At 65.3% G+C, this 57,671-nt stretch carries 46 protein-coding genes and 1 tRNA gene (2 of these 47 running past the window's edge); 15 read left to right on the top strand and 32 right to left on the bottom strand.

Annotation, left to right across the window (positions count from 1 at the left end):
* A protein-coding gene (locus LFL96_RS11070; RefSeq protein WP_280995294.1) for an enoyl-CoA hydratase/isomerase family protein crosses the window boundary here: on the bottom strand, positions 1–172 show its beginning. The gene continues 959 nt to the left of window position 1, outside the view; the window shows 172 of its 1,131 coding nt (coding positions 1–172); the start codon lies at positions 170–172; its stop codon lies beyond the left edge, outside the window.
* Between the two features lie 46 nt (positions 173–218).
* Positions 219–1,088 carry a TetR/AcrR family transcriptional regulator gene (locus LFL96_RS11075; protein ID WP_280995295.1) on the bottom strand — a complete coding sequence of 290 codons (870 nt, stop codon included), beginning with the start codon at positions 1,086–1,088 and terminating at the stop codon, positions 219–221.
* 178 nt (positions 1,089–1,266) lie between these two features.
* Here LFL96_RS11075 and LFL96_RS11080 point away from each other — a divergent pair, with 178 nt between their 5' ends.
* Entirely contained in the window at positions 1,267–2,292 is a 1,026-nt protein-coding gene (locus tag LFL96_RS11080) for an NAD-dependent epimerase/dehydratase family protein (protein WP_280995296.1), read from the top strand.
* On the opposite strand, the gene LFL96_RS11085 is transcribed toward LFL96_RS11080, so the two are convergent.
* Positions 2,252–2,536 (bottom strand): DUF1488 domain-containing protein, encoded by a 285-nt coding sequence (locus LFL96_RS11085; RefSeq protein WP_280995297.1) that lies wholly within the window; start codon positions 2,534–2,536, stop codon positions 2,252–2,254. The genes LFL96_RS11080 and LFL96_RS11085 overlap by 41 nt on opposite strands.
* 155 nt (positions 2,537–2,691) lie before the next feature.
* Complete coding sequence (locus LFL96_RS11090) at positions 2,692–2,961, bottom strand: hypothetical protein (protein WP_280995298.1); 270 nt, start codon at positions 2,959–2,961, stop codon at positions 2,692–2,694.
* Positions 2,962–3,196: 235 nt separating this feature from the next.
* Here LFL96_RS11090 and LFL96_RS11095 point away from each other — a divergent pair, with 235 nt between their 5' ends.
* Both LFL96_RS11095 and LFL96_RS11100 read left to right on the top strand, forming a co-directional pair.
* Positions 3,197–3,388, top strand: a complete 192-nt coding sequence (locus LFL96_RS11095; protein ID WP_280995299.1) for a hypothetical protein — start codon at positions 3,197–3,199, stop codon at positions 3,386–3,388.
* A 13-nt stretch (positions 3,389–3,401) separates the two neighbouring features.
* A complete protein-coding gene (locus tag LFL96_RS11100; RefSeq protein ID WP_280995300.1) occupies positions 3,402–3,782 on the top strand; it encodes a hypothetical protein in 381 nt (126 codons plus the stop codon).
* Positions 3,783–3,848: 66 nt separating this feature from the next.
* Here LFL96_RS11100 and LFL96_RS11105 read toward each other — a convergent pair whose 3' ends face one another.
* Positions 3,849–4,187, bottom strand: a complete 339-nt coding sequence (locus LFL96_RS11105) for an SMR family transporter (RefSeq protein ID WP_280995301.1) — start codon at positions 4,185–4,187, stop codon at positions 3,849–3,851.
* Between the two features lie 4 nt (positions 4,188–4,191).
* On the bottom strand, positions 4,192–4,689 hold the full coding sequence (locus LFL96_RS11110) for a heme-degrading domain-containing protein (RefSeq protein ID WP_280995302.1): 498 nt from the start codon (positions 4,687–4,689) through the stop codon (positions 4,192–4,194).
* A gap of 324 nt (positions 4,690–5,013) precedes the next feature.
* Here LFL96_RS11110 and LFL96_RS11115 point away from each other — a divergent pair.
* The 3 genes from LFL96_RS11115 to aat all read left to right on the top strand — a co-directional run bounded on the left by LFL96_RS11115 (position 5,014) and on the right by aat (position 6,707).
* Positions 5,014–5,090 (top strand) — tRNA-Met (locus LFL96_RS11115).
* A 309-nt stretch (positions 5,091–5,399) separates the two neighbouring features.
* Positions 5,400–5,945, top strand: a complete 546-nt coding sequence (locus LFL96_RS11120; protein WP_280995303.1) for an NUDIX hydrolase — start codon at positions 5,400–5,402, stop codon at positions 5,943–5,945.
* Between the two features lie 9 nt (positions 5,946–5,954).
* Positions 5,955–6,707: a leucyl/phenylalanyl-tRNA--protein transferase gene (gene aat / locus LFL96_RS11125; protein ID WP_280995304.1), complete on the top strand. Its 753-nt coding sequence runs from the start codon at positions 5,955–5,957 to the stop codon at positions 6,705–6,707.
* A gap of 144 nt (positions 6,708–6,851) precedes the next feature.
* On the opposite strand, the gene LFL96_RS11130 is transcribed toward aat, so the two are convergent.
* On the bottom strand, positions 6,852–7,703 hold the full coding sequence (locus tag LFL96_RS11130) for a hypothetical protein (protein WP_348638395.1): 852 nt from the start codon (positions 7,701–7,703) through the stop codon (positions 6,852–6,854).
* Between the two features lie 924 nt (positions 7,704–8,627).
* On the opposite strand from LFL96_RS11130, the gene LFL96_RS11135 reads away from it, so the two are divergent.
* The 4 genes from LFL96_RS11135 (at position 8,628) to LFL96_RS11150 (ending at position 12,525) form a co-directional block, all read left to right on the top strand.
* Positions 8,628–9,449 (top strand): arginyltransferase, encoded by an 822-nt coding sequence (locus LFL96_RS11135; protein WP_280995306.1) that lies wholly within the window; start codon positions 8,628–8,630, stop codon positions 9,447–9,449.
* Between the two features lie 303 nt (positions 9,450–9,752).
* Positions 9,753–10,730, top strand: coding sequence for a quinone-dependent dihydroorotate dehydrogenase (locus LFL96_RS11140; RefSeq protein WP_281000694.1), 978 nt, complete (start codon positions 9,753–9,755; stop codon positions 10,728–10,730).
* 193 nt (positions 10,731–10,923) lie between these two features.
* On the top strand, positions 10,924–11,718 hold the full coding sequence (locus LFL96_RS11145; RefSeq protein ID WP_280995307.1) for a cystine ABC transporter substrate-binding protein: 795 nt from the start codon (positions 10,924–10,926) through the stop codon (positions 11,716–11,718).
* Positions 11,719–11,865: 147 nt separating this feature from the next.
* The gene (locus LFL96_RS11150) at positions 11,866–12,525 is read left to right on the top strand and encodes an amino acid ABC transporter permease (protein ID WP_280995308.1); all 660 of its coding nucleotides are present in this window, start codon (positions 11,866–11,868) and stop codon (positions 12,523–12,525) included.
* Between the two features lie 18 nt (positions 12,526–12,543).
* On the opposite strand, the gene lepB is transcribed toward LFL96_RS11150, so the two are convergent.
* The 17 genes from lepB to LFL96_RS11235 all read right to left on the bottom strand — a co-directional run bounded on the left by lepB (position 12,544) and on the right by LFL96_RS11235 (position 30,839).
* Complete coding sequence (gene lepB, locus LFL96_RS11155) at positions 12,544–13,245, bottom strand: signal peptidase I (protein WP_280995309.1); 702 nt, start codon at positions 13,243–13,245, stop codon at positions 12,544–12,546.
* Between the two features lie 119 nt (positions 13,246–13,364).
* Complete coding sequence (locus tag LFL96_RS11160) at positions 13,365–14,486, bottom strand: Gfo/Idh/MocA family oxidoreductase (protein WP_280995310.1); 1,122 nt, start codon at positions 14,484–14,486, stop codon at positions 13,365–13,367.
* A 110-nt stretch (positions 14,487–14,596) separates the two neighbouring features.
* Entirely contained in the window at positions 14,597–15,319 is a 723-nt protein-coding gene (locus LFL96_RS11165) for a FadR/GntR family transcriptional regulator (protein WP_280995311.1), read from the bottom strand.
* 594 nt (positions 15,320–15,913) lie between these two features.
* On the bottom strand, positions 15,914–16,597 hold the full coding sequence (locus tag LFL96_RS11170) for a hypothetical protein (protein WP_280995312.1): 684 nt from the start codon (positions 16,595–16,597) through the stop codon (positions 15,914–15,916).
* 15 nt (positions 16,598–16,612) lie between these two features.
* Positions 16,613–18,220, bottom strand: a complete 1,608-nt coding sequence (locus tag LFL96_RS11175; RefSeq protein ID WP_280995313.1) for a Do family serine endopeptidase — start codon at positions 18,218–18,220, stop codon at positions 16,613–16,615.
* Positions 18,221–18,309: 89 nt separating this feature from the next.
* Positions 18,310–18,744, bottom strand: a complete 435-nt coding sequence (locus LFL96_RS11180; protein ID WP_280995314.1) for a hypothetical protein — start codon at positions 18,742–18,744, stop codon at positions 18,310–18,312.
* A 142-nt stretch (positions 18,745–18,886) separates the two neighbouring features.
* Positions 18,887–19,840 carry a hypothetical protein gene (locus tag LFL96_RS11185; RefSeq protein ID WP_280995315.1) on the bottom strand — a complete coding sequence of 318 codons (954 nt, stop codon included), beginning with the start codon at positions 19,838–19,840 and terminating at the stop codon, positions 18,887–18,889.
* An 11-nt stretch (positions 19,841–19,851) separates the two neighbouring features.
* Complete coding sequence (locus LFL96_RS11190; RefSeq protein ID WP_280995316.1) at positions 19,852–20,727, bottom strand: peptidylprolyl isomerase; 876 nt, start codon at positions 20,725–20,727, stop codon at positions 19,852–19,854.
* Positions 20,728–20,913: 186 nt separating this feature from the next.
* Positions 20,914–21,372 carry a hypothetical protein gene (locus LFL96_RS11195; protein ID WP_280995317.1) on the bottom strand — a complete coding sequence of 153 codons (459 nt, stop codon included), beginning with the start codon at positions 21,370–21,372 and terminating at the stop codon, positions 20,914–20,916.
* A complete protein-coding gene (locus LFL96_RS11200) occupies positions 21,372–21,971 on the bottom strand; it encodes a YbjN domain-containing protein (RefSeq protein ID WP_280995318.1) in 600 nt (199 codons plus the stop codon). The genes LFL96_RS11195 and LFL96_RS11200 overlap by 1 nt, the downstream gene beginning before the upstream one ends.
* 153 nt (positions 21,972–22,124) lie before the next feature.
* Entirely contained in the window at positions 22,125–22,814 is a 690-nt protein-coding gene (locus LFL96_RS11205; protein ID WP_280995319.1) for a hypothetical protein, read from the bottom strand.
* A gap of 11 nt (positions 22,815–22,825) precedes the next feature.
* Positions 22,826–24,652: a putative porin gene (locus LFL96_RS11210; protein WP_280995320.1), complete on the bottom strand. Its 1,827-nt coding sequence runs from the start codon at positions 24,650–24,652 to the stop codon at positions 22,826–22,828.
* 85 nt (positions 24,653–24,737) lie between these two features.
* Positions 24,738–25,436: an energy transducer TonB gene (locus LFL96_RS11215; protein WP_280995321.1), complete on the bottom strand. Its 699-nt coding sequence runs from the start codon at positions 25,434–25,436 to the stop codon at positions 24,738–24,740.
* Between the two features lie 9 nt (positions 25,437–25,445).
* Positions 25,446–25,856 carry a biopolymer transporter ExbD gene (locus tag LFL96_RS11220; RefSeq protein WP_280995322.1) on the bottom strand — a complete coding sequence of 137 codons (411 nt, stop codon included), beginning with the start codon at positions 25,854–25,856 and terminating at the stop codon, positions 25,446–25,448.
* A gap of 19 nt (positions 25,857–25,875) precedes the next feature.
* Positions 25,876–27,627: a MotA/TolQ/ExbB proton channel family protein gene (locus LFL96_RS11225; RefSeq protein ID WP_281000696.1), complete on the bottom strand. Its 1,752-nt coding sequence runs from the start codon at positions 27,625–27,627 to the stop codon at positions 25,876–25,878.
* Positions 27,628–27,749: 122 nt separating this feature from the next.
* Positions 27,750–29,330 (bottom strand): ShlB/FhaC/HecB family hemolysin secretion/activation protein, encoded by a 1,581-nt coding sequence (locus tag LFL96_RS11230; protein WP_281000698.1) that lies wholly within the window; start codon positions 29,328–29,330, stop codon positions 27,750–27,752.
* 345 nt (positions 29,331–29,675) lie between these two features.
* Positions 29,676–30,839, bottom strand: coding sequence for a TIGR03032 family protein (locus tag LFL96_RS11235; RefSeq protein ID WP_280995323.1), 1,164 nt, complete (start codon positions 30,837–30,839; stop codon positions 29,676–29,678).
* A gap of 406 nt (positions 30,840–31,245) precedes the next feature.
* Here LFL96_RS11235 and LFL96_RS11240 point away from each other — a divergent pair, with 406 nt between their 5' ends.
* Both LFL96_RS11240 and gspK read left to right on the top strand, forming a co-directional pair.
* A complete protein-coding gene (locus tag LFL96_RS11240) occupies positions 31,246–31,836 on the top strand; it encodes a hypothetical protein (protein WP_280995324.1) in 591 nt (196 codons plus the stop codon).
* Between the two features lie 47 nt (positions 31,837–31,883).
* Positions 31,884–32,882 (top strand): type II secretion system minor pseudopilin GspK, encoded by a 999-nt coding sequence (gspK, locus tag LFL96_RS11245; protein WP_280995325.1) that lies wholly within the window; start codon positions 31,884–31,886, stop codon positions 32,880–32,882.
* Positions 32,883–32,925: 43 nt separating this feature from the next.
* Here the strand turns inward: gspK and LFL96_RS11250 are convergent, their stop codons facing one another.
* On the bottom strand, positions 32,926–34,602 hold the full coding sequence (locus tag LFL96_RS11250) for a type II toxin-antitoxin system Phd/YefM family antitoxin (RefSeq protein ID WP_280995326.1): 1,677 nt from the start codon (positions 34,600–34,602) through the stop codon (positions 32,926–32,928).
* A gap of 122 nt (positions 34,603–34,724) precedes the next feature.
* Here LFL96_RS11250 and LFL96_RS11255 point away from each other — a divergent pair, with 122 nt between their 5' ends.
* Entirely contained in the window at positions 34,725–35,558 is an 834-nt protein-coding gene (locus LFL96_RS11255; RefSeq protein WP_280995327.1) for a hypothetical protein, read from the top strand.
* Between the two features lie 290 nt (positions 35,559–35,848).
* Here the strand turns inward: LFL96_RS11255 and LFL96_RS11260 are convergent, their stop codons facing one another.
* The 5 genes from LFL96_RS11260 to gspF form a co-directional block, all read right to left on the bottom strand.
* The gene (locus LFL96_RS11260; RefSeq protein ID WP_280995328.1) at positions 35,849–36,844 is read right to left on the bottom strand and encodes a FecR domain-containing protein; all 996 of its coding nucleotides are present in this window, start codon (positions 36,842–36,844) and stop codon (positions 35,849–35,851) included.
* 79 nt (positions 36,845–36,923) lie between these two features.
* A complete protein-coding gene (locus tag LFL96_RS11265) occupies positions 36,924–37,472 on the bottom strand; it encodes an RNA polymerase sigma factor (protein WP_280995329.1) in 549 nt (182 codons plus the stop codon).
* A 6-nt stretch (positions 37,473–37,478) separates the two neighbouring features.
* Positions 37,479–38,225 (bottom strand): secretin and TonB N-terminal domain-containing protein, encoded by a 747-nt coding sequence (locus LFL96_RS11270; RefSeq protein WP_280995330.1) that lies wholly within the window; start codon positions 38,223–38,225, stop codon positions 37,479–37,481.
* 341 nt (positions 38,226–38,566) lie between these two features.
* Positions 38,567–38,998 (bottom strand): GspH/FimT family pseudopilin, encoded by a 432-nt coding sequence (locus LFL96_RS11275; RefSeq protein WP_348638422.1) that lies wholly within the window; start codon positions 38,996–38,998, stop codon positions 38,567–38,569.
* A 171-nt stretch (positions 38,999–39,169) separates the two neighbouring features.
* Positions 39,170–40,387 (bottom strand): type II secretion system inner membrane protein GspF, encoded by a 1,218-nt coding sequence (gene gspF, locus LFL96_RS11280; protein ID WP_281000700.1) that lies wholly within the window; start codon positions 40,385–40,387, stop codon positions 39,170–39,172.
* Positions 40,388–40,706: 319 nt separating this feature from the next.
* Here gspF and LFL96_RS11285 point away from each other — a divergent pair, with 319 nt between their 5' ends.
* Together LFL96_RS11285 and LFL96_RS11290 are read left to right on the top strand one after the other, a co-directional pair.
* The gene (locus LFL96_RS11285) at positions 40,707–42,038 is read left to right on the top strand and encodes a substrate-binding domain-containing protein (RefSeq protein WP_280995332.1); all 1,332 of its coding nucleotides are present in this window, start codon (positions 40,707–40,709) and stop codon (positions 42,036–42,038) included.
* Positions 42,039–42,389: 351 nt separating this feature from the next.
* Entirely contained in the window at positions 42,390–43,499 is a 1,110-nt protein-coding gene (locus LFL96_RS11290) for a substrate-binding domain-containing protein (RefSeq protein ID WP_281000702.1), read from the top strand.
* 205 nt (positions 43,500–43,704) lie between these two features.
* Here the strand turns inward: LFL96_RS11290 and LFL96_RS11295 are convergent, their stop codons facing one another.
* Both LFL96_RS11295 and LFL96_RS11300 read right to left on the bottom strand, forming a co-directional pair.
* Complete coding sequence (locus LFL96_RS11295) at positions 43,705–56,247, bottom strand: filamentous haemagglutinin family protein (RefSeq protein ID WP_280995333.1); 12,543 nt, start codon at positions 56,245–56,247, stop codon at positions 43,705–43,707.
* 228 nt (positions 56,248–56,475) lie between these two features.
* Positions 56,476–57,671 carry the 3' end of a tetratricopeptide repeat protein gene (locus tag LFL96_RS11300; RefSeq protein WP_280995334.1) on the bottom strand. The gene runs 1,246 nt beyond the window's last position, so the window shows 1,196 of its 2,442 coding nt (coding positions 1,247–2,442); its start codon lies beyond the right edge, outside the window; it ends in the stop codon at positions 56,476–56,478.

Genomic DNA, 57,671 nt, shown 5'->3' on the forward strand with positions numbered 1-57,671 from the left:
CGAGCACGTCGGGATCGTCGCGCCATTGGTCGAGCGCGGCGTGCATCGCGCGGATCATGCCGGTGGACAGCGCGTTGAGCGCCTTCGGCCGCTCCAGGTCGATGAAGCCGATGCGGTTGGCTACGTAGGTCGCGACTTCGTCGCAGACGGCGGGCGAGGCGGAAAGAGACATGGCGTGCTGAGCGCGGCTGCGCGGAATGAAATGGAGTTGAACGTTATCACGCGCCGGTGGATTTCGGCTTGGCGCGGGGCTTGGGGGCGGGTTTGGCGGGCTGGGTCGCGGGATCGGCGGGTGGAGTCGCGATTTGGGCGGATGGGTTGGCGACGCTTGCCTTCGCGACGCCTGCGTTAGCGACGCTTGCCTTGGTCCCGGCGCCGGCCGCCGTCATACCAGCAGCGTCCACCTCCGCCAACGCCGATTGCGCCGGGTCGGACGCGCCCAGCCAGACGTCGAGCGTCAGCCCGAGCACCGTGTCGAGCGGCGCGCTGGGAAACACAGGACACGTGAGATTCAGCGCGACGATGCCGTGCAACGTCGCCCAGAACGCCTCGGCCCACACACCGATATCCGTCGATGCGGACAGGCGCCCCGCCGCCTGCAGTTCGGCGAGCGCGGACAGCATGATCTGCAACGCGGCTTCGCCGGGATCATCGTCGGCGGGAATGCTGGCGTCGATGTCGGCATCGGCTTGCGCGGCAGTCTGTACCGCCGATGCGCCACTCAATGCCGCGCCGGTGTAGCTCGGATCTTCCATGAAGATCAGCCGGTAAGTCTGCGGATGCGCGACGCCGAACGCCACATACGCACGGCCGATCGCCTTCAACCGTTCGGCCGGATCGACCATGCCCGCGAGCGGCGCGAAGGTCGCCAGCAACTGCGCGTAGCCCTCCTCGCACAGCGCACGGGCGATCTCGTCGCGGCTTTCGAAATGCAGATACAGCGTGGCCGGTGAATATTCGATGGCGTCGGCGATCTTGCGCATGGACAGCGCGGCAAATCCTTCGCGCATCACGATGCGGCGCGCGGCATCGAGGATGCGTTCGCGCAATGCCTGCTTCTGACGGTTCTTTCGTTCGGCGATTCCCATGACGCTCATTTTCGTGTTGACAAACTGAAAAGTCAAATTAAACTGAACACTGTTCACTGAACGGTGTTCATTAAATTTTCGATCGTCATCGTCGTGTGTCATGCGATGCCGGTCGCGGCCGTCCAGCGTCACGTCAATCGAGTCAAACCGCGGCCACGCGCCGTCTCAAGGAGTCGTCATGCAAGCAATCGGAAAGGTCGGTCTGTTCGGCGCCGCGGGCGCGGCCGGTCAAATCATCGCCACGGCGCTGAGCGCCGCGGGGCGCGACTACCGGGTGGTCGGCCGCTCGCGCAAGAGTCTGGAAGACGCGTTCGGCGCCGATCCGCACGCGGAAATCGCCACGTGGAATCCCGACGATCCGGAATCGATCCGCGCGGCCGCCGCGGGCCTGCAGACCGTCATCTATCTGGTCGGCGTTCCCTACGACCGCTTCGCCGAGCACCCGCCGCTGATGGAACGCACGCTGGCCGGCGTGACGGCGGCGGGCGTCGAACGCTTCATCCTGATCGGCACCGTGTACCCGTACGGCCGGGCGCGCAGCAATCCGATCCGCGAGAATCATCCGCGCGAGCCGCACACGTTCAAGGGGCAGATGCGGCTCGCGCAGGAAAAGCTCGTGCTCGCGGCGCATGGCCGCAATGGTCTGTCCACACTGGTGCTGCGTCTGCCGGATTTCTACGGTCCCGGCATCGAGCGCAGTCTGCTGAACGGCGTGTTCGAAGGCGCGGCGAACGGCCGGCGCGCGCAGATGGTCGGCCCGGTGGATGTGCCGCACGAGTTCATCTATCTGCCGGATGCTGGTCCGGTGGTGGAGAAACTCACGCGCACGCCGGAGGCTTATGGACGCTGGTGGCATCTCGCCGGCGCAGGCACCATCACGCAGCGCGAAGTGGCGCGTCAGGCGTACGCGCTGGCTGGCCGCGAGCCGAAATTGACGGTCGCGGGCAAGACCATGCTGCGCGTGCTCGGCCTGTTCAATCCGTTGATGCGCGAGATGGTGGAGATGAACTACCTGATGACCGAGCCCGTCGTGATGGACGATTCGGCGTTACGCGGGTTGCTTGGACCGATCGCTAAAACGTCGTACGAGGACGGGATCCGGGCGTCGTTCGAGGCGGCGAAAAATGCGGTGGTGAACGCGAAGGCGGGTTCGGCGGCGTCCCTCACCCCGTCACGTCGCCCGGCGGAAAATGACCGCTCTTGAGTAGCACCGGCGTGCCGTTACTGATCTGCAGATGCTCGCGCGCGACGGCCTCGATGCGCTCGCGGCCGGCGTCGAACGCTCGCATCCACCCTTCGAGGTCCTCGGTGTGCGCGCCGAAGTGATCTTCGAGCGCTTCGACCGAAATCGCGCACGGCACCGGTTCGCCGTTCACCAGCGCGGCAAACACGACGGTCAGATTCGAATCGCGGTAAGCAGGTGCGTCCGCGGGGAAGCGAATTTCCATGGTCGCTCCATCAGAAGTGGCCGGCGCGGCAGGATCGGACGGGCCGGCGGCGCCGACGAGCCTCAGCCGCCCCGTCGCAGTCCCGACATGGTACTCGCGCGGCCGAATCGCGGTCCAGTTGGCGCCGGCCTGACGGCATGCATCACGCGCCGCCATCAGTGCCCGCCCAGCAAACGATCGACGTAGTCGCGCGCCGCCTGTTCGACGAACGCCAACGCCTCCTCCTCGCTGCCGAAGCGCTGTTCGCCGCCCAGATCGAGCAGCGTTTCGATCCGGTGCGGGTCGTCGGGACCGAGTTGCGCGAGGCTCACCGAGCCGATGTAGATGCCGTCGGACGCATCGGCCGGTCCAGCGCCGGACGGCACGAGGCGCGCGGCGGCGCTGATGTAATAGCCGCGATAAGGGCCGCTGACCCGTTCTGCCATGGTCGTTCTCCTCGTTGCATTGTATGAATGTGATGGGTGTACCGGTAAGTAAGGCGCCGCGTCGGCCGATAAGTTCGCCCCGGTGCGTCCTGGGGTGCCGCCCGGTTCGTTCGAGCAAGGCTGGATCGCGGGCAGACGCGAGGGATCGCACTTGTGCGACACATCCCGGTCGAACGGATTTCGCGGCATGCCGCGTGCTATCCGATGACGCCATTTCCGGACCACCGAGCGCAATATGGGAAAATATTTTCTGAAGAACCACGAACTGCCCGAGCCCGATGCGGCGACCCGCTGGTTTGCCTATGCGGAAAGCCACGGCATCGACATCCCGAAAGCCATCAGCATCTGGGAAGACGCGGCCACCGCGAGCGGTAACGAGAGCCGCAAGCTGGTCGGCGCGGCAGGCATCACGATCGAAACGCCCTAAAGGAAACCTCACGATGCATTTGAACACGCAAGCGCGCCGCGCTCTCCGCCTCCGCCTGAGCGGCGCCGTCGCGCCGCTGCGCCGCACCTTGCTGGCGGCGGCACTGCCCGGCGTCGTGCTGCTCGGCGCGAGCCTCGCCGGCTGCGCATCGTCGAACACGACGTCGCTGATCAATCTGCCGAACGGCCAGACCGGCTTCGCGGTGAATTGCAGCGGCGCGGATGCCGCGTCGAGCTGGGCCTCGTGCTACGTGCAGGCCGGCAAGGCGTGCGGCGCGACCGGCTACGACATCGTGTCGAAGGACAACGACGAAGGCGGCGCGGCCGGCGGCAGCGTGACCAACGTCGTGTCGGCGAACGTCAAGAATCGCTCGATGATCGTGCGCTGCAAATAAGCCCGCGACTTCCCGACCACCTGACATGCCCGCCGCGCAGCGTCAGGCACGCACGACAGGCGATCGTCAATGCGCCTGCATTTTCGAAAACACGTTCAGCACGACGACGCCCGCGATAATCAACCCGAGCCCGATGATCGCCGGCAGGTCGGGCACCTGCCGGTACAGCAGCAGCGCGACCAGCGTGATCAGCACGATGCCCGCGCCCGACCACACGGCATAGACGATGCCGACCGGAATGCTCTTGAGCGTCAGCGACAGACAATAGAACGCGACGCCATACCCGAGCACCACCACCGCCGACGGAATCAGCCGCGAGAAACCTTCCGATGCCCGCATCGCCGACGTCGCGATCACTTCCGCGACGATCGCGATGCCGAGCAACGCGTAGGGAGGCAGCCGCATCGTCTCAGGCCTTTGCAAGCGCGAGCTTGCCGTAGTCGTGGCCGAGGTGTGCGCACAGCGCTTCCACCACCAGTTCGTGATCGGCGCGTTGCGGCAGACCGGACACCGTGATCGAGCCGATCACGCCGGCGCCGCTCACCGTCAATGGAAACGCGCCGCCGTGCGATGCGTATTCGCTGGCGGGCAACGCATGCTTGTCGGCGATCGTGCTGCCGGACTGCTGCATCTTCAGCCCGATCGCGTACGAGCTGCGGCGGAAATGCGCGACCGTGTTGCCCTTGCGGCGCGCCCAGTCGACGTTGTCCGGCGTCGCGCCGTCGAGCAGGCTGAAGAACAGCGGCTGGCCGAAGGTGCGCACATCGATGGCGGCGGCGATGCCGCGCGCCTTCGCGACTTCGTGCAGATACGCGCCGATCTGCCACGCGCGGTCGGCATCGAATTGAGGGAACACGAGCGTGCGTTCCTGTGCGGCAATGACCTGCAGATCGTGTGCGATATCCATGGAATTCCGGTGGAAGAAAGTGTTGAACGTGCAGTGAGTCCGGCGCGGCGATGAATCGTGCGTGCGCACGCATGCGCGGCAGGTGCCGTGCGCGACATTTCACGCGAAACGATTCTGGATTCTAGCGCAGCGCCTTGCGACGGCCTTCCGGCATGCGACGCGGGCCATGCATGCCGCGACGGGTGCGTTGACAACGTCCCGCTGCCGCGCTCGCACTGCATGCGCTCGACGTCGAACGTCGCCCGGCATGCTCCCGGAAGCGTCATTTGTTAAACAGGTATTGCAATGGCCATCCCGGTACGCTATACTCTTTTCTTCGACGGACGCGGGGTGGAGCAGTCTGGCAGCTCGTCGGGCTCATAACCCGAAGGTCGTAGGTTCAAATCCTACCCCCGCAACCATCAAGCATTTCAAAGGCCTGATTTCTCACGAGATCAGGCCTTTTCGCTTTCCGGGGCGCCTGACTTTGCGAGAAGTCCGGCGCCCTTTGCTTTTGTTCGTCGCACGAGCACGCTGGGGGCGAACGATCAGGCGGCGTCGATCATGACCGGCACCCACCGCGCACCGCAACTACATCTGCAAGCACCCACGACAACGCGCTGATACCGGCTATAGCCGATTGCGCATTCGTCCGTTTTCGCAGGTCGTTCGCCCTCAGTGAATCCACGACCGAGTGATAAACTCCCATCACTCTTTCTCGTCCCCTTCCTATGAAATTCTGTTCTGTCTGCGGTCACAGCGTCAGCCTGAGCATTCCTCCGGGCGACAACCGCGAACGCTTCGTATGCGGCAGTTGCGGCACGGTGCACTATCAGAATCCGCGCAACGTGGTCGGCACGGTCCCGGTGTGGGACGACAAGGTACTGCTGTGCCGCCGCGCGATCGAACCGCGCTATGGCTACTGGACGCTGCCCGCGGGTTTCATGGAAATGGGCGAGACGACCGCCGAAGCCGCGGCACGCGAAACGCTCGAGGAAGCCGGCGCGCGCGTCGAGGTGCAGAGCCTGTTCTCGCTGCTGAATGTGCCGCACGTGCATCAGGTGCATCTGTTCTACATGGCGCGTCTGCTCGATCTCGACATCGCCGCCGGCGAGGAAAGTCTCGAAGTCAAACTCTTCGCGGAACACGAAATCCCCTGGGACGAGATCGCCTTTCCGACCGTCGGCCAGACCCTGCGCTTCTTCCTCGCCGATCGCGCCGCCGGCAGTTTCGGCCTGCATACGGGCGACATCTTCCGCTCGCTGCGCGAAGGCTGAGCGGCGCCCATGGTGCCCTGGCTCGGACCTGACGATCCGTTTCCCGCCGTCGAGCGCGCGCTCGGCGCCGCCAGCGGCGCGCCGGGTCTGCTTGCCGCCAGCGCCGACCTGCTGCCGTCGCGGCTGATCGACGCCTACCGGCGCGGCATTTTTCCGTGGTACTCGGACGGCCAGCCGGTGTTGTGGTGGAGCCCCGACCCGCGCATGATCCTGCGGCCCGCCGAATTCAAACTGTCGCCATCGCTGCGCAAGACGCTCAAGCGCGTGCTGCGCGAGGACGCGTGGGAGATTCGCGTCGATCACGATTTCGCCGCCGTGATGCGCGCCTGCGCGCAGGCGCCGCGGCGCGGCCAGCGCGGCACGTGGATTACCGCCGACGTGGTCGACGCGTATTCGTCGCTGCATCGTGCGGGCGACGCGCACAGCATCGAAAGCTGGTACGACGGCAAACGCGTGGGCGGCTTGTATGGCGTGTCGTTCGGCCGGATGTTCTTCGGCGAATCGATGTTCGCGGAGGTCACGGACGCGTCGAAGATCGCGCTGGCCGCGCTGGTCGGCCACCTGCGGCGGCATGGCATCGAGTTGATCGATTGCCAGCAGAACACGTCGCATCTTGCGTCGCTCGGCGGACGCGAGATCGCGCGCAAGGCGTTCGTCGCGCATGTGCGGGCGACGGTAGGTGCGCCGCCGATTCCATGGGGCTTCGACAAGGAAGTGCTGGGCGAACTGCTGAGGAAGGCGGACGCCGCATCGGGCGGCTGAAACAGCCACGCAGGTGAGTACTGCCTTGAAGCGGTGCAATGGCATCGCGTCATGGCCGCCATGGTCTTCCGGCCGGCTGATCCACGACGACGAGCATGGTCCAGCCGCCGCCCATCGGGAGAAAGCGGCGGCGGGCGGCTTCGCTTATTGCTTCGTCAACTGCCCGTAGGCGACCGACGAATTGTTCGTCGCCCTGATCACGTAGAGAATCGAACGAACGTACAGGCTGCTTCCCGAAATGGGCAGGAACGTGATCGCGGCATTACCGGTAAGGGTCGTGCCCGGTGTGACGCCGCAAGCTGCATTCGCCCCAGTGACGGTCAGCGTGTAGAGATTTTTGCTGGATGCGGGCGTAGCCAGCAGCAACGTCCCGGTCACCGGGCAATTGCTGAGGGTGCCGCTCAACGTGCCGTCGTTTGCAATCGTCAGCGACGCGCCGCTTTGCGACCACGTGCCCGCCACGCTCGCCTGCGTGACGGCGAGCGCATTCGCCGGGTCGTAGGCCCAGTCCACGGCAACCGTGTTGCCGTTCTGGACGTAGCTGCCGGTGAACGTCTGGTTATTGACAAACGTGCCCGAGCCGGCGCTGGTCCGATAGTAGACGAAGTTATTGACCTGCACGCCCGACGTGAGCGTCCAGTTCGGCGAGGTGGCTGCGACGACGCCGAACAACTCCGACACCGTGAAGGTGCCTAGCGAGTTCAAGGCGGAAACGTTGCCCTGCGCATCGATGAATGCAGTCGTCTTGCCCGCGCCGGACTGGCTTGTCCAGATCCCTTCCACGCCGTTGCCGACAACTTTGGTCGAACCGTTTTGCGGACTGGAGAGGCTCGGCAATGACTCGCCGTTGGCCGCCGCAACCGGAGCCGGAGGTGTCGCCGGCAGCGAAGCGTTGCTGGTCGACGGCGTCGTCGACGAACTGCTACCGCCACCGCCACAGGCAACCAGAACGAGCGAAGCGAGCAGAGATAACGCCAATGTTGCTTTGTTTTTCATATTCATTCTTGTTTTCGGGCGGGCATGCCGATCAAGCCCGCCATCTTGTACCGTTAGTTAGATTGACCCCGATGTTTTCTCTCAGACGCCAACTCCTTGAATCACCACAAAAATTCGCTTGACAAAAATAAAATCGCACGAATATCTGTAATATTTGGAAATGACGCTAAAGAGGTATACGGCACGATGGGCGCCGACTTTAATTCTTATTGAAAAATCTTTAATACGTGTGCATTGACATCGACGCATTTAATGCGAAATAGATAAAATACTCGACCGGAGAAGGCCGCCAGAAAAGGTTCTCATACTCCCGTCTGACAAGGCCGCGTGTAGAAAATCTTTACGCTTGCCTCGGACGTTCCTGGCTTTCCTGATCGAATACGCCTGTGAAAAACAGGCTCGACGTCAATACAATCGCTGCAATTAGATGCGCCATGATTTTCTCATCCGCTCCGCAATCGTCACGGTGCATCGTGCAACGTTGTACGGGTCGCGCGCGTTAATCTGATTCGATCATTGGCTGGTGATACTCCTCACTGCGCTCACTGTCACCAGGTTCAACACGAAGAAACATCCCGCGAGCATCCGCCATATACTTACCGCTACGATTCGCACCGCCACCGTTCGCCGCGCCGTTCGCTGGCTAACTGATGAGCCCTATCACGGCGGTCTCGCGAAAATTTTCGTGTTACCGTTTATGCAGGCTGCCGGACGGAGCTCTGCCGATCGGCCCAGCTAAACGATAGGTTTGACAGAGCACCCCCCGGGTTGGCGCGTTCCCCCAGCCCGACAGCCGTACCTGCAGCGCCCACGCCGGCGAGGCAGGAAGAATCAGGCCGAATCCGGGTCCGCCGCAACCGGGCGGATCACGTGCCGCGAGGCGCGCCGGATTTGCACTACCGAGACGCTTCGAGAGCTGCCAACGTGACTCATCCTAACGAGCTGCCTCTTTCCCCGCTTTCAGCGCTGCAATTTTATGCAACGGCGCCGTATCCCTGCAGTTATCTGGATGGCCGCATCGCGCGCTCGCAGGTCGCCACGCCCAGTCATCTGATCAACTCCGACGTCTACACCGATCTCGTCAAGGCCGGCTTCCGCCGCTCGGGCGTGTTCACCTACCGTCCGTATTGCGACGGCTGCCGCGCGTGCGTGCCGGTGCGCGTGCCGGTCGAGCGTTTCGAGCCGAACCGCACGCAACGCCGCGTGTGGAAAAAGCACGGCGAACTGATCGCCACCGTCGCGCCGCTGCATTACGACGAAGAACACTACGCGCTCTACATGCGCTATCAATCGGCGCGTCACGCGGGCGGCGGCATGGATCGCGACAGCCGCGACCAGTACGAACAGTTCCTGCTGCAAAGCCGGATCAACTCGCGTCTCGTCGAATTCCGCGAGCCGTGGCCGAACCAGCCGGACGTGCCCGGCGTGCTGCGCATGATCAGCATGATCGATATTCTCGGCGACGGGCTGTCGTCGGTGTACACGTTCTTCGAGCCGGATCTGCCGCATACCAGCTTCGGCACCTACAACATCTACTGGCAGATCGAGCAGGCGCGCAGCCTGAAACTGCCGTACGTGTATCTCGGCTACTGGATTCGCGAAAGTCCGAAGATGGCGTACAAAGCCAACTTCCGTCCGCTCGAAGGGCTGATCGACGGCGCGTGGCAGGTGCTCGATCCGTCGGCGGTCGACCTGCCGCCGGTCGATCTGGCGATTCATGGCCGACGCGGTCCGCTGCGGCCTTGACACGGCATTGAAGCGGCCTTGAGCGAGGCATTGAAGCGGCCTTGACGTGGCCTTGACGTGGCCTTGAAACCGCCTGGATATCGCCTCGGCACCCACTCCGGATTCCGCTTCGTTCTGCCCCAGATCCCGCAACCCGCGCGCCCTGGAAACCACCGAATCCCCTCCGGCGCGCCGCCCTTCCCGTCCAAAGCCCCGCTCCCGGACCTCAAAGCCGTTAAAATAGCGGGTTCCCATTTTTCGGCCGCCCGGCTTCGTCCCGTGTTCAGTTCCCTCTACCCGCTCGTACGCGCCCAACTCTTCCGCATGGACGCGGAAGACGCTCATCACCTGACCCTGCGCATGCTCGGCGCCGCCGGCCGCACCGGCCTCGCGGGCGCGCTCGCGCCGCACGTGCCGGACGCGCCGCGCACCGTGATGGGACTGACGTTCCGCAACCCGGTCGGACTCGCGGCCGGGCTCGACAAGGACGGCGCCTGCATCGACGGTCTGGCCGCGCTCGGTTTCGGTTTCATCGAAGTGGGCACGGTCACGCCGCGCGCGCAGCCGGGCAATCCGCGTCCGCGCATGTTCCGTCTGCCGCAGGCGAACGCGGTCATCAACCGGATGGGCTTCAACAACGCCGGCGTCGACCAGTTCGTGAAGAACGTGCAGGCCGCGCGCTATCGCGGCACGCTCGGGCTGAACATCGGCAAGAACGCCGACACGCCGATCGAACGCGCCGCCGAAGACTACCTGTACTGCCTCGAACGCGTGTACCCGTTCGCCAGCTACGTGACGGTCAACATCTCGTCGCCGAATACGAAGAACCTGCGCCAGTTGCAGGGCGCGGGCGAACTCGACGCGCTGCTCGCGGCGCTGAAGGACAAGCAGCAGCGTCTCGCGGACATGCACGGCAAGCTCGTGCCGCTCGCGCTGAAAATCGCCCCGGACCTCGACGACGAACAGATCAAGTCGATCGCCGACACCTTGTTGCGGCACCGTTTCGAAGGCGTGATCGCGACCAACACCACGCTGTCGCGCACCGCCGTCACGGGCATGCAGCACGGCGACGAAGCCGGCGGCCTGTCGGGCAAACCGGTGTTCGACGCGTCGAACGAGGTGATCCGCAAGCTGCGCGCGGAAGTCGGCGATACGGTGCCGATCATCGGCGTCGGCGGGATTTTCTCGGGCGAGGATGCACGCGCGAAGCTGGCGGCCGGCGCGTCGCTGGTGCAGCTTTACACCGGCTTCATCTATCGCGGCCCGGCGCTCGTCGCCGAATGCGCGCGGGCGTTGCGCTGAACGCAGCGAAAGCGGCCCTGGCTCGCGGTTTTGGCCGCTTCTGCCGCTTTCACCGCTTTTGTCATTCGCTGTCCCGTTATCCCATGCATACCGCATCACGCATATAGACATAAGCAAACGGTATTTTGGTTTCGATAGTCTGCTTTGTTATGCTTTCGTCTGTTAAAACGCCAGACGAAACACAAGGAACAGAATGAAATTGGGCTTGCTGAAGAAGCTGCTGGTCGCCGGTCTGATCGGCGCGTCGTTCACCGCCGTCACCGCGCATGCGGACGATCTGCTCGATCAGGTCAAACAGCGCGGCACGCTGCGTATCGGCCTGGAAGGCACGTTCCCGCCGTTCAACTCGAAAGCGCCGTCGGGCGAACTGGTCGGCTACGACGTCGATATCGCCAAGGCAGTCGCCGCGAAACTCGGCGTGAAGCCGGAATTCGTCACGACCGAATGGAGCGGCATCATCGCCGGTCTGCAGGCGGGCAAGTTCGACGTGATCGTCAACCAGGTCGGCATCACGGACGCACGCAAGCAGGCGCTCGACTTCTCGCCGGCCTACACGTACTCGGCCGCGCAACTGATCCAGCGCAAGGACGACACGCGTCAGTTCAAGTCGCTCGACGACCTCAAGGGCAAGAAGCTCGGCGTCGGTCTGGGCACCAACTACATGGACATGGCGAAGTCGGTGCCGGGCATCGACGTGAAGACGTATCCGGGTGCGCCCGAGTATCTGCGCGATCTGGCCGCCGGCCGGCTCGACGCGGCGCTCAACGACCGTCTGATGCTCGCGTATCTGATGAAGACCTCGCCGCTGCCGCTGCGCACCGGCGCGAACGTCGGCGCGGGCAACCCGTCGGGCATCCCGTTCAGGAAGGGCAATCCGAAGTTCGCCAAGGCGATCGGCGACGCGATGAACCAGCTCGAGGCGGACGGCACGTTCGCGAAGATCTCGGACAAGTGGTTCGGCATCGACGTCAGCAAGCCGATCAAGTAAGCGGCATGACGTGAAACGAAGGGCGGCATCGTCGGCGATGCCGCCCTTCGCGCTTCTACGCCACGTCTCGTTCGCTCCCGCGCCGCCTCTGCTTCGCTCCCAAGTTTATGATGTGCGCTTCGCGCGCCAACCCGACGACTCCCGCTCATGTCCACCACTTCCCTGCTCGTGCAATCGCTGCCTGTGCTCGCACAGGGCGCCGTTCTGACGATCAAGTTCGCGGTTCTGTCGATGTTCTTCGGCCTGCTCGCCGGCGCCGTGCTGGCGTTGATGGGCGTGAGCCACAGCCGCGCGCTGAACTGGCTCGCGCGCATCTACGTGAGCGTGATGCGCGGCACGCCGCTGCTGGTGCAGATCTTCGTGATCTACTACGGCCTGCCGAGCTTCGGCATTTCGCTCGATCCGACACCGGCCGGCGTGCTCGCGCTGTCGGCGAACGTCGCCGCGTATCTGTCGGAGAGCATGCGCGGCGCGATTCTCGGCATCCACAACGGCCAGTGGCTCGCCGCGTATAGTCTCGGGCTGTCGCGCCGCCAGACGCTGCGCTACGTGATCGCGCCGCAGGCGCTGCGAATCGCGGTGCCGAGTCTGTCGAACAGTTTGATCAGTCTGATCAAGGACACCTCGCTGGTGTCGGTGATCACGGTCACGGAACTGCTGCGCAGCGCGCAGGAAGTGATTGCGTCGACCTATCAGCCGCTGCCGCTGTATCTGGCCGCGGCCGCGGTGTACTGGGTGCTGTGCCAGTTGCTCGAAAGCGTGCAGCGCTGGTATGAACGGCGCCTCGCGCTGCCGTCGCGCAACTGAGGCGTTAGCCGGGCTTGATCAGCGGCTCGCGAGCGGCGCCGGGGGTTGATCCAGCGCCGCGCCGAACCGCTCGAAACGCGGTGCGTAATAGCGGTCCGGGTCGAGCGAGAACGCCACGTGACGCGTGCGGCCCATCAACTCCTTGCGCGGAAAGAAACCGAAGTAACGCGAGTCGGCGCTGTCGTCGCGATTGTCGCCGAGCATCAGATATTCGCCGGGCGGCACCGTCACCGGCCCGAACGAACTGCGCGGACTCGGCGCATCGGGCGAGAGGCGCACCGTGTGCGCGACGCCGTCGAAACGCTCGGTCAGATAGTCGCCGCGCGACGCGGCATCGCCGGGCAGCGGCGGCATTTTCAGCGGCTGATACCCGGCGCGCACGCCGTTCACATACAGCACGTTGTCGCGCATCGCGATGCGGTCGCCCGGCACGCCGATCAACCGCTTGACGATCAGCTCGTGCGCCGCCGACGAATCCACGGTCACGATATCGCCGCGCTGCGGATCGTGCAGATGCGCGATCGTGATGTGCGTGAGCGGCACGCGCAGATCGTAGGCCATCTTGTCGACGAAGATGCGGTCGCCCTCGCGGATGGTGGGCAGCATCGAGCCGCTCGGCACGACGTTCCAGTCGGCCACGGCGCTGCGGAACAGCACCATCAGGAAGATAAACGCGACGAGGCTCTTGTTGTCGCGCCACAGTTTGCCAAGCATGCGCATGATGGGCGGCTCCGCTGGAAGGGGTTTGAAAGCGGTGGCGGGACAGCGCGGGATTCGCGCGCCACGGTTCGCGCAAATCCTACCACCGTCGGGGCTATCCGCCCTCTTGCGCTGTTCCGTCACTCGCCCGCGAAGCGCAGCCCCAACGCAGCGCGCGCGGCATCGGCCATTTCGATCATCTGCAACGACGTGCGGTGCGGCATCAACGGACTCTCCAGTTGGCCCGCGCGGATCAGCTCGCAGAAGTGCGCGGTCTCGTAGTTCAATCCGCCGCCTTCGAACGGCTCGTCGAGTTCGACCACGCGTGCGTCGGCGTAACGGATCGTCGCGCGCGACGGATTCCACCATGGCTCATGAATGGTCACGTGGCCGCCTTTCGCCATCAGCAGCGCGTCGCCCTTGCCGTGCAGATCGAGTCCGCAGAACAGTTGCGCGATGCCGCGTTCGTGCTGGCTGTTCAGACTCGCGAACACGTCGACGCCGGTCGCGCCGAGCCGGCCGAGCGTCTGCACGTCGCGCGGGGCGCCGAGCCAGTCGACCGCGAGAAAGATTTCGTAGATGCCGATGTCGAGCAGCGCGCCGCCCGCGTGCTCGAACGACAGCGACGGATGATCGTCCGGCACGCCCGGCACCGAGCAACCCGCACGCACGAGGCCCACCTCGCCGATCGGATCGGCCGTCAGATGCGCGCGCAACTTCTGGTAGAGCGGATAGAACGGCGGCTTCATCGCTTCCATGAAGAGCCGTTGCGCGGCGCGCGCGGCGTCGAGCACACGTTCGAGCTGCGGCCGGTTGATGGTGGCGGGTTTCTCGCACAGCACATGCAGGCCGGCCTGCAACGCGGCGATGGCGTAGTCGGCGTGACTGTCCTGGACGGTCGCGATGTAGAGGGCGTCGATGCCGCTCGCGAGCAGCGCATCGAAATCGGCGCACACGGTGCCGCCGAATTCGTCGGCGAACGCCTGGGCCGGTTCCGCGCGACGCGACCACAGCGCGGCGAGTTGCGCGTGCGGGACGAACGCGAGCCCCTGCGCGAAGCGGCGGGCAATCCGGCCCGTACCGACGATGCCCCAGCGAATCACGCGCGCCGGCTCAGCCTCCTGCGGGGCGTCGTGCCGCGCCGCGCTTGAAGCTGTCGTGGTGGTTGTCGTTGTATTGCTTGTCGTTGTGCTTGTGTTGCCTGTCGTCGTCATCGTTCCTTCGCGTCCATGCAGTTCCGAACAGGCGTCATTGTCGCGCATGCCGCGCGCTCATGGATCGCCGTGAGCCCGCGCGGTCGCCGCGCTGTCCGTTCCGCTGCATCGAGCGTCGAGGCCCCCCCTCCGCTGCTGCCTCCTGCTACCTGCCTGACTTACTCGTGGGACGCGGGCGGCTCGCCGGAAAACTGGCCGCCGAGTTCCTCGGCCGTATAGTCGATCATCGCGAGCGAAGCGGCCTCCGCTTCCTTCGGGTCGCGCCGTTCGATCGCCTCGACCACCCGCAGATGCGACTGCACCGCGTCTTCCCACAGCCCGGCGCGCGGCGTGACGATCGGATTGACCGTCGACAGCGCGCCGCGAATGATCGCCGCCATCTGCTTGAAGAACTGGTTGCCGCTCGCGATCACGATGCGCGTATGGAACAGCTCGTCGGCTTCCTGATAGCCCGGCTCGTTCGGCCGGATCAGGCGGAACGCCTCGAACGCCTCGCGGATCGCCGCGACGTCGGCGGCGCTGCCGCGCGAGGCCGCCTGCGCCGACGCGCGCGGTTCGATCAGGATGCGGAACTCGATCACGTCGCGCAGAAACAGCGGATCGGGTTTCGCGCGAAAGCGCCAGTTGACGACGTCCTCGTCGATCATGCGCCAGTCGCTCATCGAGCGGATGCGCGTGCCGATCTTGGGGCGCACGTCGAGCATGTCGCGGGCGAGCAGCATCGAGAGCGCCTCGCGCATGACGGTGCGGCTCACGTCGAACTCTTTCGACAGCACATCCTGCGGCGGCAGAATCGCGCCGTACTTCTCTTCGACGATGCCGGTGACGAGTCCGTCCATCACTTTGCTCACCAGCGATCGATCCTTGTTAGCCTGTTCCATGACACTCTCCCCGAAGCGGTGTTTGCCCCCGCGTAGCCTGTTGATCAAGCGGCCCTCGTGTGTCGTTTTTTTATGCTTCCTGGTTGTTTTACGATACGTTGCTAGCTTCGAAACACTTGCGCCAGTTGGGAAACGTCCTGACAGGGTTATCCCTCTGAGGAATTGTTTCGTTCGTGTAACGCTGCATGGTTCGATGGGCCATATGCTTGCGTTCCAAGCGTGCCTCGAATGTGAAATTTGCATGGTGCGAAGACGCACGTAGTGGAGTGAATTGTCTGATCGACTGCGGATGGGGTGGTCGCGGTGGCGGGTGGGGGCGAGGGGTTGGCGGGGATGGGGGGCGTTCGCGGGCTTCGTTTTGGTTTTTTTTGTGGGGCGCCTGGCGGGGTGGTTGTTTTTTTTGTTCTTCTGGTTAGGATGCGTTGCCCCTGTGCGGGGCGGCACTCACTTTTCTTTGCCTGCCGCAAAGAAAAGTAAGCAAAAGAAAGCGGCTTTACACCGCTAACTCTTAAGCGGGTCCCCCGCGCAGTCACGGTAGTGGAACATCTGGAATTCGTGCCCCCGCACTCTCCACCCCAGTGGCACAGCAGTCATTCATCCCGCCTCGCGCAGTGCGCTCGTCGGCGCGGTCTGCTTCGGTGGTTCGGTTGCTTTGATTGGTTCGGTTGGTTCGGTTGGTTCGGTTGGTTCGGTTGGTTCGGTTGGTTCGGTTGGTTTTGTCGATTCTACTGGGTTTGTTGACTCTTTTGCTTCGGTTGGTTTCAGGCGTAGGCGTACTCGTAACGGTTGGCGCATGTCCGCAGGAGGCGCTCCCGCCATGGAGCGGGTCATCAATAATTCGCGTAGCTGAGCGTCCGCCTTCGCATCACCCAATGTGTCGAATTGCACGCTTGTGATCGCGCCGTCTGATCCAATCCATGCGCGAATCAATAGCGCCGGCGGTGGAGCGTCCGCCTTCGCGTTGGCTATACGCTCCTCCAGGAACGCGTGCAGTTCGTTCGATGTCGCGCTGTCCCCTTCCAGCGATGCCTCGAACTCCCGCCCTACCCGCCGTCCATAGTCGATCCACGATTGCGGGACGCTTTGCAGCACACCGCGTTGCGCATTTTGGGCCGCGCTTTGTTGCGTGCTTACCGTCGTGCTTACCGTTGTGTTTGTCGTTTTATTTGCCGATGTCTCCGGCGTCTGCGCGGCAGACGTCAACGGCGCGGTCGCCGCGCCGGCAAGCACGAGGATGCCCAGCCGTTGGCGCCATCCGCGGCGATCGTTTTGCTTCATCAGTTTCCCCTCCGCTTATTCCGCTTCGAGCGGTAAATACAGTCTCGATCCGTTGCGTTGCACGAGCAACGCCACCGTGCCGCGCGTCGCGCCAATGCCCGCGATCAACGCATCCACGCTCGCTACCGGTGTGCCGTTGACCGACAGCAGCACGTCCCCCGCTTTCAGGCCGGCTCGTGCCGCCTGGCCGGCCGCCTGCTCGACAAGCAGGCCCCGGTCGACGCCGAGTTGCTGCTGCTCCTGAGCACTCAATGGTCGTAACGCCAGGCCAATGCGCGCGGGCCCCTTCGGACTGTCGCTCCCCACACTGCCGATGCCGCTGTCGAGCGCGCCCACCATGACCTGAATCCGGCGTCGCGCGCCGCCGCGCCACACCAGTAGCGCGGCCGGCTGGCCCGGCTTCATCCGCGCGATCGTGCCGAGCAGGTCGACCGGGTCCGCCACCGCGACGCCGTCCACGCCAAGCACCACATCGCCGGCCAGTAGCCCCGCCTGCGCGCCCGGGCCGCCCGCCTCCACCATGCTGATCAAGGCGCCGTCCGGACGGCTGAGGCCGAACGAACGCGCGAGCGCGTCGCTGACTTCCTGTAGCGACACGCCGAGGCGCCCGCGCGTGACCTTGCCTGTCTTCAGCAACTGATCCTTCACGTCGAGCGCGACGTCGATCGGGATCGCGAACGACAAACCCTGGTAGCCGCCGGTCTTCGAAAAAATCATCGAGTTGATCGCGATCACCCGGCCATCCAGATCGAACAGCGGGCCGCCGGAGTTGCCCGGGTTGATCGGCACGTCGGTCTGGATGAACGGAATGTAGCTGTCGCCCGGCAACGAGCGCGACTTCGCGCTGACTATCCCCTGCGTCACCGTGTTCGCAAACCCATACGGCGATCCGATCGCCATCACCCAGTCGCCCACCTCGGTGCGCGATGCGTCGCCCGTCACGACCGCCGGTAGATTGCGCGCGTCGATACGGATCACGGCCACGTCCGACAACGCGTCGCTGCCGATCACCGTGCCCTTGAACTGGCGCTTGTCGGTCAGCTTCACGTCCACGCTCGACGCATCTCCGACCACGTGCCGGTTCGTCAGAATGATCCCGTCCGCACTCACGATGAAACCCGAGCCCAGACTCACCTCCTCGCGGTTGCCGATCACGCGACGCGCGAGAAACGGCGCGAGCGGATTGCCGGGCGCAATGCCAGGCGGCAACTGGATGCCCATCTGCGTGACCTCCCGCGTGACGCTGATGTTGACCACCGCCTGCCCGTAACGTTTGACCAGCACGGCGAAGTTCGGCACGCTCAGCGAGGCGGGATGGGCAGCGAGATTGGCGGAAGACGACTGAAGCGATGGTGGCGGCGATGCCTGGAGCGGAGATAAGGGCAAGTCTCCCGGCGAGGTTTGGGCCGCCGCGTGGACAGCAAAGCTGGCGGCGAGCAGGAGTGCGCATGACAGCACAGGCAGCGCATGCGACACCGGCAATGTCTGCAACATCGGCAACGTCCGCACCATTCGCACCAATCGCACCATTCGCACCATCCGCATGCCGGGCGCGCGCGCCGACGGTCTCTTCAATACACGCCGCCACGCCGACACGGTCCACGGTTTCACGACGCGCTTCATCGCCACTCCTCTCGTTGCATGGGCGGATTGCCTGGATGATTTGCTCGATTGCTACGTTCAGGTGCTTCACTCCGGCGCAACGCCGCGCTTCACTTCGGCGGCACGACGACCGGCGCGGCAGGACGCTGGGGCGTCACCGAGTTGCCCCAGTTCGCGCCGAACCGGTTCCGTTCGGTCGACAGATTGAATGTGCCGACCCGGTTCGACGGCGCATTGGCCGCCGCTTCCGCCGCGGTCCGCGATGCACCGTTCGACGCCGCCGGTTTCGGCTGCAATTGCGAACTCAGGCAGTCGTACGACAGCGCGCGCTGGCCATCCACTTCCGCATCCACGCAAACCGGCTTGGCTGCCGACGCGGAGGTCGACGCCGACGCCTTCGCTCCGGAAGACGCAGTCGCGCCACCTGGTGGCGCGGCACGCTGCTGCGCGGGTGCCTGAGCACGCGCTTCATTCTGCTGACCGTATGCCGCGCCGGCACCCATGACGACGGCCAGCAATCCGATTCCGATCCGACGTAAAGCCATCACGTTCTCCCCCACGCTCAGGTTCCTCGATGTGCGATGCGAAGCCGTCAATCGCGAGCATCGCGAGTCAAGGCGCGAGTCAAGGCACGCGTTGAAAACCGACATCGACCGCGACACGCAACTCGACACGCAACTCGCCTCGCTAGGCCACCTCATGCAGCGGCATACGCGCGAACCGTTCGAAAATGAATCGCTGCGCGGTTTCGATGCGCACGGCCGGCAGCACGTCTCGTCGCGCCCACAACGTCTTCGCGCCATCGACCGGCAGCCACGCGAGCACCTGCGCGCCGGTCGGAAACGGCGTCGCCGCCGGCTCGCGATAGTCGACGCGGTACAGCGCGGGCGCCGCGTCTCGCGCGCCCCACACATCGCCGATGTCGCGCACGCTGCCGTCGAACCAGAAGCGCACCCAGCGCGCGCGACGGGTCGCGGGTTCGCTCGCGTCGTCGGTCTCCGGCAATCTCATGAAGCCCGCCAGCACCAGCAGCAACGGCGCCACGTCCTCGTCGCGCATCGACGCGTACGACCATAACGACAGCACGTCGGCGCAGGCCAGCACCGCCATGAAGCGCGTGAAGCCGAATCCGGGCCACAGTTGCCGCAACACCGCATAGTGTTGTTGCCACTGATCGACGAAGCGTCTGCGCTGCGCGGCGAAGATGCGCGGATCGCGCGAGCCGCGTGCGCTCAACTCGGACGGCTGATACGCAGCGGTCGTCAGGACGCAGGCGGCGTCGCTTGGCGTGCTTCGATGCCGGAATACGCCGACGCGACCGGGCATCGCGACGATCGCTGCATGACACAGCGGGCATTGCTCCGGCGCGGCGTCGTCGGGTGGGATTGCGGTAGGCCACACGATGGCCGGTACGCTGGCGCGACGTTGCGCGGGCAGCGTGCGGCCGGGCAGACTGCGCCGGCGCGTGCTCGTGGTGGTTGGCGGGCTCTGCATGCCTTGTGTGCTGACCAGGCTCGCCGTCCCCACCACGCCCTCCCTTCCGCCGCCGCTCGCCGACCCCGCCGCGCCGCCCTCCGCGCCCGTCACATGTCCCGCGCGAGCCGTGCCCGCCGCCTCGGTTTCGTTCGCCGCGCGCGCCATCGTCCGTGCCCTCACTGCGCCGCGGCCAGCGCCTTCTTCAGCGCGTCTTCGTTGATCGGCGCGTTCGCGGCCAGCTTGCCGACATACGCCTGCACGTTCTGCTGCAAACGTTGCGCGCGCAACGTCGCGCGGATCTGCTCCTTGACGTCGGCAAGCGGACGCTGCGCCGCCGCACGCGTGTCGATCAGCTTGACGATGTGAAAACCCGTCGGCGTCTGCACCGGCGCGGACACCTGGCCGGCCTTGAGCGCGGCGGCGGCCTGGCGGATCGCCGGCAGCAGCATCGTCTCCGGCACCACGCCCATGTCGCCGCCGTTCGCCGCGCTGGTCTTGTCCTGCGAGTTCGCCTTCGCCAGCGCCGCGAAATCGCCGCTACGCGCGCGTCCCGCGAGATCGGTCGCCTGTTTGCGGATTTTCTCGACGCTCGCGGCATCCGTGTTCGGCGGCACTTCGAGATAAATCTGCGCGAGATGCAGCGAACGCGGCACGGTGAATGCCGGCGCGTTCTGCTCGTACGCGGCCTGGATTTCCGCATCGGACGGATACGCCGCCGGCGGCGCATTCACCGACGCCAGATAGCTGCGCACGACCACCTCGCGCTGTGCCTCCTCCAACGCCGCGCGCACCTGCGGTTGCTTGTCCCAGCCCTTCGCCTTCGCTTCGGCGAGCACCGACTTCTGCGCGAGCGTCGAACGCACGAGCTGATCCATCGCGGACGGATCGGCGGCGAGACGCGTGCGTCCGTCCGGATTGAGCGACTTCAGCAGGGTTTCGATATCGGCCTGCGTGACCGACGCCTGGGGCGCGTTGGCGATGACGTCGCTTTGCGCCATCGCGACGAGCGGCGCGAGCGACAGCAGCCATGCTGCGAGTACAAGTTTCTTCACCGTGACTCCTGCGATTACGTGAATGCTGTTGAATGCTGTTGAATGCTGTTGTGAACGTTGTTCTGCTCGCGACGATCGTCGTCGCGGTTCATGCGTGGACCAGGCGCGCCCTGTCTCGCCCATCGATGCGCCTGCATCGCGTACGGCGGCGCATGGGCGCGAGAACATGGGCGACAAGGCGGGTTATCAGGCAGGCGACCGCTCGCGTTCCATCGGCGTTTCCAGCCGGACGACAACCGGCTGGATCATGTCGCGCGGCGGCGGCAATCCCACCTGTCTGCCGACGACGAGCGCGGCAAGCTCCGCTTCGAGTTCTTCCTCCAGACCAACTTCTCCACCCTGCACGCATTCGATCCGTTCGACCCGGCCGCGTGCATCGAGCCATGTTTTCAAGCGCAGCACCGGCACGTGCTGCCCGGCCGTTGCCGCGTTCGCCTGCCGTTCAAAAAATCCGGCCAGCCGGGACGCGGACGCTTCGTCGTCAGCCAGCGCCGTCTGCAAACACAGCGCAACCTGCTGCGCGTAGCTCACCCACGCCGACGGCGCGGCATCGACGCCCACCGCAGCGGGCTTCGCGCGCGGCCGGCCGCCGAAGACCGACGACCACGCCGCGCGCAACGCGCCAAAGCGGTCCGCGACGCTCATTACGCCGACGCCTTCTCACGCGAAGCCCGCTCGCGCACGGCCTCTCCCTCGCGCGCGCCGACCTCGATCCCCGCACCGGCCGCCGCGGCAGCCACCGCCGCCTGCGTCTGCGCGTGCTGCTCGGCGAACACCGGCCGCGTACGCAGATGCATCAGCAACTCCTGAATGAGGCGATCCCACAGTTCCACCGTCGAGCGCAGATAACGCACGCTCACGCCGCCGCCGACGATCACATCCATCTCCAGCGCAATGAATTGCCCGTGATCGGCGAGCCGCGCAAAACGTTTCGTGCGATTCCAGCTCGCGACCCATTCCTGCGGATAGTCGCCTTGCACCTGGAGCACGCAGCTCAGCGTGTAGTCGAGATAGCGCACGACGGTCTCCTGCCCGACGGCGCCCTGCGCGAGATTGCCGAAGCGCACCGAGAAACCGATCCCCTGGCTCGCGCTCATCAACTGCACCACGCCGGCCTGTTCGGCCACCGTCACGCGGTAGCCGGCCGCCTTCAGCACGTCCGCGAGCTGCTCGATGCTCACGGCCTCGATCAAGTCGTTCGATGCCGATGCGTCGGCCGCGGCTTTCGTCTGTTCGTCACTCATGTCGATCGTCCTTTTCGTCCTGTAGGTCCTGTACGTCCGTTATGTTCTGCCGGTTGTGCTGGCCCCTGTCTGTCTCGATGGGCTCTTGTTCCGTTTCTGGTCATCCCCGCCACACCATTTCTCTCAGGCTCAATGCCAGGCTAACTGCAAGGCTCACTGCACGGCAGCCGCAGCTGCACCTGCACTTGCACCCGCAGCCCCCGCCGCGACACCACGCGCCGCCGGATCGTATTTCGCGCTGTACAGCGCATCGCCATAACGCTGTTCGAGCTCGTCGTATTTCACCCGCGCGCCTTGCGCGAACGGTTGCCGCGAGGCAAGGAACGTCCCCAGCCCCGCGTGTTCGTACGCGTCCAGAATCTCGTGCCCGACGCGGTACAGGTCCGCGTTTTTAGCCTGACACTGCTGCAACTGCGCATCGCGCTGCTTCACATCGTTCTGCGCTTGCGTGCGTTGCGCGTCGCGGGCGCGCGAGACCGTCAGCAGTTCCTCGTACGACGCCTTGTACTTCTCCAGTTGCCGGGCATCCTGCGCATGGCTGCTTTTCTCCGTCGCCTGCGCGCGTTCGGCCGCGGCCTCGCCGCCGGATTTGCCGGTCGTGGCCGCGAGTTTCGCCTGCGCGTCCTTCAATTGCGCGAGCGCCTGATCGCGTTGCTGCTCCGCCGCCGTTTTATCGGCCTGCAGTTGCGCCTGATTGTCCTGAAGCTGACGCAACGTCTGCGTGGTGGTGCGCAACTGGCTGCGCAGCTTGTCTTCGATACTCTGCGCATGCGCGACGCCGCCCCACGACATCAGCACGCCGGCGAACACGGCGACGGCAAAGCGGTAACGAACTGGGTTCATGCCGACTCCCGTCAGAAGCGCGCGTTGAGTTCGATCTGCAGCACGTCGATCGACACCGGCGGACCGTAGACTTCCTTCGCGCTCAGATAACGCGCCGACAGCCACGTATCGCGCGCGACCGCGTACGCGGCGCCGAGAATGTAGCCGCGCGCATTGGTGCCGCCGAGATGGAAGTCGGGATCGTTGAAGGCATCGAGCGTGGCGTCCGGTTGCAGATACTTGTAGGCCACCGAGAAATTCCATTGGCCCTTGGTGCTCGGTTCCGGCTCGCCGATCGTCACCTTCGCGAGATAGCCGTTCGGGCCGCTGCGATAGTCGGACTGCGTCGCGTTGACGGTGGTCGCCTCGTAGTTGTTCACCGGCAGCGTGGCCGCGCTGAACGCCTTGTTGGTGTTGTACGCGAGGTTGCGCACGAACTCGCCGTCGAGTCGGACCTTCACGCGATCGGCCACCTTCGTGTCCCACTGCGCCTTGATGTCGAGCAGCCGGTAGTTGTACGCGAGGCCGAAGAGTTGCGGATCGGGCGTCATGCCCGGCGCGAGGTTCGGGTTCTGGACGATGTTGCGCAGCGCCACCAGCGTATTGCCGCCTTGCAGGTAGGTGGGCGCTTCGTTGTCGGTGCTGCAGCTGGTTGCGCCGAGATAGAGCGCGCACGGCGAGGACAGCGTGCCGCGCATGTTCTGGAAGTCGTAGTAGGCGAGCGCGCCCTTCAGCTTGTTCTGCTGGTCGATCTTCCATTCGGCGCCGACCTGCGCGCCGAACATCCACTTGGTGTCGCTGCCCACCTTGCTGGTGCTGTTCGACGGGAAGTTCTCCGCCGTGTACTGGATCGGGAACACGCCGAAGGTGCCGAACAGGGTCACGTCGGGATTGACCGGCAACGCATGGCGAAAGCTCGCGGCGATGCCGTCCATTTCCAGATCGTTCGAGAACAGCAGGTCCGACGTGAAGAACGGATTGTCGAAGCGCCCCGCGACGACGTTCAGCCACGCGTTCGGCTGATAGCGGAAGTACGCCTTGTTCAGCCAGATGTTCTTCTTCGCGAAGCCGCCGCCCGCGTTCGCCGTGGTGGACACGGGACCGTTGTCGTTGCCGCTCGCGAGTTGCAGCCCGGCGGTGAACTCGTCGGACAGCAGCGCCGTCACGCCCAGGCGCGCACGATAGCGTTCGAGGTTGTTGCGGTTCTGCGTGGTGTTCTGCGTCGGCAACTGCGTCGTATTGGTGTTGCCGTTGATGTCGAAGCCGCCGCCCTGATTGATCGCGGCGAAGTTCGTCACGTTGTTCGCGTTGCGGCTGCCGTAGAAGTGATACTCGTCGCGCACGCGCAGATCGCCGTCGAGTTTGATGCGCGAGACCCAGTCGGGAAAGGTGTTGGGTTGCGCCCAGTTCTCGGCCTTGGCCTGCGCGATCACTTCCTGCTTCACCTGATCGCGGATCTGTTCGCGCACCACCTGCGGCACGTACGGCACCGCGACATCGCCCGGTCGGGTCGGCGCGTTGACGACCGCAGTGGCGGCAACCCCAGCAACCCCGCCGCGCGCGGGCGCGCCCTGCGCCGCCTTCGCCTGCGCCGTCTCGGCGCGCGCCTCGCGGATCAGGTCGTTGGCGTTCTGCTGCGTGAGCACGCCGCGCTTGACCAGCAGGTTGATCAGGTTGATCACCGTGCTTTCGGTCGGCGCCGCCGTGCCGCTCGCGGCCTGCGTCTCGAGCGACTGCGCGTACGCGCTGCCGGTGCAGGCGAGGCCCAGCGTGAACAGCGCCACGCTCAGACGCGTGCCGGTCACCGTCGATCCCCCGCCGCCATAGCCGCGCCCCCGTACTTTCGTGTTCCGAATCATCAATTCTCTCCGCTTGACCGCTGTTCTTTTCGACGGCGGGGTCCGTGTTCCGGGCCCGCCGCGTGTTCGATATGTGTGGGTGCCATCACCCCGGTTTGCGTCCCTGCAGCTTCACGAGCACCGGATACGCGGTGGCCGGCGGCGGCGCCTCGTCCACCTTGCCGAGCGCCTCGATCGACGCGACCACCGCCGCGTCGAGCTTCTCGTCGCCGGTCGATTGCGCGACAGTCACCTTCGTGATGCGGCCCGACGGTTCCATCCACAGATTCAGGCTGCCGGTGAAGCGCGCGCCGCCCGCGTCCTGCACCGCCTTGTCCTGCTCGATTGCCCGTTGCAGCACGTAGACCATGTATTGCGCGTAGCTGGCATTGCCGAAGCGCCCGCCGCCCGCGCTGCCGGCCATGCCGGAACCGTCGCCGGCGCCGATGTTGAAGCTGTCGGTGCCTGCCTGGGCCGGCGCATTCATCGTCATCTGCCTGGGCTGGTTGTCCGAAGGCTTCGGCGCTTCCGACGGCCTGGGTGCGACCGTCGGCTTGTCCAGCGGCGTCTTCACCTCCTCCTTCACCTTTTCCGGCGGCGGTTTCTGGGGCGGCGGCGGAGGCGGCGGCGGCAACGGAATCACCGTCGTCACCTGCGGCGCGCTGACGCGCTTGACGCCCGCGGTATCGCTCGCGAAATGCCAGATCAGCGCGGCCAGTCCCACGAGCGCCACGACGATCAGCACAGGCTTGATGAAACGGCCGGGGCCCTTGCCCGACGGGCCGCCGTTATAGGTCATTTCCATCGCGTGGTCCTAGCCGCCCTGCTTCGCTTTGCCGGTCACGAGACCGACCTGGGACAGGTCGAGGCGCCGCAGCAGATCGAGCACGTCCATCACCCGCTGGTACTGCACGGCCGAGTCGCCCTTCAGCACGATCGGCACATCGGGGTTGCTGGCCTTCTCGGTGCGCAGGCGGCTTTCGAGTTCGTCCATCGAGACCGGATAGGCATCCAGAAAAATCTGTCCGGAGTCGGACACGGTGATCGCCTTGGTCTTCGGCTTCGCGAGACTCGTGGACGAGCTCGCCTTCGGCAGATCGACCTTGATGCCCTGCACCGACGCGGTCGTCATGATGATGAAGATGATCAGCAGCACGTACGCCAGATCGAGCATCGGCGTGATGTTGATGTCGTCGTACGGCTTGTCGTCGTCCTGAACCTGCATGGCGTTCTCCCGTGTACGTTCAGTCGGCCAGCAGCGCGTGATCCGGGCTGCGATGCGCTTCCGCGAGCCGCGTGACGAACTCGTCGACGAACACCTGCATGTTCGCGGTCACGTTCTTGTTGCGGATCAGCAGATAGTTGTAGCCAAACAGCGCGGGAATCGCGACGAACAGACCGGTGACGGTGGCGAGCAGCGCGGCGGCGATACCCGGCGCGATCGCGTTCACGTTGACGTCGCCGGCCGCCGCGATCGCGGCGAAGGTAATCATCACGCCGACCACCGTGCCGAGCAGACCGAGGAACGGGCCGCCCGAAATCGCGATGGTCAGCAGCACCATCGACTTCGACAGACGCTGGTTTTCGCGCACGAGGGTCGCGTCCATCGACGCGCGGATCGCTTCGATCGATTCGCTGGTGATGACGGTGCGGCCGTTGTCGTCGACGCGGCTGTGGATTTCGGCCACCCCCGCGCGATACAGGCGGTACAGCGAAGACTGACGCAGGCGCTGGCCTTCGGCGCTCGCTTCGTTCACGTGCGCGAGACCGACGAGATGACGGCCGGCCACTTCGCGGAAGCGCTCGACGAAGTAGTTGTTGGCGCGATCGACGAGGCCCACGTAGCGCCCTTTGTTCCACATCACCACCCACGAGACCACGGCCATGGCGAGCAGAATGCCGATCACGACCCAGGCGTCGACCGTCACCGATTGCACGATCACGCCGAAGTAGCCGAAGCCGAAGCCCGACTGCTTTTCATCGGCGCCGTAGGCGATCAGCTTCGATTCCGAGCCTTGCGACAGCGCGTCGAGCGCGATCAGCTCCGGCGAGCGCGCGATCTTCGACAGACGCAATTCGTCGAGCGAGCCCTTGAAGCCGGCGAAGCCGGCGGGTGCGCCCGTCACGTCGCCGGCCGCCGCGGCCGCGCCGGTCAACGCGGGCAACGCGGCCGCGCCTTGCGCGACCTGCTTGCCGTTCGCGTAGACCGTGACGGTCTTGCCGTCGGCGGTGACGGCGAGATGCGTCCATTGATTCGCCGTCAACGCGGTCGTGCCGTTCACGCGCAGCGGCGCCGCGCCGCCGTCGACCTCGGCGAACGGCACGCCGTTGTCGAGACCGATCAGCAACGCGTTCGCGCCATCGCGATGGCTATAGAGCAAGGTATTGGGGGCGAGCGCCGACGGCTTCGCCCATACGCTGAACGTGAAGGCGCCGCCCGCCGCGACGTTCAGCGACGCGCTCGCCGGCAGGTTCAACGGCGCGCTGCCATCGAACTGCGCGCCCTTGCCGACGATGCCGTCCTCGACCGTGCGCGACGGCGCGTTCTGCGCGTTGTTCGCATAGGCGGTCGCGTCCTTCGGCGGCGTGCCGGACGCGCCGTCGAAGTGGTACACGAGCGTGTAGTCCGGATCGAAGGTCTGGCTGGGCTTGCTGCCGTCCGGCGCCTTCTTGTTGCCGTAGTACATCCAGATCGATTCCGCCGCGCCGGCCGGCATCTTCGCGATGTCGACCCAGATCAGCGCGACGCCCAGCACCGCGTCGTATTGCTCGACCTCGAAGTTCAGCGGCGTCTTGTCGTCGGACGCGACGAAACGGATGTCGGCGCCGTTATCGGCGAGACCGTCGAACTGGAAATTGCCCGAGTGCAACCGGATCAGCAACGGCACGCGTCCCGCCGATGCCGGCAGGTTGGCGCCCTTCGGACTCGCGTCGAGCGTGATCGCCTTGCGGTACGACCAGTCGTTCTGCCACCACGCGTTGGCGACGCCGGGCATCGTGCCCAGCAGCGCCAGTATCAGGAAAAACAAGGCTCGCTTCACAATCCACTCCCCAAATGAACCCCGCCGGCGACGCGGCAAGGCACGAACAAAAAGGTCCTGCAGCTCTCTCAGGTTCTTCAGAAACTTGCGCGCACGTAGAAATCGAAACGCGGGCTGTACTGCTTCGTGTAGACGCCGGACTTCAGCGGCCAGCCGGCCTCGAAATCCGCGCTCAGGTACTTGAACATCTGCAAACGCGTGCCCACGCCGACGCTCAACAGGTTGAAGCTCGCGGTCTGCTCCGGCAGCGGGCTGAGCAGCCACAGATGCGCGGCATCGACGAACGCATGGAAGCGCCACTCGTTGATGCGGCTGCCGCCCGCCGCGCCCAGATATTTCGCGACCGACGGACTGCGCAGTTCGAGCGAGCCGATCACGCCGCTGTCCGCGGTGTCTTCCGCCTGCATGTAGCCGCGCACGCTGTTCATGCCGCCCGCCGCGAACTGTTCGCTCGACACCAGCGGCGAATTGGCGAGCTGCGCGCTGACGTGCGCGTTGGCCTGCATGTCGTTGGCGAAGCGCTGCGTGTGATTGACGTCGAACTTCGCGTAGAGGAAGTCGGCGGTCGCGTTGTAGCGTTTGTTGTCCCACGCGCCGGCATCGCTGCCGATGCCGCGGATGTTGGTGGTCAGCGATACCGAGAAGGCGGTCTGCGAGTTCTTCAGATTGAGCGAGCTGGTGTAGCCGAGCGTCACCGGCACGTAGGTCAGCGGCGCATACGAGGTCTGTCCCGGCAGGCTGACGTTTTCGTCGTAATGCTTGCGGTCGATCTCGATGCTCACCGACTGCGCGTACGTGTCCGACGCCGGCAACGCGTAGAGCGCGGTAAAGCCGTACGTGGTGCCCTTGCCGAGCACGTTGGTGCCGCCGACCGACGCCACGTTGCTGTCCGAATGCACGACCGTCGCCAGCAGGCTCCAGTGCGAATCGCGCAGCGGCGCCAGATACGAAAACGAATACACGCGCGCATCGTTCGGGTGCTGCGGGGCGATCACGTACGTGCCCGATACCACGTGCCCGAGCTGCCACAGGTTCGAATAGCTCAGCGTCGCGCTGGTGCGCAGCGACGACGTGCCGGGGCTGTTGTCGTTGTTCAGTTCGAGCGCGCCGTGCAGCGGGCTGTGATCGTCGACCTTCAGATCGACGTCCACGGTTTGCGGCAAGGCGCCGGGCTTCAGCACCGGAATCACCTGGCGGTCGGCGCCGCGGTTCAGATCCGTGAGCTGCTGCTGCGCGACGCCGAAGTCGGGCACGGTGCCTTCCGCGAGCGCGGGCACCGCGTCGCGAATGTTCTGCGGCGAGTTGTACTGCGCGCCTTCCACGCGCAGGCGTCCCACTTTCGCCTCGACGACCTGCAGCAGGATCACGCCGTTTTTCACCTGCTGCTGCGGCAGCTCGACGACCACCGACTGATAGCCGCGATCCTGATACACCTTCTGCAATGCATCGCGCGCGGCGTTGACGTCGGCGAGCGTCTTGCCCGGACCTTCGAACGGATAGACCGCCTTCTCGATCTCCAGACTCGGCAAGGTCGTATTGCCGCGTACGATGAATTCGTTCAGATCGAACGTCTGCGGCGCGGACTGCGCGCGTGGCGCGGCAGGTACGTCCTCCGCGTGCGCGCTCGCCGCGAAACCGAGACCGCCGATCAGCGCCATGCTCGCGAGACCGGCCACGCTCGTTGCGCCCGTCACGCTCATCAGATGCGCGACGGGCGTCAGGCGGCGCTGCCGCGCGGCGCGTCCGTGTTGCGCCGTCTGTCCGCTCGCTTCCCCGTTGACTCTTGGCGGCATGCGCCATTCCCCTTTTTTCATTCGGATCGTTGCTACATCGGCGGGCACGATTGCATCGGCTCGCTAACACAGTTTGATTGCAGAATTGTTACGCTTAGTTGGACATCCTAATCATGCGGATCGAAGCCCGATCCGCGATTCCGTGTCCTTATCATCAAGACGAAACGAGTGCGCCTAACCCGCAGCGCATAAGCGAAAATATTCTAAAAATTATGCCGAGGCCCGGCGTTGCCGCGCCTGGTCTTCGTCTTCCTCGCGCGGGCGCGTCTGCCAGAAGCCGCCCTTCATCGTCGCGATCGAGGGCGTATCGGACCACTCGCGCGGGTTCACGATTTCGGCACGCAACACGTCCGGCAGCACCTGCACGTCGAACACTTCGTCCACGCCGTTGTAGAACTCCAGAATGCCCAGCACTTCGCCGCTGCCGAGATCGATCGCGGCGACGCCGGCCACCAGCGCGGCCGACTCGCTCTCGATCGGCAAGCCTTGCGGCCCGCGCCGCTCGCGCAACTTCGACAGGCCGACGAACAGCACGCCGCGATAGGCCGCGAGACCGTGCGTGAAACCCGGCAAGCTCGCGACGATGCGCCGCCGGCCGCTCAGCCGGTCGATCTCCAGCACTTCGCCGCGCCCGCCTTCGAGTACATAGAGACGGCTGTCGATCACACGCGGCGAATGCGGCATCGACAGGCCCGATGCGATCACGCGTCCGGAAGGCACTTCCATCACGATGCCGCCGTTCGCCATGCCTTCGCGCCAGCCGAACGGCGTGCCGGTTTGACCCAGCGCGGTCGCATACACCACCTTGCCGTCGTGAAACGCCATACCGTTCAGGTGGCAACGATCGTCCGGACCGAACTCGGTGACGAACGGCGGTTGCCAGATCGGCGTGAAATTGAAGTACCCGTCGATCACGCAGATGCACGAGTAACGCGTATTCACCGCCAGCAGAATCTGCTTGTCGAACACCATGTCGTGCAGATCGAGGTCGCCGGTGTAGTACGTCATGCGCGGTACGAACACCGCGTCGTAGTGATCGGGCCGCGGCGGATACGAGGGGGCGAGCGTCGGCAGATTGGCGAACACCATCAGTTCATGCAGGGTCGCCACCGCAAGGCGGTTGCCGCTCACCGTCATGCCCATCGAGCGCGGCAGCAGACAGGCGGACAAGGTCGGCTTGCCGTCGTCGACGCCGAGCAGCGCGACACCCGAAGGACGGCGGCTGATCGCGAGAGAACATTTGAGCGAGGCCAGCACATCGAGAAAACGGCCGTTATCGCGCAGATTGATGAACGGCGCGTCGATATCGTTCGACGCCGCGTCCTCGGCCTGCGCGGACGCGCCCTCGTATTGGCTTTCTCCGGATCGTTCCACGTGTGTATCCCAAGCTCTAACGTTTGTTTTTTTCAAGGCACCCGGCAATGCGCGCAAGTGTCGCGCGTCGTGCGTGGCCGTCGTATCGAATGCGTTTTTTTGGTGCTGTTTCCAGGCCGCTTTTATGCTTCCCAACTTCTAGACGGAACGAGCGGCGCAATCCCGCAAACTATTTTTTCCGCACGTGGGCGCTCGTCGCAAAAAGGCCTAAAAATGCGGCGTGCATATTAATCGCCGGACACATTCCATCCTCTCCTGCCGATGCGTAATTTTTTGTGACACGCGCCGAACATTCGTGTGAGGAAACATTCGGCACGCGGTGGAAGGCTTCGAAATGTGAATGGCCTGCGGGATAGAGCACGTCGAAACGTCTTAACCAGTACAGGGAGATATTGGCGAGGACCACATGTTGATCACCACGTTGCTGGTACGGCGGCTTGTCGCGAGGCTGACGCGCACGCGTGACGGGTTTCGCGACGGGTTTCGCGACGGGTTTGGCGAATCCGGCGTCGACGGCGAGCATGCGCTCGCGCGCCCACTGCGCTGGCGCATGCCGTGGCTCGCCTGGCAGATGCTGTCGTGGTTCGCGCTGACGCTGCTGGCGCCACCGTTCTGGATCATCGGCGCATTGCAGATGATCAATCCGCACAGCGATCAACCCTTGTTCTGGAATGCGCTGATGGCGATCGTGCCGCTCGCGGGCGGCATCACGATCGTGCTGACCAATCAGCAGCATTACCGGATGCCGTTCCACAGTCATCGCGCGGCGGCGCTGTTCTACTTTCAGCGCAGCATGGCGCTGAGTTGCGCGCTGGTGCTGCTGCTGTTGTGGAGCACGCATGCGATCGACGACCTCGTCGCGCCGCTCGCCATCGCCTCGCCGGGATCGCGCCCCGCCGCGCTCGCGATGTGGATGACGGGTCTCGTCGCCGCGTTCGGCATTTCGTCATCTCTGCATGCGAGCATCCTGCACGTGTGGCTCGCGTTTCTCGCCTGAGCCGGCTTCTTTTCTTCCACTCTTCATTTGCGCGCGGGAGCGAACGGATGCGTCCACAACGATCCATCGGCAAAGCGATGGCCGCGCGCGAACGCGGCGTCGCGATCGTGACCGTGTTGCTGGTCGTCGCGCTGGCCGCCACGTTGGCGGCCAGCGTGCTATGGCGTCAGCAGGTCGCGATACGCGACGTGGAAAACCAGCGCCTCGCGGTGGAAACGATGTGGGCCGAGCGCGCCGCGGTCGAATGGGCGCGCGCGTTGTTGCGCGACCAGGGCGTGAGCTCGAACGTCGCGTATGTGGGACAGCCGTGGTCGATTCCCGTGAACGACGTGCGGCTCGGCGATTTCCTCGCGAGCGGCGGCGGCGGCGCGGCGACCAACGGGGAACTCGCCGGCGCGCTCATCTCCGGCAGCGTGGAAGACGCGCAGGCGAAGTTCAACCTGATGAATCTCGTGTCGCGCACCGCGCCCGGCAAACCGTATCAGGTCAACGGCCAGGGCGTGCTCGCGTATCGGCGGCTGCTGGGCGAACTCTCGCTCGACCCGGCGCTCGCGCAGCAAACCGCCGAGTACATGCTGAAGTCATTGCGCGAGACCAACGGCGGCGAAGGCTGGCCGTTGCAACTCGTCACGCTCGCGGATCTGTCGCGCGCCGGGGGCTACGACGCGCATGCGATCGAGACGCTCACGCCGCTCGTCACGATCCTGCCCGACCTCACCACGGTCAATGCGAACACCGCGCCGGAACCGGTGCTCGTCGCCTCGATTCCGACGCTGCCGCGCATGCTCGCGCACCGGCTCGTCGAGCGGCGCGATACCGCGTACTTCGTCAGTACCGGCGACATCGCCGCCGTGCTGGCGCCGACCCAGAACAATGCGAGCCTGCCGGACGGTTCGAACGTCGGCGTGAATAGCGGGTACTTCATCGTTCACTGCCGGATTCATTCCGCGCGGATCAATACGCGGATCGATACGCTGGTGGCGCGCTACGGGGTCGGCAATTTCAACTGGACGTCGGTGATCTGGGTGCACCGGATCGTGGGCTAGCGCAGCGGCATCCGGTCACGGATGCACGTCCGCGCGGCTCGCCTCAATGAAAATCGCTGACGGCCGTCTCTCCGGCTAGCTGAACCAGCGACGCATAGTCCAGCGACAGCCGGTCGAAATTCGTCTCGCGCACCTGGCCGATCAAACGGTTCCAGTCGTCGATCGACACCAGCAATGCGACGGGCCGGTTGTATTTGGTCACCATCACGAGCGCGTCGCTCGCGTGACGCAGCGCGCGCGACGGATTGCTGCTGAAGTCGCGCGTCGCCATCGCGATGGTGGGCAGCGCCGCGAAGCCGGCCGCCGCGCGTTGCGCGTCGTCGCGCAGCAGGTGGTCGAGCGTCGTGGCGAGCAGACGCGCCTGCGATTTCGCCGACACCTTGTGATCGCGCCTCCGTCTACGCAGACTGCGCGGATCCACATGCACGGCAAGCTGGCGCGCCAGATCGCGCAGCGCGATATCGGACAGTTTGTCGTAGCAGCGCCAGTCTTCCGGCGGCAACGCGATCATCATGCCGCCGTACGCGGTTTCGATGCCCGCCGCGATATGCGAGGGCAAGCGTTCGAGATCGCGCTCGTCGAGCTCGATGCTTTGCCGCACCACGCCGATCATCGCGGCGAACACGTTGTACGCGAGCGCGGCGATGCCCGCCGCGAGCGGTGCGGCCCGCGACGCGATCGTGCCGGGGAGCGCGCCATCGCGGATGGCATCGAGCGGCAGCGGCAACGCGTCGTGCCACGCACGGGTCGCGAACTGAACGATCTGCAGCGCGTCGAGCATCGACCCGGGCGCATTCGTCAGCAGACGGACGACCTCGCCCGTACCGCCATCCGTTGCATCGCGATGCCATTCGATGCGGCGGAATCCCGGCGACGTGTCCCCCGCTTCGGCCATCGCTACGCGTTGTTCGTACACCGGTGCATCGTCGAGCCGACCCTGTTCACGAGCATCGCCCAGCGAGCGATACGGCGGTACGCAGGCCTGTTCCCGCACGACGAACAGACTGCCGTCGCTGGGCCAGCCGGCCAGGATCGCGGCGGGATTGAAGTGCCCGTCGAGCAGCCAGAGTTCGCCTGGCCGCACCGATTCGACGAGTTGCGCGACGAACGCACGCTCATGCACCGCGCCCCGTTCGTACGGCAACAGGTCCACGATCGATCCGCGCTGCGGGTCGTAGACCGGCAACGCGCAAGCACCTTGCTCCGCGAGATGCGGTACGTCCGGCGCGATCACGTGCGTGCAGCCGGACGGTCCCGGCATGCAGCGCATCCCCGCCGACATCGACGCCCCGTCGAGCACACGCACGCGCCAATCGGCCGGCAGCGCCAGGCCGTCCAGCGCGCGCGACGCCGCGACCGGCAGCAGCAACGCGGCGCTATCGCGCACCAACGCACGCCCCCATTGCGGATACGCGCGGCTCATGCGGTCGTGCAGCGCGGTCACGTTCGCGTCGAGGGCCGACGGCCCGGCGGTCCGCATGCCGTGCATGGCGTTCGTGCCTTGCGCCCCACTCGCGCCATTCACCTGCGCGGCAATCCGCAACATCGCGTCGACCGTCAACGCGAACAGCGCCTCGCGCAGCGGTTCCGCGTCGCCGTCCGCGCTCCGCTCGAACGGATCGTCGAGCGATTCCGCATGCACCGCCCATTGCATGACGAGCCGCGCCATCACCGCCATCGGGCTATGCTCGACAAAGCGTTCCATGACTGTGCGTATCAAGTGGCCACCTCGTTATCGTTTTGAATAACCCACTGCGATCTTGACGAACCTTTTCCGGCGTCGGACCATCGAACGTGACGGATTCGGGGCACGTCCCCGGCCGACATCCACAAGGACCTGTCATGTTTGTCGATCCGCGCGTCGCGCACGGCCGCGCCCGATACGATCTGAACCGCTCTCCGCGCCTGTTCGCCGAAGAACGCCGCGGCGAGATCAGCGACGTCGTGACGACGAGTCTCGACGGCTTCGCCGGCGTGCGCAACCGGCGCAATCTGCTGCGCCTGCTCGAACGTCAGGTCGCGCCGCGGCTCGCGAAGCTCGGCCTCGATCCCTACGTCGGACCGCTCGGCGCAAGCGAAGGCCTGTTCGTCAACTTCTCGACGATGAGCGCCGAACACGGCCTGCGTGAATTCCAGTTGCAACTGAGTGTGCCGGATCTGGTGCTGCGCAGCTTCGCATCGAACACGATCCGTCCGCACGCGGTCGCGCGCTGCATGCAGCGCAACGGCGTCGCGTCGCTCGCGAGGATCGAGGCGGAAACCGGCGCGGCCTTCGTGCTGGCCCGCGTGATCCGTCCGCTCGCGCTCGCCGAAAAATGGCAACAGGTCGGCGTGCCGACGCCGAACGGCCTGTTCGTCGGCGCGTTGAACGAGGGCAACGACGTCTGCCTGAACACCTACATCCGGCCCGCGATCAGCGACCGCGACTCGCGCTGGGACGGCTTCGCCGCGCTGTTCGCGAGCATGCCGGCGTGGGACGCGCAGCAGATCCGGCAAGGCAGCGAACTGCTGCACTGGATGGTCAACCATATCGTCGCCTTGCAAAAGTCCGCCTCGTTCGCCGAGCGTTTGCCGTTCCTGCTCGAACCTTATCGCCATGTCGCCGATCCGCTCGACGCGAGCTGGCATGCCGCGCGCGAAAGCGAACGCACGCACGGCGACGCGTCGGCGCCATGAGCGTGGCGGCATGTGCCTTACATAAACTAGGTCGAAGCGAACGCGCGTAACCCGCAGACTTTCTTTCGAAGAAGCCCTCGAAGCGGACGCGGCGCGTGCACGCGCGGGTCTTTCATGCGGATTGAGTGGAACGGTGAAAAGCGGATGAAAAGCGGATGAAAAGCGAAGCGACGGCGCGACCGGGAACGCGCGCCAGAAGAACAAAGACAGGCACGGCGAAACGCAATGTCGTGGGCGCGAGCGCAGCCCAACAGGACGGCCACGCCGAGCTCAGCTCAACGTAACGGTCCTCAGCTCAACAGGACGAGATTCCCCGGCAAGCGCGTGATCTTCGCGCCGTAAAGACGGCCGAGCATATCGATCACATCGTCGAGCCGCGTAATCGGAAACTGCGCCTGCATGCGGTTCTGCCCGAGTGCCGGATTACGCAGAATGATTTTCCCCGGCCGGTAGCGATTGATTTCGTCGACCACGTCGGCGAGCGGCACACCGTTGAACACCAGCACGCCACGCCGCCATGCCACCGCGCTGCCCGGATCGACGCTCGCGACCGGCTGCACCGCGCGATCGTCGTAGACGACCTGCTGATCGGCGCGCAAGGTCACGCGCCGGGTCGGATGCTCGAGCGCGAGCGATCCCGACAGACAGGTCACGCAGACGCTGCCGCCGTCGCGGCGCACGTTGAAACGCGCGCTCACGGCCTGCATGCGGCCGCGTCCCGCCACCACCAGCACCTGCCGCACCACGCCGTCACCCGGCGCGGCCGCTGCGCGCGCGTCGATCTCGGCTTCGCCGTCGAGCAGATCGATGCCGCGCGCGGCCACGCTGACGGGCAGCACGTCGAGCCGCGTCTGCGTGTTCATCTCCACCACCATCCGATCGGACAGCACCACGCGACGCTGTTCGCCGGTGCCGGTGCGATAGTCGGCGGCGAGGTCCGTGACCGACGGCCACAGCGCGAGCGGCGGGCGCAGCGCGAGCCACGACGCGCCCGCCGCCACCGCGAAACCGATGAACGCGCGACGCCCGGTGCGCACGGTCCGCTCGCGGCGCGCGTCGGCGATCCATTCGTCGTTGGCGGCGCTGTCCTGCGCCAGCTCGGCCGCCGCCGTGCGCAGCAGACCCCACGTGTCGCGCAGCAGCGCGGCCGTCTGCGGATGCGCGTCGCACCAGCGCTGGAACGACTCCGTCTCGGCCCGGCTCATGCTTCCCGAGCGCAGACGCACAAGCCACGCCCGGGCTTCCTCCTGGGCGTGGTCCGTGGCTACGGCCTCAGCTTTGCTCATCGTCGGGTTACTCAAAACGGGGTGCTCGAAACGGGTTGTTCAAATGGGTGGCTCAAACGGATCGCTCAAAACGGGGGGCTCAAAACTTCCGTGGCCCGCTGCGCGAATCCGTGTACGGGTCGCCCACTTCCTGCATGCGTTGCAAACAATACTTCATCGCCGCACTCAATTCGCTCTCCACCAGCCTCAGGGAAATCCCGAAACGCTCGGCGATCTCCCGATTCAACTGTCCATCCACCCGCGCCGCCAGCAGGATCGCGCGGCGCCTGGGCGTGAGGCCGCGCAGCACGTCCTTCAGGTCGTCGATCTTGCGGCGCGCGCTCAGAATGCGCTCGGGATCGGCCAGTTCGTCGGGCACGCCGAGCAGCACATCCACATCGTCCTCGTGCGCATGGCGGCGTTCGTGACGATGCTGGTCGATCGCGACGTTGCTCGCCATGCCGAGAATATACGCGTCGGCATTGGCGACCTGGGTGGACACGTTGGCCTTGTCCAGCCGCAGCCAGGTCTCGTGCAATGCGTCGGTGGCCCCTTCCTTCGATCCCGTCATGCGCTCCAGCCGCCTGACGAGATACGCGTAGCGCGTGGCCAGGATCTGTTTGAGTTGAGTGCGGCTCGTGTCGGACATGGGCGCCTAGTTCCGGCCGTCTGTCGTTGGGCAATGAAGATGCACGCCGTTGCCGGTGGGCCGCAGCAGGATCGTCACGGGTTCGGGCAGGCCGTCCGGCGGCGCGGCGTCCAGACGCAGCGAACGCAGCGCATGCACGATCGCGGCGTCGCGCGCGTTCTGTCCACTCGATGCCACCAGATTCACCCCCACCACCGCCCCCTTGTTGTCGATCCGCAATTGCGCCGCCAGCCGATAGCCGCCCGGCATCGCGGCGGGCAACGCGCACAACGCCTGCGTCATGCGCGCCTGCAACATGCCGGCGTAGGCCCGTGCGTCGGCATCGTCGCCGAGACCGTCGATCGGCAGCGCCGCGTCGGCCGGTGCGTCCGCCGTTACCGCCGATGCCACCTCCGGCGCCGCCGGCCGCGCGACGATGATCGCTTCGTCCTGTCCGGTGAATTCCGCCTGCAATCCCGTGCCCGCGAGCACCCTCTCCAGTGCGTCGCGCGGCGCGTAGTCGCCGGTGACCGGCGCGCTCGTGCGGCCGTCGAGCAGCGGCGCGGGCGCCAGCACGATCAGCTCGGTCGTCCGCGCGAACGCCTGAAGCGCCTGCGCGAGCGGTTGACCGGGCAGATCGAAATGCAGCGCCCGCGCAGCCGCGGGGCTGACCTGCCCGGCGTCCTGCGCATTCGCGTGACGCGTGACGAAGGTCAGCGCCAGCAGACAGGCAGTCAACGCCAGGACACCGGACGGCGCCCGTGAACGTGTCATCGATCAAAGCCGGAAATGATTGGCACAGGACTTCGGCGCGGCCGCTCGATGTGGACGCGTCAAGTGGACACATCGTGCGGCGACATGAAGCGACGCCGAAGCAAGCGAACATCGCATCGTAGGGAATCACTGTGACAGGCCGGTGACGTGGGCGTGGAGGTTACGCTCGGATGGGCCGGTTGGGACAGGCCGGCGTTTGCGGCCGCATGAGCGATTGCGCCAGCGATTGCGTCAACGATTGCGTCAGCGATTGCGTCAGCGCTCGCTGTCGTGCTCGTGCTCGCGCACGCGCTCGCGCCGGTGATCGCAGCCTGATTAGCGGCACGGAGTCCGCGGCACGCTCACGGCCGCCGCACGACGAAATTACCGATGCCCGTGCCCACCACCAGCAGGCGCACGCCTTCCGACGACAGCGTGATCGTCACCGGCACGCCGATGCTTTCCTCGCCGAGTACGACGCGCGAGGTCGTCTCGTCGCTGCCGGTGTAACGGATGGACACGCCGGTCACCTGGGCGGACCAGCGGTACGGCCGGAACAGATCGTCCGCCAGCGGCACCCACGCGCCGCTGTCGCTGCGTCGATAGAAACGGTAGCCGCCCGCGCCGGGTTGCCAGGAGATCGGCATCGAACGCACCTGCGCTTCGTCGCCGGCGGATTCGAGCAGACTCGCGAGACGCTGCGCCTCCTCGGCGAGATCGGAGCGCCGGTTGCGCGACGGCGCGAGCGCAACGACGCCGACCAGCAGGCCGACGATCACCAGCACCACCAGCATCTCCAGCAGCGTGAACGCACGTTGCGCGCGTGCTGCACCTGACAATCGGCGAGCACCACGGGGTCCGCCCGCTCGCGCCAGCAGTGATTCGCGTCGTCGCGTCATCGCCGGCACGCGTTCGCGTCCAGGCAAGGCACGCCGCAAGCGCCACACGATCGCGCGCCGCTCACGTCACTGCACCATGTTGTTCAGTTCGATGATCGGCATCATCACCGCCAGCACGATCACCAGCACCACGCCGCCCATCGCGAGAATCAGCAGCGGTTCGAGCAGGCTGGTGAGGAACATCGTGCGCCGTTCGAGTTCGCGCGATTCGCCTTCGGACGCGCGGTCGAGCATCGTGGTGACGTCGCCGGTCGCTTCGCCCGAGCGGATCAGGTGCACCAGCACCGGCGGAAACGTGCGCGTGTTGCCGAGCGCGCGCGACAGCGACGTGCCCTCGCGCACCCGCACGATCGCATCCTGGATATTGCCGAGCATCGCGCGATTGCTGAGCGTTTCGCCGGCGGCCTGCAGCGCGCGAAGGATCGGCACGCCGGCCGCCGTCAGAATGCCGAGCGTGCTCGCGAAGCGCACCGTGTTGTAGCCGCGCACGATGCGTCCGGCGAGCGGCGCGGCGAGCAGCCACGTGTCGAACGACAGACGCGGCCCCGGCCGCGCGAGAATGCCGCGCACGATCCACACGATCACGCCGAGCGCGATCAGCGCGGCCCACCACCAATGCCGCACGAAGTCCGACAGCGCCAGCATCATCACCGTGAGAAACGGCAGTTGCTGTTTGGTGCTGGTGAACACGTTCGCCACCTGCGGCACCACGTAGCTGAGCAGAAACGTGACGATGCCGAACGCGATGCACGTCACCACCGCCGGATAGGTGAACGCGAGCACGATCTTCTGGCGCAGCGCGTTGCTTTGCTCGATGTAGTCCGCCAGGCGCGCAAGCACGATGCCGAGCTTGCCGGTATGTTCGCCGGCCGCGACCAGCGCGCGATAGATGTCCGGAAAATCGCGCGGATGCTGCGTCAACGCATTCGCGAACGAATGACCGCCGACGACTTCACCGCGAATCGAGGCCATCAGTTCGCGCACGTAATCGCGTTCCGCCTGCTCGCTGAGCACGGACAGCGTTTCGTCGAGCGGCAGGCCGGCGATCAGCAGGCTCGCGAGTTGACGCGTGAGGATCGCCTGCTCGCGCTGCGACAGCTTGCGGCCCACGCCGAGACGCTGTTTGCGCTCGCCTTGCAGACGTGAAGCGGCCAGCTCCACGATCAGCGGCGTGAGGCCGAGTCCGCGCAGATGCGTGCGGCCGGCGCGCGCGCTGTCCGCTTCGAGCACGCCTTTCATGGTCTTGCCCGCCATGTCGATGGCTTCGTAGCGGAATGCGGACACGTGGGTGGTCTCCCCTTCGCCGATGGTCGTGATGCGTTGCCGTGTTGATGCGTTCGCCAAGACTAGGCGGTGAACCGGCGCAGTTTTGTGACGGATGGTGGGCTACCTTTTTTGCGCCGCGCCTGTGCAGCGAAATCGATGTTTCATCCTCGCAGTGAGATATCAGATTCAAACGCAGGATGCCGAAATGTTCCGTACCTTTCGTTATGAAAAATTCACGAGATCGGGACGGCGTTCATCCTAAAGTAGCTGCGCGGTCAACGACATCGTTCCGGCTGCATCGGCAGGTTCACTCTTTTTCTTCGTGCAAGGAAATCTCATGAAATCCAGCAAGCGCAAGATCTGTCAAATTCTGGCTCTCGTCGTGTCGGGCGTGGGCGCATCGGCAGCAATGGCGGTTCCCCTGGTTCAAGGCGGCGGCTCGTCGCTCGTCGCACCGACGATCGGTGCAGTTGGCGTGACCAACACCGAAATCGGCGTGTTCGGCACCAGCGAAGCCACCTTCACGTACTACTCGGTCGGTTCGGGCGCAGGCCAGAACGCGTTCCTCGGCAACCAGCCGACCTTCTTCGCTCCGGGCCTGACGGGCACGGTCGATTTCGCCAACAGCGATGCGGCGCTGACCACCGCGCAAGTCACGAACTACAAGAGCAGCAGCGTCGGCACGGCAAGCGGCCCGCTGATCCAGATTCCGTATATCGTCACGCCGATCACCTTCCCGCTCGTCAACGCACCGGCCGTCACCAGCACGACGACGCCGCAAACGACGCCGGGCCAGGCACACAGCATCGCGCTGAACGACAACGATCTGTGCGGTATCTTCTCGGGCAAGATCACGGACTGGAATGCTGTCACCAACCCCGAAACGAGCAGCCCCTACAGCACCACCAGCAAGCCGATCACGGTCGTCTATCGCTTCGACAGCAGCGGTACGAGCGAACTGCTGACGCGCCACCTGGCAGCCGTCTGCTCGGCAGCCAACACGAAAACCGGTGTGACGTTCGTCGATTCGCTGACGTTCGCGAACACGACCGCCTTCCCGAGCGGCGTGCCGGCGAATTTTGTGTCCGCGACGGGTAGCGGCGGCGTGAAGACCGCGCTGCTGAACCTGCAAACCACGACGGGTACCCCGGCAGCGATCGCTTATCTGAGCCCGGACTACACGAACACGCTCCTCGCACCGTCGAGCTCGTCGGCTTCGTCGCAACTGCAGGTGGCGAGCCTGGTCAACGCGTCGAACGGCCTGTACTACGCACCGACCGCCGCTAACGCATCGACGGCAGTGGGCAATATCACCGCGCCGACGGGTACGTCCTCCACGTCCCCCGCAGCCGATCCGACGCAATGGGTGCCGGTCTCCGGCACGGCTTACACGGCTCTCGCGAATCCGGCGACCGGCTATCCGGTGTCGGGCACGAGCCAGATCATCCTGAGCCAGTGCTACGCGGACTCGAACGTGACGAAGGCGGTTTCGGACTTCCTGAACGCTCACTTCACGAACGCAACGTATGCGTCGATCATTCAGGGTAACGGCTTTAACACGCTGCCTTCGACCTACTCGGGCACAATCGTTACCGACTTCCTGACGGCCGGTCGCAGCAACGTTCTGAACATCGGCAACTCGACGGTTTGCAGCGGCAAGGGCCGTTAAACCGACGCAACGCGGATAGTCTCAACGCTTAGGTAAAACCGCGCGTTCCCGGAGTGATCCAGGAACGCGCTTTTTCGTTTTGCCACACTCGTCTCTAACGATCCCGTACTCAAAAACTCTCACTTCAAAACCATTCGATGAAACTCCGAAAACGTACAACGAGTCATTTATTGGCGCTCGTTCTTTCAGGCGCCGCAGCAACTCCTTCGATGGCTATCGGCCCCGTCGCTCTGGGTGGAGGTTCTACCTTGATTGCGCCACTGATGAACGCCGAAATAGTATTGAGCCGGCACTAGCGAGGCGAGTTTCAGTTACTACTCCGTCGGCGACGGGGCTGGTCAATACGGGTTCCTGGGCAACCAGCCGTCATTTTTCGGTTATGGCGTGACCGGCACCGTGGATTTCGCCAATAGCGACGCGGCGCTCACTCCCGCCCAGGTGACAAACTACAGGTACAGCGCGCTCGGCACGGCTAGCGGACCGCTGATCCAGATTCCCTACGTCGTGACCCCGATCACGATTCCGCTGGTCAATGCACCGCCCGTCACAAGCACGCTAACGCCTCAAACGACGCCCAATCAGGCGAACAGTATCGCGTTGAACGACAATGATCTGTGCGGCATTTTCTCTGGAAAAATCAACGACTGGAAATGGGTCATCAACCCGGAAACGGGCACCGCCTACAGCATGGATAGTCGCCCGATCACCGTCGTCTACCGGCAGGACGCAAGCGGTGAAACGGAATTACTGACGCGTCATCTCGCCGCCGTTTGCACGTCGAGCAACACTGCCTTTCGCGTCACATTTGTCGATTCGATGACATTTGCCAACACGTCGGCGTTTCCAGCCGGCATGCCATTGAATTTCGTTGCCGCGACGAATAGCGTTGGCGTTCGCAACGCACTGCTCGGCTATCGGAACTCGTGGTCAGGGCCGGCCGCCATTTCGTATCTCGGCCCAGCAGATACGAATACGTTCCTCGCGCCGTCCAGCTCGGTGGCTGCACAGTCACAACTTCAGGTGGCGAGTCTGTTTAACACGACAAATCGAATTTACTATGCGCCGACGGGAGCGAATGCGAGCGTAGCATTTGGCCAAAGCACCTTACCGCCGACCGGACAGTCCGCGACGTCGCCCGCGTCTGATCCGACGCAATGGGTGCCGGTGTCCGGCACTCTTTACGCTGCTCTCGCGAATCCGTCTGCAGGCTATCCGGTGTCGGGTACGAGCCAGATCATTCTGAACCAGTGCTACGCGGATGCAAACGTGACAAAGGCTGTTTCAGACTTTCTGAGCATGCATTACAACAACGCATCCTTTGCGTCGATCGTTCGCGGCAATGGCTTCAACACAGTACCGCAGTTGTATTCCAATGTGATCATCACCGACTTCTTGACGGCTGGCCGCGGCAACACGTTGAACATCGGTAACTCGAAGGTTTGCAACGGCGAAGGCCGTTAAAACAGCACGACGCGGGCATTTTCGACACTTAACCAACGCCACGCGGCCCCGGTGTGATCCGGGAACGCGCTTTTTGCGCCTCGTGTTCCATCATGCGGCCGTCAACGCCGGGATAAAAAAACCGCGCTTCTGACATTCAGAAGCGCGGCCCAAACAGACCGGTAAAGAAACCGGCAATGCCGCAAACAATACTACCGCTAACCCATCAAATCTTCCCTAACCGCGCCCGCTCGTCCGTACTGAGCACCGACCGTTGCGTCGGCCCCGCCTGACCGAACCCGAGTATCGACACGGCGCTCGACGGATCGTAGCCGACCTGCTGGCGTTTGCGCTTTCTGCTGTCGTCGTCGCCTGTATCGCCGAAACCTTCTACCTGCACCGAGATAGTCCAGCGGCGCTGCCCCACGCCCGACGCGTTGTTCTTCACGAGATCCTGCGCCATCTGGCTGGCGGCCGAAGCCGCCGAACTCGCGGCGCTCAACGCGCCCGTATTCACCGACTGCGAGACCGGGACACCGAGCGACACGCCCTGCACCTGAATGTTGTCGGCGTTCGCCACATGCAGCGCCGCCACGTTCAGGTTGCCCGACACTCGGATGCCTGCGTCGCCCGCATCCACCGTGCCGCGCGGCGCAACCAGCGTGGCGTTGCCCGGCGCTGAACCGGCCACCGACTGCAGGGTCGCGATACCGGCACCGCTGACTTCGCCGCGCGCGTCGACGGTGCAGTAGTGATTCGCGTCGCACACGTATTGCGGCGCCGGGGCATCGGCGGACGACTTCGCGCCCTTGCCCGCGTTGATGTCGCCGTTCGAGCTCCAGATGGTCAGATCGCCGCCCTGCTCGGTGAAGATGCGGCTCTGCGCGAGCAGCACGCTCTGATCGGTGAAGATATTGATGTTGCCTTGCTCGAGTGTCAGTATCCCCATCGAACCCGGTCCCGCGACCACATTGCCGGTATTGTCCACGATCGTGGGCGGCGCCGTCGTGCTGCCCACGAGCGCCTGCCCCCCTGGCCCGAGGATCGAGATGTTGCCGCCCTGCTGCGTCTGGATCGTCGTACTGCGAATGTCGAGATTGCCGGTACTGACCGTCTGGTTCGCACCGTTGCTGCCGCCGGCCAGATTGTTCGCGGTGTAGCCGAACGAAGCCGGGAACAGCGTGTTGATGGCCTCGTAGCCGCGAGCGTATTTCTGGTAGTACGGGCTCGCCGGATTGTTGTAGTCGGTCCCGACCTGGGTCAACACGCCGAACAACACCTGTTCGGCGAATAGCTGCTGAACGTACGGCGGCAATGCCTGGAACTGCTGCCATGCCAGCGCCGCGGACAAGGTGCCCACCGCATTGCGTGCCGCGGTTTTGTCGGTCTGCAGCCCGGTATCGACGCCCAGCCCCGCATCGTACTGCTCCATGAACGCGATCAGTGCCGGGGTCACGCTTGAGACCCCAGCGACCGAACTACCCGGCGCGACGTAGGTAGACACGAAAGTCGCGAGATCGACGCCGGGACCGACACCGAACAGCACGTTGATGTCGGCGCTCTCGTGCGGCAGATTGAGATTGTTTGCGTTGCCGACTGCATCGATGCCTGCTACGACGACGCCGCTGGCTCCGTTCACCGCATACAACTGCGCCTGGTTGGTCAGCGGGCCGATATTGCGCCCCGCCTCGATATCGAACGTACCCGGGCCGCCCAGCACCAGCGCGGGTATCGCTCCCGCGTTACGCGGCAGGCCCGACGCATCGTAAATGTCGCGCCCCGCCACCACACGCGTGACGTCCGAGCTGCGCAGGTTCTGTCCGTTGAACGCGAGGTTGACGACGTCCTGACCCGCCTGAATGAGCGTCGGTTTGTCGGTCGATAACGTGACGAGGTTGTCGTAATACGTTCTGTTAGCCGCGGCCGTCTCCAGCTTGCCGTCCACGATGCTGCCGTTCAGGCTATAGATGCGCGCCGGTGTCGTATCGTCGGCGTGCAGCGCGCCGACGGCATGGGGCGCCGGGGTCGCCCCGGGTTGCGTCGGCGACGGCATCTGCGCCGGGTCGGAATCCAGCATGCCGAACTGACTGGGCGACGTGGTGTGATTCAGGACGCTGGCGATATTGCTGAGGTCGATCGATTGATCGGCGATCAGATTCAGTTGTCCATTCGCGGACGGGTACAGCATGCCGCCGGATAGCACCGAGATTCCGCCGTCGAACGCGGTGACGTTCAGGCTCGCGGGCAGCATGCCGTTCGCGCCGGTCAGCACGCTGGCCAGCCCACCTAGCGTGACGTCGCCCGTCGCCGAAAGAACGTTGACCGACGAACCCGACGAGTAGTTCTGACTGTCCTGGTATTGACGGTAGTTGGTCAGTGTGATTGCTCCCACCCCTCCCGGTGGCGCAAAGCTATTCGACAAAGACGGATCGAGTACTGCGCCGAGGTCGACACCCTGTGTCGCAGTCACGTTGAGGACACCGTTCTGCGTTGCAAGAATCGTCGACATCGCAACGGTCGGTGTGACGTTGATGTCCGAACCGATCCGGCCTCCCGCCGTTATCGTGCCGGTCCCACTGGCGACGAAATAGTCGCCGCTCAGGATATCGCCGCCCGCATGCACCGACAGATTGCCGCCGCCCACCGTGACCGGTGTTCCGTTTCCGTTCAGATACCACGTTGTCGGCAGCGACACGCCGAGGTCGGAAATCGTGCCGCCCGCGTTGACCGATACATTGCCGCCGGCACTCATCACGCCCTGATCGAAGGCGCCGAAATCGATCGAAGTCCGGGTAAGCAACGTAGCGATGGCGTTGTTGACAACGGTCGGATTCGCGGTGATTTCCATCCACTGCCACCAGAACTGGCTGATATTGCTGCCCTTCGTGCCGGTCACCGTCCCCTGCGTGTCGATCACGTTCTCCATGCCGCTGATATTGCCCTGCGCGCGGATCGTGATATCGCCGGCGGAATCGGGGTTGACTGCGGGCGACACGAATATGTCGGGGCTTCCGGGAACACCGGACACGATCGCAAGCGTGTTGTCGACAGCAGGGTTCGCAGCCGTCGGTGCGCCGGCCGTGTAGATCGCTCCGGGGATGACCAGCGCGTTCGGATCCGTCGCGATCGTGCCGGTTAGACTCGTGTCGATCAATGAAACGTTGTTCGACGCGGCGATGCTGATCGATCCGGTGCCCGTGCGAATCGTCGTCGGCGTCACCAGCGTAAGACCGTTTGCATCCACGTACTCCGTGTGCGTGTCCATTGTCACGTTGCCGTTGTTGGGCATGCCGCGAAACACGGAAGCAGCCTGGACGGCGAGCGGATCGGCACTATTGAAATTCGCCCCCGCGACGAGCCCCCAGGACACACTCGATCCGCCCGCAAGCGACGCAGACGCGAGCGGCAATGGATTGTTGATCGCCGCAACCGGAGACGGCGTATTGTCCACTGGAGTGGGCAGATCGATGCTCGTCGTGTTGATCGGTGTGATGTTCGCGACGGCCGCGGGCGGCTGGATCATCGGCACGCCATTTTTCAAGCTGGTATTCGCGACGACTTTGCTGGCCACGCTTTGCACATAGGCCGCGTATTGATTGACGTACAGCAAATACTGTTTTGCATAGTCGCCGAAATCCGCCTGAGTGGTCGGCGCAGGAGGGGCTGCGGGAGGGGCAAAGCTAACGACCCGATTCCGCGCGAGATAGAACGTCTGCAAATAACTGAAGCTTGCTTCGGAAGCCATGTTGGCGTTCAAGACAACGGCCGGCACTGTCGTATCAAGAAACTGCGCATACGCCACGTACAGCGCGTAATACTCCTGCAACTCCTGCGGATCCGCGCCGGTGATGTTCGTCGGCCCCTTCACAAAACCCAGGGCTGCGTAATATGCGAGTCCCGAACCGCTGGTCCCTGTGTAGGGAAACGATCCGCCCGCCGCGTTGTACTGAGTTTGCGCCGCCGTGTACAACCCATATGCATCGTACGACGGCACGCGAATACTGCCGCCCGACACGACCGGATTGACCACCTGGAAAAACCCATCCGTCAGACTCGCATTGACCTTCACATTATTCTCGGCGCGGAACGTAATATCCGGCGCCTGCCCGTTGAAGCGGAACGCGAGATTCGTCTGCGACGTGCCCGCGCCGAGATTCCAGTTCGTCAACACGGAGATATCGCCGTTGTTGATCGCGGTGCTCGGGTTGTCCAGTTCGATGCCCGGCACGACATGGAAGTTCGCGATGCCAGTACCGGCAAATTGCGCCGCCACGCCGCTCACGCCGTTCTCGACATAGCTCATCAACGTGCCCGGCACGGCGGCATTCGCGTCGCCGTTCAGATAACCGTAGAAGCCCTGATGATCCGCATTGGCCTGCGTCGGCGTGAAGTAGTCGCTGGTCAGATAGTCTGCCAGTTGCGCGGGCGTGGTCGGTGCGGCGAGCGCGTTGCCCTTCTGGTCGGTCCATGTGCCCGCCACCATGCCCGGCTGCCCCGCACCCGCCACGCTGTTGTTGTACCAGCCGGCCGGATCGACGATGCCGTCGAAATGCTGCCCGCCCGTGCTCGGGTCGGTCGTGCTCCACACCGCGTACGCTTCGAGATTGACGCTGCGCGCGCCCTTGATCTGCGCGCCGGGTTGCAGCGTCACGTTCACGGTGCCGTCGTCGAGCAACGGCGCGCGAAAACCGACCGTGCCGCCCGACAACCCGCCCGCGGTACCGCCCGACACGTCGATGACCGCCTGATTGCCGAGCGTGATCACGCCTGAGTTCGCCGCCGAAATGTTCTCGTAACCATAGGTCGGATTCACCGTGACCACGCTGCCCGGCGTGCCGGTCGTACCGATCGTGACGGTGCCGCCGCGCTGCGTTGCGCTCGATCCGGTCGCGCGCAGCGTGCCTTCGACATCGACGCCGCCGCGGCCGTACAAACCGATCTGCCCGCCGGCCACGCCGGACGCGTCGATGGTGCCGAGAATCTGCACATTGCCGTTGTTCGGATCCTGCCCGCCCGTGCCGCCGTCCGCGATCAACGCGACCTGATGCGCGGTCAGCGTGTTGCCCGCCGACAGCGTGAGGTTGCCCGACTTCGTCTGGATCGAGATCGCATTGTTCACGCCGCTCGATGCCAGGGTCTGCGCGAGCGCGTCGAGATCGAGCGCGCTGCCGGTCGCGAGCGACACCGAGCCGCCCGCGAAGCCGCTTGCCGCGCCGCCCTTCAGCGTGCCGTTCAGGTTCACGCCCTGCTGCGGCGCCGACACGGTCAGGCTGCCCGCCGCCCCGCCGCCCTTCGCGCCGGAGAAGTCCAGCGTCGAACCGGACTGCACGTCGACCGTGCCCGCGTCGGCGGTCAGCGTGATCGAACCGGCCGGCGCGTATTGCGTGATGTCGAAGAACTGTTTCGACACACCCGCCGCGCTCACCGTCGAACCGCTGCCGATGGTCAGATTGCCGCTGGTCGCTTCGAGGCTCACGTTGCCGGCCGGCGCGGCGATCGTCGCGCCGTTATCCGTGAGCGTGCCACCGATAAACGTCAACGCACCGCCGACCGCGGTTCGCGTCAATGCAGTGCCCGTCGCGCCGTTCAAGCTCAGCGCGCCGGTCGTTTTCACCGTCGATGCCGAACTCGTATCGGCGAGGTACACCGGCGCATTGAGCGTCACCGGCAACGCGCCGAAATCGAACGTGCCGGTATGCTGCCCGACGATGCCGTTCTGCGCGTTCATCGTCACCGAGCCGAACCCGCTCACGACCTTGTCGCCGCTGCCGAAGTCGATCTCCTTCGCGTTGACCGTCAGCGAGCCGCTGCCCGCAACCGCGCTCGCCAACGGCGCGCCCGCCTCGTTCGTGAAAGCGACCTGCTGACCGTTGAGCACGACATTGCCGCCGTCGCTCGTGAACGTCCCCGCGCTCAGGTCGATGCCGTTGCCGAACGTCGCATCGACATTGCCGATGAAGTTCATTGCGCCCGCGCTGCGCAGAATCACCTGCTGCGCGTTGGCAAGCTGCGCGAGCCCGGCCGGATCGAGCACGAAGCCCGGCAGGTTCGCGGCCGCCGCGCCGCCCTGGTTCGTGAAGGTGATCGCGGAACCGTCCACCGTGATCGCCTTCGCCGACAGCGTCGCGCTCGGGTCCACTTTCAGGTTGCCGGACGAATCGAGCGTCAACGCCTGGCCGCCGTTCAGCGTCGCGTTCGCGCCGACCGTGAGCAGCCCCGTGCCGGTCGCGCCGGTGCGCGTCACCGTGGTCATCGCGCCGTTCGAGACGCGCAGCAACGCACCGTCGCCCGCGATCGCGATCGGCTGATCCTTCGCGGCCGGGTAGCTGCCGCTCGTGCTGATCGCGCCGCCCGCATCGACGCGCAGACCGTTCGCCGCGTTCGGGTCCGTGCCGCTCGGATCGGTCTTCGTGACCAGCAGGATCTCCGGTCCGCTCAGCACGCTGGCCGAGTTGTTGGAGACCACCACGCTGTCGGCGAGCGCGTTGATCGAGATGCCGCTCGTCGTCGCGGTGCGCGTGCCGCCGATCAGCAGACTGCCCGCGTTCAGCGCATCGAGATCGGCCGCGCTGATCTGCAGATAGCCCACGAGCGCCGGCGCGCCGTTGCCGGTGATCTGGATGTTCTGCGACGCGATATCGACCTCGGCCGGCGCACCGCCCGGTCCCGCCGCCGTGTTCAGCGTCGCGCCGAGCGCGAGCGCGTGAGACGCGGCCAGCGCGAGCTGGCCGCCGTCCACCGGCAGCGGCGGCGTCACGTTGCCCTTGCCCGCGGCGAGCGTCGGGAAGAACTGGTTCGCGCCGGTCGTCGTGTATTGCGAGTACTGCTGCCACACCGGTCCCGACTGCACGTTGAACAGCGTTGGCGTCGCGCTGCGGGCGCCCGTGATCGCGTTGCCGACATAACCGGCCGTCACCACCGTGCCGTCGGCGAGCACGCTGCTCGACCCCGGCGTGACGTTGCCGTTGCTACTGGCGACCGTGACCCGGTACGCGCCCGGCAGCGTTGCGTACATGCCCGGCAGCAACGTGTAGTAACCCGGCGCGAGGCCCGGCACGCCGCTCAGATAGACCGACTGGCCGAGCGCGCTACCCATGCCGGCCTGACCGACGCCGAGCGTCGCCGTGCGGGTGCCCACCGTGCCGTTCGCGTTGGTGGAAGGTTGCAGCGTCTGCGCGAAGGTCGGGTCGTACGCGGACACCGGCGACTGCGCGCCCGGCACGATCGCGTAGACGTTGGAGCCGCCGGCATTGGTCGGAATCGCCACGCCGGTCGAATTGTTCGCATAGCTGACGTTGTACTGGGACAGCACGTTGCGCGTGCCGCCGGTGCCCGGAACCCATTCGGCCGCCTGCAGATCGCCGCCGCCCGACAGGTCGATCGTCGCACCCTTGCTCAGCGCGACGCTGCCGCCGTTCACGCCGATGAACTTGGACGGCGGCGCGTTCAGATCGGGCAGCGTCGTGCCGGCGCCCGGATTGAACTGCCATTCGACGCCGTCCACCGTGGTGCCGTACGGGATCACCGTGTTGTCGTTGGAGACCGAGGTCACGCTGCCGTTCGCGAACGTGACCGAATTCGTATTGACGATCGGCAGGTTGCCGAACTGGGTCTGCGTCGCGGTGTTCGTCGCATCGCCGACGCCGAACACCAGCGAGCCGGACGGCGCGCGCACGGTGCCGCCCTGCACGATGTCGGTCGCATCGACGAGCAAGGTGCCGCCCGCCGACAGCGGCACGCCCGCCGCGCCATTCGACTGGAACGCGATGGTGGTCGGCGACGGCCCGGCCGCGTCGAGAATGAAGGTGCTGCCGGTGGACGGATACAGGTCCGCGGCCTTGAACGCCAGATTGCCGGGGCTGTAGAGTTCGCCACTCTGCAAGCCCGAACCGTTGGGGATCGTCGAGCTCAGACGGATATCGCCGCTGCTGGTGAAGTTCGCGTTGCCGAAGTTGTTCAGTTGGAACTGGTTCACGAGATCGATGAACGACGCGTTCACGTTGAGCGTCGCGTCCGATGCAGAGCTCGTCACGGTCATCGTCGAGCCGTCGGTGACGTTCGGGCCGGCGATCGACACGTAGGGCGCATTCAGCGTGACGGTCGAGCCGATCGTCGTGGGCGTCGATGCTCCCACCTCGTTGTTCAGCAGCGTGGCTAACGTCGGAATCGAAAAGACGCCGGCCGGATTCTGCACGCCGTGCAGCGCCTGCGCCAGTTGATCGCCGCTAATTGCCACGATCCGGCTTGCGTATATCCGCACGGCCTGGGCCACATCGATATCGACATTGCCGGCAAACGCGACCGGCGCATTCGCGACCGTATTGCTGCTGCCCAGCACGAGCGTCGCGATGCCGGAGCCGCTCAGGCGATCCACCGCGAACTGCACCACGCCGGTAGGCTGATTGGCAGTCACCTGTTTAGCATTCGTCACGGGTGCGCCGAACACGTCGACCAGATCCTGTCCCGCGGACAACCCGGCCGGCACGAACTGGCCGCTTTGCTGCAGAACGAGCGCGGTCGCGCCCGGCAATGCAACGCTCGTGCCGTCGGCCTGATTAGCCTGAACCGCGCCGGTGAGCGGCGCCAACGTCAGCGTGCCGCCGCGCGCCTCGCTCGCCCCCGGTTGCGCGCGCAGCGTGCCGTCGAACATCAGGCCGCTGGACGCCGCGATCGTGATCGAGCCGGCGTCGCTCCAGACCGGCTGCGATGCGTAGGTGCCGTTGGCCTGCACCTGATCGAAATTCGCCGACGTACCGGACACGTCGATGCGCGACCCCGCCTGCGCGACGACGTAGCCCGAATCGTCGGAGAGCGTCACCGATCCACCCGGCAACACCTTACCGGACACCGGCACGAAGGTCGCGGCGCCGCTCTTCACTGGCGTGGCCAGCGGATTGACGAGCGCGACGCCGGACACGTCGAGTACTGCGTCGGGGCCGAGCCATACCGATTTGCTGTTGCTGGTAAACGTTCCCGCCAACTGTCCGCTGTACTGGCCCGTCACCTCGTGGCCGCCGGGGCCGGAATCCGCGCTCAGCGTGATCGAGCCGCCCGGTGCGATCAGCGAGCCGAGCACGGTGACCTGGGCCGCGCCGCCCAGGCCGATGTTCGCGCCCGCATCGGCGACAATCGACGCGCCCTGCCCGACACTGACCGTGCCAACCGAGCCGTCCTTGACCGGGATCTGCACGGGCGCGACCTTGCCGATGTTCTGGTTGATCAGCGTCTCCTCGATGGGCAGGTAGCCGCCGCCCGTCAGCACGAGCCCGGTGGCCTGGCGATGGTAGGCATCGAGCGTGCCGGCGCTCGTCAAACCGTTCGTGGAGAGGCTCGCGCCGCTGGCGGTCTTCTGCAGGGCCGTTACGTCCGGCAATGCATTCTGCTGGGTCAGCCGGACCATCGTGCCAGGCGCCACGGTCGAGTCGTAGTACGCGTTCAGCACATAGTTACCGAAGCCCTGCTGCGCGAAGAAGTCGCTCGGCAGCACGAGATCCCAGGCGGGCGCGGACGCCGCGTCGCCGCCGATCTGAAAGCCTGCCGCGCCGAGCGTGAGCGTGCCGCCGCCCGAGAAGCCAAGACTGCGGATCGTGCCGTTCATCGACAGATACGGATCGGACGGCAGTTGCGCGAGATAGTTGTCGAACGTGACGAGCGATACGCTGCCGCCCTTGCCCGCCGGAATCCCGTTGCTCATCAGCAACTGGCCGTTGGCCTGCATCTCGCCGCCGCCCGACACGTCCAGTACGCTGCCGGCCTGCAGGTCGAGGCGGCCGCCCGCGCTCAGGCTGATCTTGCCGCCGTCGATGAACTGGCTGTTGCCCGGTGTCGTGCCGGGCGCCACCTGCACCTCGTTGTTGACCCATTGGCCGGCCACGCTGATCTGTCCGGTCGGCAGCACCGTGATGTCGCCGCCGTTGGAAATTGTCACCGTTCCCGAGGGCACCACGATCGAGCCGGCCACGGTCGTGCTGCCAGGAAACGTGCCCGACAGCGTCACCGAACCGCCCGGCTGCAACGCCAGCCTGGTGCCCGCGCCGACAACGAAGCCCTTGCCGGAAATCTTGTCGCTGGCGACGTTGAGGTTCGCGAAACCGCCGTTGTTCAGCGTATCGACCGGCACCACCATCGTGGTCAGCACGTTGCTCGGATCCGTCGCCGGCAACGCATGCTGCGCGTCCGTGTTCAGCGACGTCGTAAATGAAAAGCCCGGTGTCAGATCGTTGAGATCCGGCGCGGCATTCTGCAGCACGATCAGACTGGTTTCACCCGACGGCGTGCTGTCGCTGGCATTCCACGTCTGCGAGATCGGCGCGCCTGGGTTCCTCAGATTCGGGTCGGTGCCGAGATTGAACGTACCACCGGCCGGCAGATCGTTGCCCTGCATCTGCTTCGAGCCATCGAACGCCTGCGCGCTGATATCGCCGTCGAGCACGAGTGATTGCGTCGCGTACAGATCGAGCGTGCCCGCATTGCCGCCGACGATGAATTCCGGCTGCCACGTCCCCCCTGTTTGCAGCGGGTTGTACCAGGTCTTCGTCACGCCCCAGCGCGGATGACTCTCGGTGAACTGCCCCGCGATGCCGACGAAGGTGTCGTAAGGACTCGCCTGGCCGATCGGCACGATCGCGCCGCTCGCATCGACCAGACGCGTGGTGTTCAACATGCCGCTGTCGTAGTGAACGTAGCCGCCGTTCAGGTTCATCGACGAACCGGTTGCCGTCATCACTTCGTTACCCGACAGCGTGATCGTGCCGCCGTTGGTCAGCAGCTGATCGACTGTGCGCGGCATCGCATTCACGTAGCCGGACAGATTCAGGATCGGACTGCCGACCCATTGCAGCCCGTCGCTGCGCGTGCCGGTGAGCGTGCTGTCCACCACCACGCCCTTCTGGCCGAACAGGAAACCGTCGCGCAGCAGCGGCGAATCGGCCAGTTCGTTCTGACCGATCCGGTCGATCGTCAGCAGGATGCTGGAGAGCGGCAGTTCGACGTTGGCGAGACCCGATACGTCGATCGTCGCGCCGTCGTCGAGATAAATTCGCCCCGGCACCGCGGCGAATCCCGCCGGCGTGGTGTAACCGGTCGCCGACTGGGTCAGCGCGGTGACCGACACGCCGGAACCCGGCGCCTCGATCAGCGAGCCGCCCTGGAACCAGACCGAACCGGCCGTCATCGAGACGCTGCCGGGCACGAAGACCGTGCCCGGCGTCGAGGTGGCGGTCTGGCCGTTGTTGTCGGCCAGTACGGCCGTGACGGAGTCCGGGCCGAAACTCAGCAGGCCGGCGCGATGCGTGACGTCGCCACCACCCGTGCCGCCCGTGACCGGCTGGCCTCCCGTATAGGACAATCCGGTCGGCTTGTTCGACTGATACTCGTCGACGGTCGAGATCGTGATCGCGCCGGGTGTATTGACGCTGGTCGTCACGCCGACCACGCCGTTCTGCGCGACATTGCTGCCCAGCAGGTTCACCGTGCCGCGCGACGCCTGGACGATACCGGTGTTGATCAGTGTGCCTGCCGGGGTGATATCGACCGTCGACCCGTTCTGCTGGGTGACGATCTTCCCGCTCAACTCCGGCAACAGAATCTGCGGATTTAACGTGGCGCCGGCGTTCGGCCTCACGCTCACGCCCACGCCCGCGGCAAGCACGACCTGACCCGCCGTGGCGGTGATGCTGCCGCCGTTGGTCACATTGGGCGCGGCGACGATCACGAAACCGCCGTCGCTGACCGTGCCGTTGATCTGCGTGGTGATCGACGCCCCCGGCTGGATCGTGATGTCGCCCGGCGCCTGATACGGACCCGTCGCCGTGGCCACGTCGCCCAGACCCAGTATCTCGTTGGGCACGAGCTTGCCGTTCAGGCCGGTCGACGTCCCCGATTCCGGATACGCCAGCCCGCCCGTCGTCCCCGCGGGCATGCTCAGGAACTGCTGGTTGCTGGCCACGATGCCCGCCGCGCTCAGCCCGGGCTCGTTATTCATATCGAGCAGATTCAGCGACGACGCCACCAGCGCATGCACATTCACCTGCGAACCCGCACCGAACAGAATCCCGTTGCGGTTGATCACATACACCGCGCCCTGCGCGTTGATGTTGCCGAGAATCTGGCTCGGCGCGCCGCTCGGATCGACGATGCGGTTGAACACGGCCCAGTTGTTCGCGCCGTTGGTCTGCGTGCCGCCCGACTGATCGAAGTTCAGCGTGGTCTGGCGGCCGACGTTCATGGTCTGCCAGGTCAGCACCGCGTTCGCGGCGGTCTGCTTCACGTCGACGTTCACATGCCCGTTCGCATCGACGCTCTGGGTCGGCGCGTTCGCGTTGATCCACAGCAGCGGATTGTTGACGTCGCTGCTCACGCCGGGCGCCACCTGCAGGCCGCCGGGCGCGAGCCCGTTCGGCACGTTCGACGCGACCGCGGCCGCCGCGGCCGCCGCGTTCTGCTGCGCGGCGATCTGCGCCGCGATCGCCTGCGCGGCGTGACCGAGATTGCGGATCGACGGCTGGCTCGCCTGCAATGCCTGTTGCGGCGAGACGCCCAGGTTCGGCGTGCCCGCGCCGCCGTAGCCGCCCGCGCCGCCGGAAGCGTTACGCGCGCTGGCCTGACCGAGATTGACGATGCCCGCGGCATACGCGTGCGGCGCCTGGGCCGTGAAGCCCGCCGCCAGTATCAGCGCGACCGCGCGGCACAGCGGCCGCACGTCGGCGCTCAGGACAGTCTGCGAACGATGCTGGTTTTGTTGTCGTGCTGCGCGCGCGCGTGCTGCCATTCTCCACCCCGAAACCTTGAAAGTTGACGGCTTCGCCCGTCGCGCCATCGAGAGCGCTTAAGCGAAGCCGCAGATACGAAACCCCGCGAAACCCCGTCGGAACCCGTCGAATGCTGGTCGATCACCCGGCTCGCCGATGCGTCGACCACACGCCGACCCCGCGGCGAACGGTCCGAATCCGAAGAAAATACGGTGCGCGCATGGCGGCGATGTTGCGGCTGTTACGCATCATTTGGGCCGGTTCAAAAGGTTCGTAGCATTCGCGTCGGCATTCGCGTAGGCGCGCGTGTCGAGCAGTTCGCGCAGCGCGGCGCCGACCCGTTCGATCACCGCCGGCCAGTCGCCCGGCCGCGCTTGCCTGAAAAGCCGCGCATGCGGATACCACGGGCTGTCGTCGCGCGCGAGCAGCCAGCGCCAGTCGGGCGCGTACGGCAGCAGAATCCACACCGGTTTGCCGACCGCACCCGCCAGATGCGCGATCGACGTGTCCACCGCGATCACCAGGTCGAGCGTGTCGATCAATGCGGCGGTGTCCGCGAAATCGGCGAGCTGCTCGTCGAAACGGACCACACCGCTCGCGGCCAATGCATCGCGATCCCGTTCACGCACCTGCGGTTGCAGGCTGACGAAGCGCACGCCGGGCGCGGATGAACCGCCCGGCGCAGCCTCGACCGAGGTCTCAACCGGAGCGGCAAGCGAAGCTTCAACCGAAGCCTCGACCGAAGTCTCAACCCGAGCTTCACGCGAAGCCTCAAGCGAACGCCCGAACGCCACTTCAAGCAGCGGCGCGAGCGCGGCAAACGGCAGCGAGCGGTTTTCATCGTTGTTGTGACGCGGGTTGCCGGACCACGCGATGCCGATCTTCAGCGTGCGCGCCGGTATCGACGCATCGACCCGCGCGCGCCATGCATCGCGGCGCGGCGCAGCGGCGCGCAGATACGCGTGCGGCGCCGGAATCGTGTCGAGCGTCGTGCGAAACGCGAGCGGCAGGCTCATCAGCGGCGTCTGGAAATCGAACGTGGGCATGGGATCGTCTTCGGTGACAATGCGATCCACGCCGTCAAGCGAGCCCAGCAGCGTCGCCAGCTCGCGCGGCGCTTCGAGTATCACCGTCGCACCCCGCGCCTGAACGAGGCTCGCGTAGCGGCAGAACTGCAGCGTGTCGCCATAGCCCTGCTCCGCGTGCAGCAGCACGGTCCGCCCCGCAACCGGTTCGACGCCGAGCCACAACGGACGATCCGCATGCCGCCGGTGCAACAGCACGTCGGTCGCGTGCCAGCGCGCTTCGTGCTGTTGCCAGCCGGTCTCGAAGTCACCCATCAGCAGACGGCAATACGCTTCCGAGCGCCGCGCCGCGCCGTGCTGCGGATCGCGTTGACACGCGAGCACGAACGCGCGCAACGCGGCCTCGTGATCGCCGGTCT

It is taken from the genome of Paraburkholderia sp. D15, assembly GCF_029910215.1.
Taxonomy (GTDB): Bacteria; Pseudomonadota; Gammaproteobacteria; order Burkholderiales; family Burkholderiaceae; genus Paraburkholderia.

Coding starts and splice junctions, on each gene's coding strand:
- LFL96_RS11120 (WP_280995303.1), top strand. CDS start 5,400: ATGAAATTCTGTTCTGTCTGCGGTCACAGCGTCAGCCTGAGCATTCCT.
- LFL96_RS11265 (WP_280995329.1), bottom strand. CDS start 37,472: ATGTCCGACACGAGCCGCACTCAACTCAAACAGATCCTGGCCACGCGC.
- LFL96_RS11275 (WP_348638422.1), bottom strand. CDS start 38,998: ATGCTGGTGGTGCTGGTGATCGTCGGCCTGCTGGTCGGCGTCGTTGCG.
- gspK (WP_280995325.1), top strand. CDS start 31,884: ATGCGTCCACAACGATCCATCGGCAAAGCGATGGCCGCGCGCGAACGC.
- LFL96_RS11145 (WP_280995307.1), top strand. CDS start 10,924: ATGAAATTGGGCTTGCTGAAGAAGCTGCTGGTCGCCGGTCTGATCGGC.
- LFL96_RS11295 (WP_280995333.1), bottom strand. CDS start 56,247: ATGGCAGCACGCGCGCGCGCAGCACGACAACAAAACCAGCATCGTTCG.
- LFL96_RS11195 (WP_280995317.1), bottom strand. CDS start 21,372: ATGAGCGTCGCGGACCGCTTTGGCGCGTTGCGCGCGGCGTGGTCGTCG.
- LFL96_RS11270 (WP_280995330.1), bottom strand. CDS start 38,225: ATGACACGTTCACGGGCGCCGTCCGGTGTCCTGGCGTTGACTGCCTGT.
- LFL96_RS11085 (WP_280995297.1), bottom strand. CDS start 2,536: ATGGAAATTCGCTTCCCCGCGGACGCACCTGCTTACCGCGATTCGAAT.
- LFL96_RS11240 (WP_280995324.1), top strand. CDS start 31,246: ATGTTGATCACCACGTTGCTGGTACGGCGGCTTGTCGCGAGGCTGACG.
- LFL96_RS11170 (WP_280995312.1), bottom strand. CDS start 16,597: ATGAAGCAAAACGATCGCCGCGGATGGCGCCAACGGCTGGGCATCCTC.
- LFL96_RS11075 (WP_280995295.1), bottom strand. CDS start 1,088: ATGGGAATCGCCGAACGAAAGAACCGTCAGAAGCAGGCATTGCGCGAA.
- LFL96_RS11225 (WP_281000696.1), bottom strand. CDS start 27,627: ATGCCCGGCGTCGCCAACGCGTGGTGGCAGAACGACTGGTCGTACCGC.
- lepB (WP_280995309.1), bottom strand. CDS start 13,245: ATGCGCATGCTTGGCAAACTGTGGCGCGACAACAAGAGCCTCGTCGCG.
- LFL96_RS11110 (WP_280995302.1), bottom strand. CDS start 4,689: ATGGATATCGCACACGATCTGCAGGTCATTGCCGCACAGGAACGCACG.
- LFL96_RS11230 (WP_281000698.1), bottom strand. CDS start 29,330: ATGGCGCTGATCGGCGGTCTCGGTTTCGCGGCGAGCGCGCACGCGGAG.
- LFL96_RS11260 (WP_280995328.1), bottom strand. CDS start 36,844: ATGAGCAAAGCTGAGGCCGTAGCCACGGACCACGCCCAGGAGGAAGCC.
- LFL96_RS11175 (WP_280995313.1), bottom strand. CDS start 18,220: ATGAAGCGCGTCGTGAAACCGTGGACCGTGTCGGCGTGGCGGCGTGTA.
- LFL96_RS11165 (WP_280995311.1), bottom strand. CDS start 15,319: ATGGAACAGGCTAACAAGGATCGATCGCTGGTGAGCAAAGTGATGGAC.
- LFL96_RS11160 (WP_280995310.1), bottom strand. CDS start 14,486: ATGCGCGACAATGACGCCTGTTCGGAACTGCATGGACGCGAAGGAACG.
- LFL96_RS11105 (WP_280995301.1), bottom strand. CDS start 4,187: ATGCGGCTGCCTCCCTACGCGTTGCTCGGCATCGCGATCGTCGCGGAA.
- LFL96_RS11130 (WP_348638395.1), bottom strand. CDS start 7,703: ATGAAAAACAAAGCAACATTGGCGTTATCTCTGCTCGCTTCGCTCGTT.
- LFL96_RS11185 (WP_280995315.1), bottom strand. CDS start 19,840: ATGGCGCGCGCGGCGAACGAAACCGAGGCGGCGGGCACGGCTCGCGCG.
- LFL96_RS11220 (WP_280995322.1), bottom strand. CDS start 25,856: ATGCAGGTTCAGGACGACGACAAGCCGTACGACGACATCAACATCACG.
- LFL96_RS11090 (WP_280995298.1), bottom strand. CDS start 2,961: ATGGCAGAACGGGTCAGCGGCCCTTATCGCGGCTATTACATCAGCGCC.
- LFL96_RS11285 (WP_280995332.1), top strand. CDS start 40,707: ATGAAATCCAGCAAGCGCAAGATCTGTCAAATTCTGGCTCTCGTCGTG.
- LFL96_RS11210 (WP_280995320.1), bottom strand. CDS start 24,652: ATGATTCGGAACACGAAAGTACGGGGGCGCGGCTATGGCGGCGGGGGA.
- LFL96_RS11205 (WP_280995319.1), bottom strand. CDS start 22,814: ATGAACCCAGTTCGTTACCGCTTTGCCGTCGCCGTGTTCGCCGGCGTG.
- LFL96_RS11095 (WP_280995299.1), top strand. CDS start 3,197: ATGGGAAAATATTTTCTGAAGAACCACGAACTGCCCGAGCCCGATGCG.
- LFL96_RS11180 (WP_280995314.1), bottom strand. CDS start 18,744: ATGGCTTTACGTCGGATCGGAATCGGATTGCTGGCCGTCGTCATGGGT.
- LFL96_RS11215 (WP_280995321.1), bottom strand. CDS start 25,436: ATGGAAATGACCTATAACGGCGGCCCGTCGGGCAAGGGCCCCGGCCGT.
- LFL96_RS11140 (WP_281000694.1), top strand. CDS start 9,753: ATGGACGCGGAAGACGCTCATCACCTGACCCTGCGCATGCTCGGCGCC.
- aat (WP_280995304.1), top strand. CDS start 5,955: ATGGTGCCCTGGCTCGGACCTGACGATCCGTTTCCCGCCGTCGAGCGC.
- LFL96_RS11100 (WP_280995300.1), top strand. CDS start 3,402: ATGCATTTGAACACGCAAGCGCGCCGCGCTCTCCGCCTCCGCCTGAGC.
- LFL96_RS11080 (WP_280995296.1), top strand. CDS start 1,267: ATGCAAGCAATCGGAAAGGTCGGTCTGTTCGGCGCCGCGGGCGCGGCC.
- LFL96_RS11200 (WP_280995318.1), bottom strand. CDS start 21,971: ATGAGTGACGAACAGACGAAAGCCGCGGCCGACGCATCGGCATCGAAC.
- LFL96_RS11255 (WP_280995327.1), top strand. CDS start 34,725: ATGTTTGTCGATCCGCGCGTCGCGCACGGCCGCGCCCGATACGATCTG.
- LFL96_RS11150 (WP_280995308.1), top strand. CDS start 11,866: ATGTCCACCACTTCCCTGCTCGTGCAATCGCTGCCTGTGCTCGCACAG.